This window comes from Pseudomonas sp. SCPG-7 (genome assembly GCF_002156405.1).
GTDB lineage: Bacteria > Pseudomonadota > Gammaproteobacteria > Pseudomonadales > Pseudomonadaceae > Aquipseudomonas > Aquipseudomonas parakoreensis.
The window spans coordinates 170,027-227,697 of record NZ_MVOO01000008.1 but is presented as its reverse complement, the minus strand read 5'-3'; the positions used below and the strand labels follow the sequence as shown (position 1 = coordinate 227,697).

At 61.0% G+C, this 57,671-nt stretch carries 44 protein-coding genes (2 of these 44 running past the window's edge); 18 read left to right on the top strand and 26 right to left on the bottom strand.

The genetic code is table 11. From position 1 onward, the window contains the following. A protein-coding gene (locus B1722_RS17145) for a DUF6124 family protein (RefSeq protein ID WP_041063419.1) crosses the window boundary here: on the bottom strand, window positions 1-53 show its beginning. It extends 310 nt beyond the left edge of the window; 53 of the gene's 363 nt are visible here — the first part of the coding sequence; its start codon is at window positions 51-53; its stop codon lies off the left edge, out of view. 487 nt (window positions 54-540) lie between these two features. Next, entirely contained in the window at window positions 541-1,209 is a 669-nt protein-coding gene (locus B1722_RS17135; protein WP_086793609.1) for a polysaccharide lyase family 7 protein, read from the bottom strand. Between the two features lie 334 nt (window positions 1,210-1,543). Between B1722_RS17135 and B1722_RS17130 the strand changes: the two genes are divergently transcribed. From B1722_RS17130 to B1722_RS17120, 3 genes are all read left to right on the top strand, one after another. Then, the gene (locus B1722_RS17130) at window positions 1,544-3,667 is read left to right on the top strand and encodes a bifunctional diguanylate cyclase/phosphodiesterase (RefSeq protein ID WP_041063414.1); all 2,124 of its coding nucleotides are present in this window, start codon (window positions 1,544-1,546) and stop codon (window positions 3,665-3,667) included. Between the two features lie 43 nt (window positions 3,668-3,710). Beyond that, window positions 3,711-4,202: a M48 family metallopeptidase gene (locus B1722_RS17125; RefSeq protein WP_003229006.1), complete on the top strand. Its 492-nt coding sequence runs from the start codon at window positions 3,711-3,713 to the stop codon at window positions 4,200-4,202. Window positions 4,203-4,273: 71 nt separating this feature from the next. Further along, window positions 4,274-4,570, top strand: a complete 297-nt coding sequence (locus B1722_RS17120) for a helix-turn-helix domain-containing protein (RefSeq protein ID WP_007913779.1) — start codon at window positions 4,274-4,276, stop codon at window positions 4,568-4,570. A gap of 123 nt (window positions 4,571-4,693) precedes the next feature. On the opposite strand, the gene B1722_RS17115 is transcribed toward B1722_RS17120, so the two are convergent. Further along, window positions 4,694-5,146 (bottom strand): GNAT family N-acetyltransferase, encoded by a 453-nt coding sequence (locus B1722_RS17115; RefSeq protein ID WP_041063410.1) that lies wholly within the window; start codon window positions 5,144-5,146, stop codon window positions 4,694-4,696. Between the two features lie 257 nt (window positions 5,147-5,403). Between B1722_RS17115 and B1722_RS17110 the strand changes: the two genes are divergently transcribed. Continuing rightward, complete coding sequence (locus tag B1722_RS17110) at window positions 5,404-6,141, top strand: ABC transporter substrate-binding protein (protein ID WP_047297090.1); 738 nt, start codon at window positions 5,404-5,406, stop codon at window positions 6,139-6,141. A gap of 126 nt (window positions 6,142-6,267) precedes the next feature. Here B1722_RS17110 and yccS read toward each other — a convergent pair whose 3' ends face one another. The 9 genes from yccS to betI form a co-directional block, all read right to left on the bottom strand. After that, entirely contained in the window at window positions 6,268-8,451 is a 2,184-nt protein-coding gene (yccS, locus tag B1722_RS17105) for a YccS family putative transporter (protein ID WP_086793607.1), read from the bottom strand. Between the two features lie 209 nt (window positions 8,452-8,660). After that, on the bottom strand, window positions 8,661-9,839 hold the full coding sequence (locus B1722_RS17100; protein WP_086793605.1) for an NAD(P)/FAD-dependent oxidoreductase: 1,179 nt from the start codon (window positions 9,837-9,839) through the stop codon (window positions 8,661-8,663). 148 nt (window positions 9,840-9,987) lie between these two features. Beyond that, entirely contained in the window at window positions 9,988-11,373 is a 1,386-nt protein-coding gene (gene dbpA, locus B1722_RS17095; RefSeq protein WP_007962660.1) for an ATP-dependent RNA helicase DbpA, read from the bottom strand. A 231-nt stretch (window positions 11,374-11,604) separates the two neighbouring features. After that, on the bottom strand, window positions 11,605-13,044 hold the full coding sequence (gene mdtD, locus B1722_RS17090; protein ID WP_086793603.1) for a multidrug transporter subunit MdtD: 1,440 nt from the start codon (window positions 13,042-13,044) through the stop codon (window positions 11,605-11,607). 140 nt (window positions 13,045-13,184) lie between these two features. Beyond that, window positions 13,185-14,522 carry a TldD/PmbA family protein gene (locus B1722_RS17085; protein ID WP_086793601.1) on the bottom strand — a complete coding sequence of 446 codons (1,338 nt, stop codon included), beginning with the start codon at window positions 14,520-14,522 and terminating at the stop codon, window positions 13,185-13,187. Continuing rightward, complete coding sequence (locus tag B1722_RS17080; RefSeq protein ID WP_086793599.1) at window positions 14,522-15,964, bottom strand: TldD/PmbA family protein; 1,443 nt, start codon at window positions 15,962-15,964, stop codon at window positions 14,522-14,524. The genes B1722_RS17085 and B1722_RS17080 overlap by 1 nt, the downstream gene beginning before the upstream one ends. A 283-nt stretch (window positions 15,965-16,247) precedes the next feature. After that, window positions 16,248-17,951: a choline dehydrogenase gene (gene betA / locus B1722_RS17075; protein WP_086793597.1), complete on the bottom strand. Its 1,704-nt coding sequence runs from the start codon at window positions 17,949-17,951 to the stop codon at window positions 16,248-16,250. 179 nt (window positions 17,952-18,130) lie between these two features. Next, on the bottom strand, window positions 18,131-19,603 hold the full coding sequence (betB, locus tag B1722_RS17070; protein WP_047297082.1) for a betaine-aldehyde dehydrogenase: 1,473 nt from the start codon (window positions 19,601-19,603) through the stop codon (window positions 18,131-18,133). A gap of 62 nt (window positions 19,604-19,665) precedes the next feature. Next, complete coding sequence (betI, locus tag B1722_RS17065; RefSeq protein WP_041063389.1) at window positions 19,666-20,286, bottom strand: transcriptional regulator BetI; 621 nt, start codon at window positions 20,284-20,286, stop codon at window positions 19,666-19,668. Window positions 20,287-20,714: 428 nt separating this feature from the next. Here betI and betT point away from each other — a divergent pair, with 428 nt between their 5' ends. After that, complete coding sequence (gene betT, locus B1722_RS17060; RefSeq protein ID WP_041063387.1) at window positions 20,715-22,712, top strand: choline BCCT transporter BetT; 1,998 nt, start codon at window positions 20,715-20,717, stop codon at window positions 22,710-22,712. Between the two features lie 196 nt (window positions 22,713-22,908). On the opposite strand, the gene choV is transcribed toward betT, so the two are convergent. From choV to B1722_RS17045, 3 genes are all read right to left on the bottom strand, one after another. Then, entirely contained in the window at window positions 22,909-24,087 is a 1,179-nt protein-coding gene (gene choV, locus B1722_RS17055) for a choline ABC transporter ATP-binding protein (RefSeq protein ID WP_086793595.1), read from the bottom strand. Beyond that, on the bottom strand, window positions 24,084-24,929 hold the full coding sequence (choW, locus tag B1722_RS17050) for a choline ABC transporter permease subunit (protein ID WP_041063383.1): 846 nt from the start codon (window positions 24,927-24,929) through the stop codon (window positions 24,084-24,086). The genes choV and choW overlap by 4 nt, the downstream gene beginning before the upstream one ends. A 66-nt stretch (window positions 24,930-24,995) precedes the next feature. Continuing rightward, window positions 24,996-25,943 (bottom strand): choline ABC transporter substrate-binding protein, encoded by a 948-nt coding sequence (locus B1722_RS17045; RefSeq protein WP_041063381.1) that lies wholly within the window; start codon window positions 25,941-25,943, stop codon window positions 24,996-24,998. Between the two features lie 436 nt (window positions 25,944-26,379). Here B1722_RS17045 and B1722_RS17040 point away from each other — a divergent pair, with 436 nt between their 5' ends. Together B1722_RS17040 and B1722_RS17035 are read left to right on the top strand one after the other, a co-directional pair. After that, entirely contained in the window at window positions 26,380-27,756 is a 1,377-nt protein-coding gene (locus B1722_RS17040) for an L-serine ammonia-lyase (RefSeq protein WP_041063379.1), read from the top strand. A 541-nt stretch (window positions 27,757-28,297) separates the two neighbouring features. Beyond that, on the top strand, window positions 28,298-29,401 hold the full coding sequence (locus tag B1722_RS17035) for a GlxA family transcriptional regulator (protein ID WP_007949927.1): 1,104 nt from the start codon (window positions 28,298-28,300) through the stop codon (window positions 29,399-29,401). Between the two features lie 154 nt (window positions 29,402-29,555). On the opposite strand, the gene B1722_RS17030 is transcribed toward B1722_RS17035, so the two are convergent. The 6 genes from B1722_RS17030 to B1722_RS17005 all read right to left on the bottom strand — a co-directional run bounded on the left by B1722_RS17030 (window position 29,556) and on the right by B1722_RS17005 (window position 35,045). Next, window positions 29,556-29,819 (bottom strand): hypothetical protein, encoded by a 264-nt coding sequence (locus B1722_RS17030; RefSeq protein WP_041063364.1) that lies wholly within the window; start codon window positions 29,817-29,819, stop codon window positions 29,556-29,558. Window positions 29,820-30,171: 352 nt separating this feature from the next. Continuing rightward, a complete protein-coding gene (locus B1722_RS17025; RefSeq protein WP_086793593.1) occupies window positions 30,172-31,335 on the bottom strand; it encodes a gamma-butyrobetaine dioxygenase in 1,164 nt (387 codons plus the stop codon). Window positions 31,336-31,358: 23 nt separating this feature from the next. Then, window positions 31,359-31,835 (bottom strand): thioesterase family protein, encoded by a 477-nt coding sequence (locus B1722_RS17020; RefSeq protein WP_086793591.1) that lies wholly within the window; start codon window positions 31,833-31,835, stop codon window positions 31,359-31,361. Window positions 31,836-32,015: 180 nt separating this feature from the next. After that, on the bottom strand, window positions 32,016-32,981 hold the full coding sequence (locus B1722_RS17015) for an L-carnitine dehydrogenase (RefSeq protein ID WP_086793590.1): 966 nt from the start codon (window positions 32,979-32,981) through the stop codon (window positions 32,016-32,018). A 156-nt stretch (window positions 32,982-33,137) separates the two neighbouring features. Continuing rightward, on the bottom strand, window positions 33,138-34,025 hold the full coding sequence (locus B1722_RS17010) for a 3-keto-5-aminohexanoate cleavage protein (RefSeq protein ID WP_086793588.1): 888 nt from the start codon (window positions 34,023-34,025) through the stop codon (window positions 33,138-33,140). 75 nt (window positions 34,026-34,100) lie between these two features. Further along, window positions 34,101-35,045 carry a choline ABC transporter substrate-binding protein gene (locus B1722_RS17005; RefSeq protein WP_041063355.1) on the bottom strand — a complete coding sequence of 315 codons (945 nt, stop codon included), beginning with the start codon at window positions 35,043-35,045 and terminating at the stop codon, window positions 34,101-34,103. 193 nt (window positions 35,046-35,238) lie between these two features. Here B1722_RS17005 and B1722_RS17000 point away from each other — a divergent pair, with 193 nt between their 5' ends. Further along, entirely contained in the window at window positions 35,239-36,183 is a 945-nt protein-coding gene (locus B1722_RS17000; protein ID WP_086793586.1) for a GlxA family transcriptional regulator, read from the top strand. A 143-nt stretch (window positions 36,184-36,326) separates the two neighbouring features. On the opposite strand, the gene B1722_RS16995 is transcribed toward B1722_RS17000, so the two are convergent. Continuing rightward, the gene (locus B1722_RS16995) at window positions 36,327-36,743 is read right to left on the bottom strand and encodes a DUF3010 family protein (protein ID WP_086793584.1); all 417 of its coding nucleotides are present in this window, start codon (window positions 36,741-36,743) and stop codon (window positions 36,327-36,329) included. Between the two features lie 48 nt (window positions 36,744-36,791). Continuing rightward, window positions 36,792-37,193: a lysozyme inhibitor LprI family protein gene (locus tag B1722_RS16990; protein WP_086793643.1), complete on the bottom strand. Its 402-nt coding sequence runs from the start codon at window positions 37,191-37,193 to the stop codon at window positions 36,792-36,794. 234 nt (window positions 37,194-37,427) lie between these two features. Between B1722_RS16990 and B1722_RS16985 the strand changes: the two genes are divergently transcribed. The 9 genes from B1722_RS16985 (at window position 37,428) to B1722_RS16940 (ending at window position 53,121) form a co-directional block, all read left to right on the top strand. After that, entirely contained in the window at window positions 37,428-38,405 is a 978-nt protein-coding gene (locus B1722_RS16985) for a dipeptidase (RefSeq protein ID WP_007962626.1), read from the top strand. A gap of 78 nt (window positions 38,406-38,483) precedes the next feature. Then, window positions 38,484-39,014 carry a DUF5943 domain-containing protein gene (locus B1722_RS16980; RefSeq protein WP_007926354.1) on the top strand — a complete coding sequence of 177 codons (531 nt, stop codon included), beginning with the start codon at window positions 38,484-38,486 and terminating at the stop codon, window positions 39,012-39,014. 15 nt (window positions 39,015-39,029) lie between these two features. Beyond that, entirely contained in the window at window positions 39,030-41,090 is a 2,061-nt protein-coding gene (gene dgcA / locus B1722_RS16975) for a dimethylglycine demethylation protein DgcA (RefSeq protein ID WP_047297072.1), read from the top strand. Window positions 41,091-41,251: 161 nt separating this feature from the next. Continuing rightward, window positions 41,252-43,201, top strand: a complete 1,950-nt coding sequence (gene dgcB, locus B1722_RS16970; RefSeq protein WP_086793582.1) for a dimethylglycine demethylation protein DgcB — start codon at window positions 41,252-41,254, stop codon at window positions 43,199-43,201. Further along, a complete protein-coding gene (locus B1722_RS16965; protein ID WP_086793580.1) occupies window positions 43,201-44,421 on the top strand; it encodes an electron transfer flavoprotein subunit alpha/FixB family protein in 1,221 nt (406 codons plus the stop codon). Before dgcB ends, B1722_RS16965 begins: the two co-directional genes overlap by 1 nt. 15 nt (window positions 44,422-44,436) lie before the next feature. Beyond that, window positions 44,437-45,207 (top strand): electron transfer flavoprotein subunit beta, encoded by a 771-nt coding sequence (locus B1722_RS16960; protein ID WP_086793577.1) that lies wholly within the window; start codon window positions 44,437-44,439, stop codon window positions 45,205-45,207. Window positions 45,208-46,332: 1,125 nt separating this feature from the next. Further along, entirely contained in the window at window positions 46,333-49,785 is a 3,453-nt protein-coding gene (locus B1722_RS16955; protein ID WP_086793575.1) for a GMC family oxidoreductase N-terminal domain-containing protein, read from the top strand. A 197-nt stretch (window positions 49,786-49,982) separates the two neighbouring features. Then, window positions 49,983-51,851 (top strand): hypothetical protein, encoded by a 1,869-nt coding sequence (locus B1722_RS16945; protein ID WP_086793570.1) that lies wholly within the window; start codon window positions 49,983-49,985, stop codon window positions 51,849-51,851. Between the two features lie 25 nt (window positions 51,852-51,876). Then, complete coding sequence (locus B1722_RS16940) at window positions 51,877-53,121, top strand: metallophosphoesterase (protein WP_041069883.1); 1,245 nt, start codon at window positions 51,877-51,879, stop codon at window positions 53,119-53,121. A gap of 115 nt (window positions 53,122-53,236) precedes the next feature. On the opposite strand, the gene gbcA is transcribed toward B1722_RS16940, so the two are convergent. Further along, window positions 53,237-54,529 carry a glycine-betaine demethylase subunit GbcA gene (gene gbcA / locus B1722_RS16935; protein ID WP_041069886.1) on the bottom strand — a complete coding sequence of 431 codons (1,293 nt, stop codon included), beginning with the start codon at window positions 54,527-54,529 and terminating at the stop codon, window positions 53,237-53,239. 282 nt (window positions 54,530-54,811) lie between these two features. Here gbcA and gbcB point away from each other — a divergent pair, with 282 nt between their 5' ends. Further along, window positions 54,812-55,912 (top strand): glycine-betaine demethylase subunit GbcB, encoded by a 1,101-nt coding sequence (gene gbcB, locus B1722_RS16925; RefSeq protein WP_041069889.1) that lies wholly within the window; start codon window positions 54,812-54,814, stop codon window positions 55,910-55,912. Between the two features lie 101 nt (window positions 55,913-56,013). Here gbcB and B1722_RS16920 read toward each other — a convergent pair whose 3' ends face one another. Further along, window positions 56,014-56,838, bottom strand: coding sequence for an NAD(P)-dependent oxidoreductase (locus B1722_RS16920; RefSeq protein ID WP_041069892.1), 825 nt, complete (start codon window positions 56,836-56,838; stop codon window positions 56,014-56,016). Between the two features lie 263 nt (window positions 56,839-57,101). Next, on the bottom strand, window positions 57,102-57,671 hold the 3' portion of the coding sequence (locus tag B1722_RS16915) for a low specificity L-threonine aldolase (protein WP_016772826.1). Its footprint extends 471 nt past the window's final position; 570 of the gene's 1,041 nt are visible here — the last part of the coding sequence; its start codon lies beyond the right edge, outside the window; the stop codon is at window positions 57,102-57,104.

Sequence of the window (57,671 nt, the reverse complement as noted above, 5' to 3'; positions counted from 1 at the left end):
TCGTAGGGGGAGGCCAGGTCGGTGGCTGGCGGGTGAGGCGTTGATTTGGTCATGTCTCGTCTCCGGTAAATGGAGCCGGCACCGGATCGCTACTAAACGAAGGGGTGGCAGCTGAACGCAGGTTAGTAGACCGGGGAGACGCGACCGGCGCACCCGAAGGCGCCCTGCGTACAGCTACCATCAAGCGCGGATGAATGTCCGACTGAATGGTGCCAATGCGCATCGCGTAACCTCGGGCTACTAAACCCGATCACTGGAAATCAGTGACGCGAATCAAGTTACCGATGGCCCTCCAGGCGCACAAGCCGGCGGATTCTGGCGTAGCTGTAGGTATCCACGCAAGTTGTTGTAGGCATCGGGAAGTAACCGCCGAGCGATTTAAACAACACCGTTTAAAGGATGTCCGACTGGCAATAAATAACACTGTGGCGAGGGAGCTTGCTCCCGCTGGACTGCGCAGCAGGCCTCGCTTTTTTAGGGCCGCTGCGCGCCCCAGCGGGAGCAAGCTCCCTCGCCACAGGGATTTGTGCCAATGAAGCCTTATTTGTCGTGGTCGATGTCGAGTTTGCTGAAGGTGACCTGGCCGCCTTCGCTGGTATAGCCGGTGTTGTCCTGCACATATACCCCGGCCTTGAAGTACAACGGCTTGTTGCGCCAGGTCGCGCTGATCTGTGAATCCCACTGGTAACCCGCCGCGCTCACGCCGAGTGCGCCGCCGGGGCTGAGGTGGATCAGGTAGTTGAATTCGCGATCCAGCTTGATCCCGGTGGCGAGGGTGATGACGCGGCTTTCCTTGTCGTCGGGGTGCATGCGCACTTTGATCACCAGGTTGCCGTTCTGGGTTTTTTCCTTGTAATGGTATTCGAGCTTGACCATCGGGCGCTGGCTTTCATACGCGTGGATCTGGCCGATGACGATCTTGCCGGAGCTGGGCACCTTGTTCACCGCGAGGGTTGCGCGCAGGGTGTTGTCGGCGTCCGGGTAGTACCAGTTGCGCAGGGTGCCGTTGCTGAAGGTTTCGCGCAGTTCGGTGCGCGGGTAGATGGCGTTTTCGGTTTTTGACCCGGTAACCGGTGACCAGAAAAACAGCGTGCCGGTGTCGGAATGGAAGTATTGATCCTTGAAGCCATTCACCAGTTTGGAGGTTTCGACGGTGTACGGCGGACTGCCGACGGGAACGCTGAGGTTCCAGGTTGCGAGATCGATCATGTCGGTTCTTCCACTCAATTTTCCTGTACGCGAGTGCCAGAAGCTCTAGCCCGCGCTTTTTCGGGCGGTAGTTATAAGCGTAGAGGTGTTTTTTGTTAACGCCCGTTTGGCAGATGATTGGCGTCAACATCCTGTCGAAATGCCATCTGTGCCGGTTTTCGGGGGCTGCAGGGGTGACCGTTAGTCGGTAAATTACAGCTTTGGCTAAATGATGGCGGCGTGGCAGCTTCTGCTTTCACAGATCCGGGACTAGAGTGATGGCTCAGTAACTGTACGGTTTTCACAAAAAACCGGCCGATAGTCCGACAAGAGATGTCCCGACAAGAGAAGCAGCATGGAATGCGCGCAACCCCAGCCAGGTGAAGGCAGCTCTGTCCTTTTGATCGTTGATGACTACCCTGAAAACCTGATCAGCATGCGCGCGTTGCTGCAGCGTCAGGATTGGCACGTCATGACCGCCGCCTCCGGTTTCGAGGCGCTCAATCTGCTGCTCGAACACGACGTCGATCTGGTGCTGCTGGACGTGCAGATGCCGGGCATGGACGGCTTCGAAGTCGCGCGGCTGATGCGCGGCAGCCAGCGCACGCGTCTCACGCCGATCATTTTCCTTACCGCCAACGAGCAATCACAGGACGCCGTGATCAAGGGTTACGCCAGTGGCGCGGTGGATTACCTGTTCAAGCCGTTCGATCCGCAGATCCTCAAGCCGAAAGTCCAGGCATTGCTCGAACACCAGCGCAACCGCCGCGCCTTGCAGCGTCTGAGTCATGATCTGGAACTCGCGCGGGCCTTCAATGCCTCGGTGCTGGACAACGCGGCGGAAGGCATTCTGGTGCTCGGCGAGGACGGCCTGATCCGCTTCGCCAACCCAGCGATTTCGCGATTGCTGAATGCGCCGGTGAAAGAGCTGGAGGGCAAGGAATTTCTCGATTTTCTGCAGAAACCGCATATCCCGCTATGGGCCGGTTCCGAGTTGCTGGCCGGCTATAAACGCGGTGAGACCTTGCGTCTGCACGATGCGTTGTTGCGCACGGCACCGGGGCAGCAGGTGCCGGTGGCGTTGTCCTGTGCGCCGTTGCCCGCCGAGCAGCGGGCGATGGTGGTGACGGTGCTGGACATGTCGGTGGTACGTCACCTGCATCAGCAGCTGGAATTTCAAGCGGTCACCGATCCGCTGACCGGTCTGCTCAATCGCCGGGGCTTTTATCAGACGGTGGAAAACCTGCTGCTGCGCGGTGAACGCAGCGACAGCAGTTGGGTGCTGCTGTATCTGGATCTGGATGGCTTCAAACGGGTCAACGATTCCCTTGGCCACGATGCCGGCGACCGGGTGCTGCGCTGGGTCTCCGAGCAGTTGAAAGCCTGTCTGCGACCGTTCGACATTCTCGCGCGCATGGGCGGTGACGAGTTCACCGCGTTGCTCGATCTGGAGTTTCCCGAGCAGGCAGCAAAAATTGCCGAGAAGCTCATCGAACGGGTGTCGATCTGTCAGCAGATCGAAGGACTGGACATCGCTCTCGGCGCGAGTATCGGTATTGCCACTTACCCGGACTGCGGCGCGAACCTCGACGGTTTGCTGCGCGCCTCCGACATCGCCATGTATGAAGCCAAGCGCGCCGGGCGTCAGCAATATCGTTTTTATGATCACGAAATGAACGGCCGCGCCCGCTCGCGACTGATGCTCGAAGAGAGCGTGCGCAACGCCATCGAGAATCGTGATTTCAATCTGGTGTATCAGCCGCAAGTGGCGATCGACAGCGGGCAGATCCGCGGTTTCGAGGCGTTGCTGCGCTGGCAGCACCCGAGCGTCGGCGATGTGCCGCCGGGGTTGTTCCTGCCATTGCTGGAGGAAGCACGGCTGATCAGTCGGCTCGGCAGCTGGATCTATCACCGTGGCGCCGGTCAGCGCAAAGCCTGGGAAACCCTGTTCGCCGAGGATCTGGTGCTCGGCGTGAGTTTGAGCAACACCCAGTTCGGCCTGCCGAACCTGGTCACCGAATTGCGTCAGGTGCTGGAGCGGCATTCGCTGCAGCCGCGGCAACTGGAGGTGGAAGTCACCGAAGACGCGCTGATGCACAACCCCGACGAGACCCGCAAACAGTTGCGCCTGCTGCGTAATCTCGGGGTGCGGGTGGCGCTGGATGACTTTGGTTCGGGCCCGTGTTCGCTGGCGTATCTGCGTGACCTGGAGCTGGATACGCTCAAGCTGGATCGACACCTGATTGCGCGGCTGCCGGACTCGACGCGCGACGCGGCGCTGGTCAGCAACGTGATCAATCTGTGCAAACAGTACGGTTTGCTGGTGATCGCCGAAGGCGTGGAAACCGTTGAACAGTATCAATGGCTGCAGGCGCATGGCTGCGAATACGTGCAGGGTTTCCTGGTGGCGCGTCCGCTGACCTCCGAGGACGCCGTCAGCTTTGCCAAACCCTTTGACTGGAGCGCGCTGCCGGTTTGAATTCGCTACACTGGCGCTCTTTTCGAACCGTGCTGCCGTGTCCATGACTGCGTTGAAATACCTCCAGGCCTATCCCGCGCAACTGCAGGATCAGGTGCGCCAACTGATCGCCGAACAGCGTCTGGGTGACTACCTGAGCCAACGCTATCCCGGACGTCACGATGTGCAGAGCGACAAGGCGCTGTACAGCTACGCGCTGGACCTGAAGCAGGAATACCTGCGTAACGCGCCGGCCATCGACAAAGTGCTGTTCGACAACCGCCTCGACCTGACGCATCGCGCGCTGGGCCTGCACACCACGGTCTCAAGGGTGCAGGGCGGCAAGCTCAAAGCCAAGAAAGAGATTCGCATCGCCTCGTTGTTCAAGGAGGCGGCGCCGGAGTTCCTGAAGATGATCGTCGTGCATGAACTGGCGCACTTCAAGGAATCGGACCACAACAAGGCTTTCTACAAATTGTGCGAACACATGCTGCCGGGGTATCACCAGGTCGAGTTCGACTTGAGGGTGTACCTGACGTGGCGGGATTTGCAATGAAGATCAAAAGATCGCATTCCAACTGTAGGAGCTGCCGCAGGCTGCGATCTTTTAACGTTGGGAGTGTTTAGATGGACGTAAGCAAGACCAAAAGCAGCTTTTACCGGCGCCTGTACGTGGCCTACCTGATCGACAGCGGCCTGGCCCCGAGCGTCCCGACGCTGACCGAAGTGACCGGCATGCCCCGGCGCACGGCGCAGGACACGATCGCCGCGCTGGCGGATCTGGATATCGTCTGTGAGTTCGAGCAGGAAGAGGGCGCGCGCAACCATGCCGGGCGCTATCGGATTCGCGAGTGGGGGGCGATTGATCGCGGGTGGATCGAGCGCAATCTGCGGCAGATCAAAGCTGTGCTGGAGTATCCCTGAGTTTTGCAGTGTTTGAGCTGACGCAATCGCTGGCAAGCCAGCTCCCACAAGGGTCTCCAGTCAACACGGTTGTTGTGAGCAACGGATGAACCTGTGGGAGCTGGCTTGCCAGCGATGAGGGCCTCAGGGACGACGCATGCCTATGTGCGGAATGTCATCCTCCAGATACTCCTCACCCACCACCACAAACCCGTACCTGCCGTAATACCCCTGCAAATGCGCCTGCGCCGACAGGTAGATCGGCACCTGCGGCCAATGCTTCTCGGCCTGTTTCAGCGCCTGCTCCATCATCTCGTGCCCCAGCCCCTTGCCGCGGCCCTGTGGCGCAATGATCACGCGGCCGATCACCACGTCACCGCCCTGGGATTCTGGATCGAGCAGGCGCAGATAGGCCATCAACTGATCGTCTTCCCAGCCCATCAAATGGTGGGTATCGCCGTCCAGATCCTGGCCGTCGAGGTCTGGGTAGGCGCATTGCTGTTCGACCACAAATACGTCCGAGCGCAGTTTCAGCAGTGCGTATAACTGCTCTTTGCCCAGATCGCTGTGATGCTTGCAGATCCACTCGATTGTCATTTTCAGACTCCTTGAACTCCGTCGCCCGATACTAAGTGCACAGGCGCTGAATGTCTGTATGGCGGAAGAGTCTGTGACAAAGGTCAAAATGCCATCATTCCTTTCTCGCGGTGGCGGCCGCTTTGTGTAATCTGCTGGAAAGCGCTGTGCACTGGCTTCAATGAGCTACTGTTAGGGCCTGGGTTTCGCCGGTACGGGGCCTTGGGGTTTTGACTGGAAAACACGCCGGGCCAACCGCCCGCTAAGGATTTTCAAGCATGCCGCGACTGCATCGAGCCTTTGCCTTGATCGGACTGCTCTTGCTGGCCCAACCCGCCGCTGCGGACAAGCTGCGACTGGTGTTTGATATCTGGCCACCCTTTACCGACGACACCCTGGTCAACGGTGGCCTGGCCACCGACATCGTCAGCACCGCGCTGGCGCGGGCCGGTTATGCCAGCGACTATGAGCAGGTGCCGTGGGCGCGGGCGTTGTTGGGGGTGGGCGAGGGCCGGTACGACGTGCTGGTCAACGCCTGGTACAACGACGAGCGCACCCGGATCGGCCAGTTCTCTGGCGAATACCTGCTCAACCGCATCCGCTTTCTCAAGCGCAAGGACACGCCGCTCGAATACAACAGCCTGGAGCAACTGCACACCTATCCGGTGGCGGTGGTGCGCGGTTATGCCTACTCGCAGGCGTTCGATGCCGACACGGCGTTGCAGAAAGTCCCGGTGCACAACTTTGCAATGGCGGTGCGCATGCTGGCGGCGGATCGGGTCAAGCTGACGCTGGAAGATGAGTATGTCGCACGCTATTACCTGGCGCGCGAATCACCCAAGGTACGCAACGCCGTGGAGTTCCTGCCCAAGCCGTTGAGCGAGAACAGCCTGCATATTCTGGTGAGCCTGAAGAACCCCGAGCATGAGCAGATTGTGGCCGGGTTCGACAAGGCGATTGCGGCGATGAAGGCAGATGGCAGTTATGACAAGTTGCTGAGGCAGCATGGGATGTGAGCATCTGATCCGAAGTTGTGTTGTTGCTGATGCCCTCATCGCTGGCAAGCCAGCTCCCACAGGTATTGCGGTGTACACAAATCATGTGGGAGCTGGCTTGCCAGCGATGGGGCCAGTCCGGTCACCTTAAGCCTCGCTGGTGTCTTTGATCAAATGCGCCGCCAACGTGCGCAATGGCCCCAGCTGCCGGCAGATCAATGCCAGCTGCGTCTGCACCAGCCGCTGCCCTTCATCGATCTCGTCCGGCATCTGCTCCAGCTCATTGGCCAGCGCTTCCTCGTCGTCGCTCTGGATCGCCACTGGCTGCTTGTTCGCCAGGCCCTGGGCGATTTCATCGATGCTCGCGGCCAGTTTCACTCCAGCACCGTCGATCAGGTGTTCGCGGACTTCCGCCGGTAGCTGCGTTTCGCGATGTGCGCCCAACCCGGACAGGTAGCTGAGCAAGGTGTGCGACAGCACCAGAAAGCGGAAACCGACATCCGCTTCCTTCCGGAAATGCCCCGGCTCCATCAGCATGTTCGCCAGCGTCGTCGACAGTGCCGCGTCGGCGTTGTGCGCGTTACGTCGGGCCAGGCGATAGGCGAGGTCATCGCTCTTGCCGGCGGCGTATTGCTGCATGATCTGGCGCAGGTAGATGCTGTTGCAGGTCAGGGTGTTGGCCAGTACTTTGTTCAGGCGTCGACCCTGCCAGTCCGGCAGGAACAGGAACACCGTCAGGCCGGCGATCAGGCTGCCAAGCAGGGTATCGAACAGGCGCGGCAGGAACAGCCCGTAGCCATCACCGATCTGGTTGAAGCAGAACAGCACCATGATCGTGATCGCCGCCGTCGCCACGGTGTAACGCGTGGTGCGGTTGGTAAAGAACACCACCCCGGCGGCAATGGCGAAGCACGACTGCACCAGCGGGCTGGGGAACAGATCGAACAGCGCCCAGGCCACGGTCAGGCCGATGGCGGTGCCGAGAATCCGCTGCCCGAGTTTGCGCCGCGTTGCGCCGTAGTTCGGCTGGCAGACGAACAGTGTGGTGAGGATGATCCAATAGCCCTGCGAGGGGTGGATCAGGTGCACCATGCCGTAGCCGATACTCAATGCCAGCGGCAGACGCAGGGCGTGGCGGAACAGCAAGGAGGTCGGTGTCAGCTGCGTGCGCAGACGAATCCACACGTCCTTGAGGTTGCGCGGCGAGCGGTCGAGCAGGCTGCTGTCGGTGGCGTCCGCCAGCGCGTCGGGGTTGCTCGCGTCGCTGAGCAAGCGGTCGAGGGTGCCGAGGTTGGCTGCCAGTGCGCGCAGCGAGCGCAGGAGGCCGCGCCATGCCGGATTGCTCTGGATGCGCAGGTGTTCAAGGGACGCGTCGAGGTCAGTCAGCGCTTCGGCAAAACTGGCGTCGTAGACGAACGGCTGGCGCATCTGGATCGATTCGGCCAACGCGCGACAGGCCTTGCCCTGCTGGCGCAGCAAGCGCTGGCAGCGGAACAGCACGTCGCTGTGGAAGAACGCCTCGGCCAGCGCGTTGTAAGGATAGTGCGAAGAGCTGGCGCGTTCGTGAATATCCTGGGCGAGGAAGTACAGCTTCAGATAACGGCTGACTTTCGAGCCCGGGCGACCGTTGCCGACCCGGTGCAGGATGATTTCCTTGGCACTGTTCAGCGCCGCCACCACCCGACCGTTCTGCTGCGCCAGTTCCAGCCGTCGTGCTTCGACGTCCAGCTGACGGATCGGCTCGAACAGCGAGGCTTTCAGCTTCAGATAGAAGCCCAGTTCACGGAACAGCCGCGCCAGACTCTGCTGCACCGGCTGGTTGGAAAACAGCGCCTGCCACAGCACCGAGAGCAGGCCGTACCACGCGGCACCGGCCACCAGCAGCATCGGTTCGTGCCAGAAATCGGTGACCGCGCCGCCGCGCTGATCCACGCCGATCATGGTGTAGACCGACAGGATCAACGTTGCCGAAGCAATCGCGCCATAACGCTCGCCGAGCGCACCGAGCATGGTCAGGGCGAAGCTGGCCAGGGCCAGGGCGATGGCAAAGACGATGGGGTAGGGGAAGAGCAGTTCCACCGACAGCGCGGCGATGCTGAAACACACCAGTGTCACGGCGAGGGCGTTGAGGCGACCCTGCCAACTGTCGTCGGTCTCGGCCAGGGCGCTGGCGATGATTCCGAGGAACAACGGGATCAGCAGGCCCATTTCATCCTGATACCAACACAGCGCCATGCTGCCGGTCAGGGCGATGAACACCCGCACGCTGTAGCTGAATTTATCCAGCGCCCACAGGCGCCGCAAAGACTGACGAAACGAGGTCGAGGACATGAAGTGCGAAGGCCTTCCGAGGCGATGCCGCTAAATTGAGCCAGTAATGACGCCGACGCAATGGCGCCGATCACATCTGACAGCAAAAAGTGTTCCTTGATTGCCCGCTCCCCCTGTAGGAGCTGCCGAAGGCTGCGATCTTTTGATCTTAAAAACAGGATCAAAAGATCGCAGCCTTCGGCAGCTCCTACAGGGGAGTGTTGTTTCAGTCAGACGTATTGCGCAGCCGCGTAACCCGAGGCCCATGCCCACTGGAAGTTGAAACCGCCCAGATGCCCGGTGACGTCGAGCACTTCGCCGACAAAATACAGCCCTGGGCTTTTCAGCGATTCCATGGTCTTGGACGACACTTCGCGGGTATCGACGCCGCCCAGCGTGACCTCGGCGGTGCGGTAGCCTTCGGTGCCGGCCGGGACAACTTTCCAGCTGCCGAGCTTGCCGGCAATCTGCGCCAGTTCGGCGTGGGTGTATTGCTTCATCGGTTTGGACACGAACCAGTTGTCCGCCAACAGGTTGGCCATCTTCTTGGTGAAGATTTCCCCGAGCAGGGTTTTCAGTTCGCTGTTCGGGCGTTCGGCCACTTGCTGTTGCAGCCATGCGGCGGTGTCGTGATCCGGCAGCAGGTTGATCTCCACGGTGTCGCCCGGCTCCCAGAACGACGAGATCTGCAGAATCGCCGGGCCACTGAGGCCGCGGTGAGTGAACAGGATATTCTCGCGAAAGCTCTGCTCGTTGCAGCTGACCAGACAATCCACCGAGGTACCGGACAACTCGGTGCACAGTTCCTTGAGCTGATCGGTGATGGTGAACGGCACCAGGCCGGCACGGGTTGGCAGCAGTTCGTGGCCAAACTGCCTGGCGACCTGATAACCGAAACCGGTAGCGCCCAGCGTCGGGATCGACAGCCCGCCGGTGGCGATCACCAGCGATTGGCACTGAACCTGGCCGAGGGTGGTGTCGAGCAGGTAACCGCTTTCGACCTTTTCGATGGTCTGGATCGAGGTGTCCAGGTGCAGCTCGACGCCGACCTGATCGCACTCGTCGAGCAGCATGCCGAGGATGTCGCTGGATTTGTTATCGCAGAACAGCTGGCCGAGTTTTTTCTCGTGGTAGGGCACGCCATGCTTGGCGACCATGCCGATGAAATCCCACTGGGTGTAGCGCGCCAGTGCCGATTTGCAGAAATGCGGGTTACCCGAGAGGAAATTGCCCGGCTCGGTGTACATGTTGGTGAAATTGCAGCGGCCACCACCGGACATCAGGATTTTCTTGCCGGCCTTGTTCGCATGGTCGAGCAGCACCACCTGACGCCCACGCCCGGCGGCGGTCAGTGCACACATCAACCCTGCGGCGCCAGCGCCAATGATCACGACTTCGGTAGAGCGCAAAACGGTGTCCTCTGAAATATCACCACAAAACCAACTGTTGTAGGAGCTGTCGAGTGAAACGAGGCTGCGATCTTTTGATCTTGCTCTTTAAAAACAAAGTCAAAAGATCGCAGCCTGCGGCAGCTCCTACAGGGGGTGTGCGTTGTTCTTAAAGGACGCGCACGCGCAGCGAACGGCCCTTGATCTTGCCGTTGTTCAAGCGCTGCAGCGCCTGCATGACCACGGTGCGCTCAACCGCCACATACGACTGGAAGTCAAAGATCGCGATCTTGCCGACCTGGGCACCCGGGATGCCGGCGTCACCGGTCAGGGCGCCGAGGATGTCGCCCGGACGTACCTTGTCCTTGCGCCCGCCGGCGATGCACAGCGTGCTCATCGGTGGCTGTAGCGGGGCGCCGCCCTGGGACTTGAGGTTATCGACCTGATCCCAATTCAGCGGGGCTTTCTGCAGTTGTTCGATGGCTTGCGCACGATGCGCTTCGGACGGTGCGACGAGGCTGACCGCGATGCCTTTTTCGCCAGCGCGACCGGTACGGCCAACGCGGTGAATGTGGATTTCCGAGTCTCGGGCCAGCTCGACGTTGATCACCATGTCCAGCGCATCGATGTCCAGACCACGGGCGGCCACGTCGGTGGCGACCAGTACCGACGTACTGCGGTTGGCGAACATCGCCAGCACCTGATCGCGGTCACGCTGTTCCAGATCGCCGTGCAGGCCGACGGCGGAAATGCCCTTGGAGGTCAGGTGATCAACGGTTTCCTGCACCTGCTGCTTGGTGAAGCAGAACGCCACGCAGGAGGCCGGGCGGAAGTGGTGCAGGACTTTGGTCACTGCGCTCATGCGCTCTTCCGGGGAAATCTCGTAGAAGCGCTGCTCGATCTGCGTGTCGTCGTGGAACGCTTCGGCTTTCACCGTTTGCGGATCGCGCATGAATTTCGACGCCAATTGCTTGATGCCCACCGGGTACGTGGCGGAGAACAGCAGGGTCTGACGGCGTGCGGGGGTCTTTTCGATGATGTCTTCGATGGCGTCGTAAAAGCCCATGTCGAGCATGCGGTCGGCTTCGTCGAGGATCAGCGTGTTCAAGCCGTCGAGGACCAGCGAACCCTTGCGCAGGTGTTGCTGGATACGCCCCGGGGTGCCGACGATGATGTGTGCGCCGTGCTCCAGCGAAGCGATCTGCGGGCCAAACGACACGCCGCCGCACAGGGTCAGGACCTTGATGTTGTCTTCGGCACGGGCCAGGCGCCGGACTTCCTTGGCGACCTGGTCGGCCAGCTCACGGGTCGGGCAGATCACCAGCGCCTGGCAACCGAAGTAGCGCGGGTTGATCGGGTTGAGCAGGCCGATGCCGAACGCGGCGGTCTTGCCGCTGCCGGTCTTGGCCTGGGCGATCAGGTCCATCCCCTTGAGGATCACCGGCAAGCTCTGCGCCTGGATCGGCGTCATCTGGGCATAACCGAGGGATTCGAGGTTAGCCAGCATGGCGGCGGACAGCGGCAGAGTATTAAAAGCGGTGGCGATGGTGGTCACGGGACTGGCCTGCAAAACAAAATGTCGCGCAGTGTAGCAGCCCCGTGCCACTTTCCTCGAAAGTTCTGGACGAACAGTGTCTAAAACCCATGGGAAGAGATTCAACTGTGGCGAGGGAGCTTGCTTCCGCTGGGGCGCGAAGCGGCCCCGCTCTTCAGCTCATAAAGCGGGGGACTGCTGCGCAGTCCAGCGGGAGCAAGCTCCCTCGCCACAAAAGCATTCACTGTTTGTTCAGTGTTCGATGTGCTCATCCGGATGTTCATCCGGGCGTTTGACCCGGCGCCCGTCTTCTTTCGACAGTTGCGAGAAGATCGTCGCCGCCAGCATTGCCATCACTCCGACGGTCACAAACGTCAGCTGGAACGCCCCCAGCACGGTCTCGACGCCGTCGTTGCCGATTTCCGCCGTGAAGCCGCCCAGCAAGGCGCCGGCACAGGCCACGCCCAGGCTCAGCGACAACTGCGCCACCACCGACAGCAAGCTGTTGCCGCTGCTGGCGCTGGCGTCGTCGAGGTCGATCAGCGTCACGGTGTTCATCGCGGTGAATTGCAGCGAGTTGATCGCGCCGAGAACCGCCAGCAGGCACAGCAGCAGCCAATAAGGCGTCTGCTCGCTGACCAGACCCATGCTCGCCAGCATGATCCCCAGCGCGAGGGTGTTGCCGGTGAGCACGATGCGATAGCCGAGGCGTTCGATCAGCGGTCGCGCCATCCACTTGGCAAACATCGCCGCAGCGGCCAGCGGCAGCATGCTCATCCCCGCTTGCGACGGCGAATAACCCAGCGCCACTTGCAGCAGCAACGGCACCAGAAACGGCAGGGCGCCGCTGCCCAGGCGGGCGAACAAGTTGCCGATGATTCCAACCGCGAAGGTTCGGGTCTTGAACAGCGAAGGGGCGAACAGCGGATTTTCCACACGCCCGGCGCGCAACCAGTACGCCGCCAGGCAGGCCAGCCCGCCGAACAGCAGCAACATCACCCGCAGGTGCGGCAAGTGCAGTTCGCCCAGACCTTCCATGGCGATGGTGATCAGGATCATTGCGGCGCCGAACAGCAGGAAACCGAGGCTGTCGAAGCGCGTGCGTTCGCTGCCGCGCAGGTCGGGAATGAACTTCCACACCGCGTAGCAGCCGAGAACACCGACCGGCAGGTTGATCAGGAAGATCCAGTGCCACGTCAGGTATTGCACCATCCAGCCGCCCATGGTCGGACCGATCAACGGGCCGAGCAGGCCGGGAATAGTGATGAAACCCATGATCCGCACCAGTTCCGAACGCGGATAGGCGCGCAGCACCACCAGCCGTCCGACCGGCAACATCAATGCGCCGCCCAGGCCCTGGATTACCCGCGCGCCAACCAGCATGGTCAGAGTGCTCGATAACGCACAGAGCAGCGAGCCAATGCTGAACAGCAGGATCGCGCCGAAGAAGATTTTCTTGGTGCCGAAGCGGTCGGCGATCCAGCCCGAGGCCGGAATCAGCAAGGCCACGGTGAGCATGTAGGCGATGACCACGCCTTGCATGCGCAACGGGTCTTCGGCCAGATCCCGGGCCATGGCCGGCAGGGCGGTGTTGAGGATGGTCCCGTCGAGGGACTGCATGAAGAACGCAATGGCGACGACCCACGGCAACCAGCGGGCGGTGATGGCGTCGAGAGGCGGGCGAGTGGGCATGGAACCTCTTAGAGTGTGGGTCAGGCGGAACACTACCTTGTGGGAGCTGGCTTGCCAGCGATGACGGGCTTTCAGACAAAGTTATGTTGAATCTGATGTCCTCATCGCTGGCAAGCCAGCTCCCACAGGTTTTTGCGGTGTTACAGGGTTAGCGTGAGTCGGCTCACCAACGCCCCCGGCAGCAACGCCGACGAGGTATTGCGCTGGCTATACGTGCTCGCCGACAGCAGCAACTCACGCTCGGCCGTCAGTGCTTCCAGCTGCGAACCCAGCAGGCTGTAGGCGCTGTCGTCGAAACGCATGGTGCTGACCGGCGCCTGAATCTCGCCGTTCTCGACCCAGAAGGTCGCGAAGCGGGTCATGCCGGTCAGGCGCGCCGCCGGTTGATCGGAGTAGTTCAGGTACCACAAGTTGCTGATGTACAGCCCGGTGCCCAACTGCTTGAGAATTTCTGCCTGTGACAGATCACCGGCCGCCATGTTCAGTGCACTCGGCATTTCACCGCCGCTGGCGCCGTTGGCGGTCAGGCCGTATTCGGCGGCACTGCGCGAGCCGACCAGTTGATCACCGGCCTTGCCTTCGATGACCAGCCGCAGATCGCTGCGCGGATAGCCTTCGCCGGAGAACGCTGGGCTCAACGAGCCGCTGACTTTTTCATCCAGCGACACCAGCGAGCTGAACGCCTGATCACCGACATACAGCTTCTGCAGCGGACTGCTTTTGCTGGCGATCGACTGTGCGGAAAAACCGCCCCAGCTGAGCATGCCCATGATTTCTTCCAGCGCGGCCGGCGCCAGATATGCCCGGTATTGCCCCGGTGCGAGGGTGCGCAACGGTCGACCGAGAAACGCCAGTTGCTCGCGCGCCTGCTGGAAGCGCCGGGCGAAGCCTTCGCTGCTCCATTCGTGCCCGGCGTAGCTGGCCTTGACCGCTTCGCCGTTTTCGTGGAACAGGCTGAAGTCGAAGTTGAAGCTGTTGGCCTGATGCCAGCCAAACGCTCCCGAGGAGCTGGCGAAACCACGGCTGATCGGGCCGGCAGCATAGAAGCCGACCAGATCCAGACCTTCAGCTGCGGTCCAGATTTCCTCGACTACCTGCTCGGTGTCCGGCAGCGGATGTTGCTGCACGTTGTTGCTCTGCCAGCCGTTGTGGTTGAGCAGCAGGTACGGATCCTGTGGCAGCAGCGGCAGGGTTTCGCGCAGTTGTTGCAGGCCTTCGGCGAGGCGTTGCAGATCGGCTTCCTGATCACCGGACAGGGTGATGTGCAGGTCAGCGTGGCGGCCGTCATTGATCAGCTTCAACCCAACATTGGCCTGCTGCACCTGACCGGCCTGACGCACCTTGGCGTGGTTGAAACGCACGAACGCCGAGGATTCGGCGGCATAGCTGAGGGTGAATTGTTCCGGCTCGCGCACGCTGTCGCGCAGCCAATTGACCATGATCTTGAAGGCGTCGGACTGACTCTTCGAAATGCTCATCAGGCGTCTCCCCCAAATACATCAACGTTGCTGAATACGCAGGCCGGCGAAGCGTGGCCGACGCGGATCACCTGGTTCGGCTCGCCCTTGCCGCAGTTTGGCGTGCCCAGCACCTTACGGGTGCCGGCATCGCCGACCGCGCGCAGACTCTTCCAGAAGTGCGCGGAAATGCCTCGGTAATTCGGATTTTTCACCACACCCTTGAGTTCACCGTTCTCGATCAACTGACCCCACTCGCAACCGAACTGGAATTTGTTACGTGCATCGTCAATCGACCACGAACGGTTGGTGCTCATCAGAATGCCGTGCTCGATGCCGCTGATCAGTTGCGTCAGCGACTGATCGCCCGGCTCGATGTTGAGGTTGGCCATGCGGTCGATCGGTGGCCGGTTCCAGCCGCAGGCGCGACTGTTGGCAACGCCGTCGAGGCCGGCGCGGAACTGCGACAGTGCGCCGCCCAATGGCCGCAACAACATGCCTTGGCGAATCAGGAATTGTTTGCTGGCCTTGCTGCCGTCGTCATCGTGGCCGTAACTGGCCAGCTCTTCGGGAATGTCCGGGTCGAAGGTCACGTTGAGCAGCTTCGAACCGTATTGCAGGCTGCCGAAGTCGCTGGTTTTGACGAAGCTGGTGCCGGCGTAATTGCGCTCGTCACCGAGGATCCGGTCCAGCTCCAGCGGGTGACCGATGGACTCGTGAATCTGCAGCATCATCTGATCGGGCATCAGCAACAGATCGCGCGGGCCTTGCGGGGTATTTGGCGCGAGCAGCAGTTGCAGGGCCTGATCGGCCACTTGCGGGCCGGCGCCGACCAGACCGCAACGGCTGATCACGTCGGCGCCACCCTGCTGACCGAAGTTCTCGCGGCCCAGGGAGCGGGTCTGGCTGTCGTTGCCGTCGTAGGCGGTGACATCGAGACTTGGATAAACGAAGCGCTGGGCCTGGCGCAATTCGGCGCCGGCGCTGCTCAGGTAAATCTGTTCGACGTGGGTGATGCCGATGCTCGCTTGCCAATGCACCAGGCGCTCATCCTTTGGCACCGAGGCGGATTCCGCGCCGAGCAGTTCGAAACATTCGCTCAGGGACGGGAAGGGTTGATCGAGATTGGGCGAAAAGTAATCAGCGCGGTCACTGGATACCGGCTGATCGCGCAGGTCGAGCAAAGCATGAGGCTTGAGCCGGCGGGCCTGCTGTTCGGCGCGCTCAAGGGCGGCTTGCAGGCCTTGCTGCGACAGGTCGTTGGTCGCCGCGTAAGCCTCGACGCCGTTGACCCGCACCGTGAGCATCGCACCCTCGTCACGGCTCAGGCTTGGCGGTTCGGCGACGTTCTTGCGCACCGACAGGTATTGGCCGGACTCGCGCACATATCGCAGGGAAAAAAACTCGGCGCCCGTGCGCAAGGCAGCGAAGCGCTGCTTGAGCTGGGGGTGGAAATCGAACATTCGGGAACCTCCTTGTCATGGAGTTGCGGGGCGTAGCGATTCGGCGGGGAGGGGTGAAACGATTGCGCGAGGTCTAGAGTAGGCCTGCGTGGGGGTAGGATCAAGTGAAGAGGGGGTGTAGGAGGATTTACTGTGCAGCAGGGAGATGGATGCTGATTTGCAGGGCCTCATCGCTGGCAAGCCAGACTCCCACAGGTTTCTCGGTGACCACAATATCTGTGAACGACGCAAAACCCTGTGGGAGCTGGCTTGCCAGCGATTAGCCGTGACGCGGTATCAAGTCTTACTGGGCAACAGGCGTGATATCACGCATCGGCTTGCCCTTCACCGGCGCACCGCCAGCCACGTAGTAGGCAGCATTGCTACGCGGCAGCGGTTTGCGGCCACGGATCTTGTCGGCGATTTTCTCGGCCATCATGATCGTCGGCGCGTTCAGGTTACCGGTGGTGATGATCGGCATGATCGAAGCATCGACCACACGCAGGCTCTGCATGCCGTGCACGCGGCCTTCGCCATCCACAACCGCCATCTCGTCGGTGCCCATCTTGCACGAGCAGGAAGGGTGGAACGCGGTTTCGGCGTGCTCGCGGATGAACTTGTCCAGTTGCTCATCGGTTTGCACGTCGATGCCCGGGCTGATTTCACGGCCACGGAAGGCGTCCAGCGCAGGCTGTTGCATGATTTCGCGGGTCAGGCGGATGCCGTCACGGAATTCCTGCCAGTCCTGCTCGGTGGCCATGTAGTTGAACAGGATGCTCGGGTGCTGACGCGGGTCCTTGGATTTGACCTGGATGCGGCCACGGCTCGGCGAACGCATGGAACCCATGTGCGCCTGGAAACCGTGCTCTTTCACACCGTTGCTGCCGTTGTAGTTAATCGCCACCGGCAGGAAGTGGTACTGGATGTTCGGCCATTCGAACTCTTCGCGAGTCCGTATGAAACCGCCGGCTTCGAACTGGTTGCTGGCGCCGATGCCGGTGCCGTTGAACAGCCACTCGGCACCGATGGCTGGCTGGTTGTACCAGAGCAGCGACGGGTACAGCGAGACCGGTTGGGTGCAAGCGTATTGCAGGTACAGCTCAAGGTGATCCTGCAGGTTTTCACCGACGCCCGGCAGATCATGGACGACCGGGATGTCGAGGCTTTCCAGCAGTTTTGCCGGGCCGACACCGGAGCGCTGCAGAATCTGCGGCGAAGCGATGGCGCCGGAGCACAGCAGAACTTCTTTGCGTGCTTTGGCTTCAACGCGCTCTTCCGCCGAGCCGACCAGATAACGCACGCCGACCGCACGCTTGCCTTCGAACAGAATCTTGTCGGTCAGGGCGTGGGTGACGATGGTCAGGGTCGAGCGCTTTTTCGCGACGTCGAGGTAGCCACGGGCCGTGGAAGCACGACGACCGTTCGGCGTCACGGTGCGGTCCATCGGGCCGAAGCCTTCCTGCTGGTAGCCGTTCAAGTCTTCGGTGCGCGGGTAACCGGCTTGCACGCCGGCTTCAACCATGGCGTGGAACAGCGGGTTGTTGCCGGCTTTCGGCGTGGTCACGCTGACCGGGCCGTCGCCACCGTGGTAATCGTTCGGGCCGATGTCACGGGTTTCCGCTTTACGGAAGTACGGCAGGCAGTCGAGGTAGGTCCAGTCTTCCAGGCCTGGCAACTTCGCCCAGCCGTCGTAGTCCATCGCGTTGCCACGGATGTAGCACATGCCGTTGATCAGCGAGGAGCCGCCGAGGCCTTTGCCGCGACCGCATTCCATCCGGCGACCGTCCATGTGTGGCTCCGGATCGGTTTCGTAGGCCCAGTTGTAGCGACGACCCTGCAGCGGGAATGCCAGCGCGGCCGGCATTTGCGTGCGGAAGTCGAAACGATAGTCCGGGCCGCCTGCTTCGAGCAGCAGCACGGTGACGCCTTCGTCTTCAGTCAGACGGGTCGCCAGGGTGTTACCGGCCGAGCCGGCACCGATGATGATGTAATCGAATTCTTGGGACATTGAATGCACCCTCTTTAGATGTGGTCAGGCAGGACCTCAGCGAGTGCTGCGCACTCGAATCGCTGGCAAGCCAGCTCCCACAAGGATTGGGAGCTGCCACAGATTTGAGGGACGACTCCAAACCTGTGGGAGCGGGCTTGCCCGCGAAGAGGCCTTCGCAGGCAATACAAGACTCGGGCTTAGAACACCGAGACGTAATCGCCCAGCTCGACCTGTACCGATTTGATACGTGTGTAGTTGGTCAGCGAGCTGATGCCGTTTTCACGGCCCACGCCCGACTGCTTGTAACCGCCCACCGGCATCTTCGCATCGGACTCGCCCCAGGCGTTGATCCAGCAGATACCGGCTTCCAGTTGATGAATCACGCGGTGCGCGCGGTTCAGGTCTTTGGTGACGATACCGGCGGCCAGGCCGAAGTCGGTGTCGTTGGCGCGGCGGATCACTTCTTCTTCGGTTTCGTAGGAGAGGATCGCCATCACCGGGCCAAAGATTTCTTCACGGACGATGGTCATCTCGTCGGTGCAATCGGTGAACACGGTCGGTGCAACGAAGGCGCCTTTGGCGAATTCGCCGTCGGTCAGACGCTCGCCGCCGCACAGCACGCGGGCACCTTCTTCTTTACCCTTGGCGATGTAACCCAGCACGCTTTCCATGTGGGCGAAGCTGACCAGTGGGCCGAAGTTGGTGTTTTCGTCTTCCGGGTTGCCGATACGGATGCGTGCTACGCGCTCGACGATCTTGGCTTCGAAAGCGGCTTTCAGGTGGCTCGGTACGAACACGCGAGTGCCGTTGGTGCAGACCTGACCGGAGCTGTAGAAGTTGGCCATCATCGCGGTGTCGGCGGCGCGATCGAGGTCGGCGTCGTCGCAGATGATCAGCGGCGACTTGCCACCCAGTTCCATGGTCACGTCTTTCAGCGACGAAGCCGAAGCGCTGGCCATGACTTTCTTGCCGGTGTCGGTGCCGCCGGTGAAGGAGACTTTCTCGATGCGCGGGTGCTCGGTCAGCCAGGTGCCGACTTCACGGCCGCTGCCGGTCAGGACGTTGAACACGCCGTTTGGCAGGCCGGCTTCGGTGTAGATCTCGGCCAGTTTCAGGGTGGTCAGCGAGGTGACTTCGCTTGGCTTGAAGATCATCGCGTTACCAGCGGCCAGGGCGGGTGCAGATTTCCACAGCGCGATCTGGATCGGGTAGTTCCACGCGCCGATACCGGCGACCACGCCCAGCGGTTCGCGACGGGTGTAGACAAAGGAAGTGTCGCGCAGCGGAATCTGCTCGCCTTCGATCGCCGGCACCAGGCCTGCGTAGTATTCCAGCACGTCAGCACCGGTGACGATGTCGACGTACTTGGTTTCGGAGAAGGCTTTGCCGGTGTCCAGGGTTTCCAGAGCAGCCAGTTCATCGTTGCGCTCGCGCAGGATGTCGACGGCGCGACGCAGGATGCGCGAACGCTCCATGGCGGTCATCGCGGCCCAGATTTTCTGGCCTTTTTCAGCGCTGACCACAGCACGCTCGACGTCTTCCTTGGTCGCACGTTGCACTTTGGCGAGGACTTCACCGTTCGCCGGGTTGATGGCTTCGAAAGTGGCATCGCTGCCAGCGTCGGAGTACGCGCCATCGATGTAGAGTTTTTGCAGTTCGAAACGGGCCATAGTGTCCTCGCAAGTGCATTAGTGGTTGGCGTCGACCACCGCGCTGAAACTGCGGTGGCGGTTCAGGTACCGAGCGTTTTCTGTGTGCTCTGGCTCACCTGCTTGGCCAATTGGAAATCCATGTATTCGTAAGCGATCTGTTGCGCCTGCGCCGTGTCGAAAGCGTCTCCCGACAGCGCGCCGCGCAACCACAAACCGTCGATCAACGCTGCCAGTCCACGCGCTGCGCTGCGCGCATCTTCGAGCGGCAACACACGGCGGAACTCGCAGCACAGGTTGGAATACAGACGGTGATCGTTGATCCGCTGCAACCTGTGCAAAGACGGCTGGTGCATGCTGGTGGCCCAGAAGGCCAGCCAGGTTTTCATTGCCGGGCCATTGACCTGGCTGGCGTCGAAGTTGCCTTCGATGATCACCTGCAGATGCGCCCGTGGGCTGCTGTCTGCCAGCGCCTGTCGGCGCGCGGTGACGTTCTCGCTGAGGACATTCATCAGATACCGCATCGTGGCGGCAATCAGGCCGTTCTTGTCCTGAAAATAGTGACTGATGATGCCATTCGAGACACCGGCCAAACGGGCGATCAGCGCAATGCTGGCGTCCCCCATACCGACCTGATCGACCGCCTGCAACGTGGCTTCGATCAGTTGTTGGCGGCGGATGGGTTGCATACCGACCTTGGGCATCTTGCACATCTCCTTAGGCCTTCCGACGGGCGATAAACGCCGATCGGATTGAGGGCCAGTCTATTTTGTTTTGATTGAACGTTCAATCAACAAAGAATAAGATCTGCGACAAATCGTCGCTGCCTACAGATTTTTTCTGCTTGTAAATGGCGATAAAACGACCTCCGGAAATCCTTGAAACCTGCGTGGGGCATGGCGCGGTTCGCTATTCGATGGACGTGTTGAATGGGCAAGACGCTCGGGGCCAGGTTTCGGATGAACGTCCGCACAGCTTTGGCCACGAAAGCGATTCGCAACGCCATTTCGGCAGGTTCGGGCTTTTTTCGGGGTGTCTTTATATCACCCGCCGGTCGGCTGCCAACTAACCGATTGGTCGGGTTCCGTGTTGCCTTGTGTTCTTCTCTCGCACTGCCTGGAGCATTTGTGCCATGAGTTCTGCCTCGCTTATAAAGACCCCGCCCGAGAAGGTGACGGTCAACGGTTGGGTGTTTTACACCTCTACCGCGTTGATTCTGTTGTTGACCGCCATTCTGATCATCGCCCCGCAAGAGGCCGGCAGAATGTTGGGTATGGCTCAGGCCTGGTTGTCGCGCAGCTTCGGCTGGTACTACATGGTGGTGATCGCCGCCTACCTGGTGTTTGTGGTGGGCCTGGCGTTTTCCTCCTACGGCAAACTCAAACTGGGCAGCAAGGACGATACCCCGGATTTCAGTTACGGTGCCTGGGCGGGGATGCTGTTCTCGTCGGGTATCGGTATTTCGCTGCTGTATTTCGGCGCCTCCGAGCCGCTGGACCATTACTTCAATCCGCCGGAAGGCGCAGCGGCCACCAACCTGGCCGCGCGTCAGGCGGTGCAACTGACTTTCCTGCACTGGGGCCTGCACGGCTGGGCGATCTACGCACTGGTCGGTCTGGCCGTGGCGTACTTTGCTTACCGTCATAACCAGCCGCTGGCCCTGCGTTCGGCGCTGTATCCGCTGGTCGGCGAGCGTTGGGTCAAAGGCGCGGCCGGTCACGCAGTGGACGGCTTCGGCATGTTCGTGACCCTGCTGGGTCTGGTGACCAACCTGGGGATCGGCTCGCTGCAAGTGTCCTCCGGCCTGGAAAACCTGTTCGGCATGGAGCACAGCAACACCAACCTGCTGATCGTGATCATCGTGATGAGCACCGTGGCGACCATCGCTGCCGTGTCCGGTGTGGAAAACGGCATCCGTCGTCTGTCCAACCTGAACATCGTGCTGTTCAGCGGTCTGCTGATTTTTGTCCTGCTGTTCGGCCCGACCCTGCACCTGCTCAACGGCTTCGTGCAGAACATCGGCGATTACCTCAACGGCGTGGTGCTGAAGACCTTCGACCTGTACGTCTATGAAGGCGACAGCGCCAAGTCCGACCGTTGGCTGGGCCTGTGGACCCTGTTCTACTGGGCGTGGTGGATTTCCTGGGCGCCATTCGTCGGCATGTTCATCGCGCGTATTTCCCGTGGCCGTACCGTGCGTGAGCTGGTCGCTGGTGTACTGCTGATTCCGCTGGGTTTCACCCTGGCGTGGCTGTCGATCTTCGGTAACTCGGCACTGGATCTGGTGATGAACCAGGGCGCGGTGGAACTCGGCAAGACGGCGCTGGAACAGCCGTCGATGGCGATCTACCAGTTGCTGGAACACTACCCGGCGTCGAAAGTCGTCATCGGTGTGTCGATCTTTGTTGGCTTCGTGCTGTTCCTGACCCCGGCCGACTCCGGCGCGGTGATGATGGCGAATCTGTCCTGCAAGGGCGGCAATGTCGATGAAGATGCGCCGCACTGGCTGCGGATCTTCTGGTCGGTGGTGATCACGCTGGTGACTATCGGTCTGCTGTTCGCCGGTAACTTCGAAGCCATGCAAACCATGGTGGTGCTGGCCGGTCTGCCGTTCTCGGTGGTGCTGGTGTTCTTCATGTTCGGCCTGCACAAGGCGATGCGTCAGGACGTGCAGATCGAACAGGAGCAGGCGCAATTGGCTGAACGCGGTCGTCGTGGTTTCAGCGAGCGCCTGACGCAGCTGGATCTGCAACCGAGCCAATCGGTGGTGCAGCGTTTCATGGACAAGCAGGTCAGCCCGGCGCTGGAAGACGCTGCCGCACAAATGCGTGCGCAGGGTCTGGAAGTGCAGACGCTGCTGGGCAAATCCAAGCGCTGCATGGGCGTGCGCGTCGAGATGGAAGAGGGTAACCCTTTCGTCTACGAAGTGAGCCTGGACGGCTATCTGGCGACCCCGACCGAATCGGCCCAGTCCGATGAAGCGCGCCAGCGTTACTACCGCGCCGAGGTGTATTTGCACAACGGCAGCCAGGACTACGACCTGATGGGCTTCACGCAGGATCAGATCACACGCGATGTGCTCGATCAGTTTGAAAGCCATCGGCAGCTCCTTGGCCGGGTGTACAGCTAAACCTTTAGTTAATGGTGCAGCTGTTGTGGCGAGGGAGCTTGCTCCCGCTGGGTTGCGAAGCGACCCCAAGAATTTGTGAGTGCTGCGCACTCAAGCGGGAGCAAGCTCCCTCGCCACAGTTGTCCATGTATCAAGTCAATTTCTGTACCAACAAAAACGCCGCGATCCTCTCGCGGCGTTTTTGTGTCCGGGGTTCTTACCCCAGGTTCTTGCCCAGCAACGCGTGATACAGCTCACTGTCGCCAAGAATCCCCACCACATGGTTATTGTCGTGCAGCACCAGTTTGTTGCCGGTCTGGTAGCGAATCTGCAACGCGTCGCGCATGCCGATGTTCGAGTCCACCAGCGTCGGTTTGCGCTCCAGACCTTCCACGGCCTGGCCCGGTGCCCAGTTCTGCAGGTTCAGCACCGAACCGTTCTGCCGCGCACCCTTGATCGTGTTGCCTTCGGCCAGGTCCAGCCACGAGTCGCCGCCCGGGTCGAGGCACACCGAACCGTTGATGCGTTTGCAGTTGTCCAGCGTGCGCATCAGGCTGCGACCGCAGAGCACGTTGAGCGGATTGGTGTGGGCCACGAAGGTGCGCACATAGTCGTCCGCCGGGTTCAGCACGATCTCTTCCGGCACGCTGTACTGGATGATTCGGCCGTCCTTCATGATCGCGATGCGGCTCCCCAGTTTCAGTGCCTCGTCGAGGTCGTGACTGACAAACACGATGGTCTTGCTCAGCTTGCGTTGCAGTTCCAGCAGTTCGTCCTGCAGACCCTGACGGATCAGCGGGTCGAGGGCCGAGAACGGTTCGTCCATCAGCAGAATGTCGGCGTCCATCGCCAGCGCCCGGGCCAGTCCGACCCGCTGTTGCATGCCGCCGGAGAGTTCATCGGGCTTCTTGTTGCGCCATTGGGTCAGGCCCACCAGTTCGAGCTTGTCGTCGACCAGCTTGCGCCGTTCCTTTTCCGGCCGGCCCTGCATTTCCAGACCGAAGCTGATGTTCTCGCGCACCGTCAGCCACGGCATCAGGGCGAACTTCTGGAACACCATGGCGATGCGTTTGGTGCGCATCATTTTCAGCTCGGCCGGGGTGCAGGAAGCAATGTCGATCTGCTTGCCTTCGTGCTCGACGAACAGCTTGCCGCGACTGACGGTGTTGAGGCCGTTGATGCAGCGCAGCAGGCTCGACTTGCCGGAGCCGGACAGGCCCATCAGCACGCAGATCTCGCCTTTGTTGATGTCCAGGCTGACCTTTTCCACGCCAACGATCTGCCCGGTCTTTTTCAGGATCTCACTGCGGGTCAAACCTTGATCGAGCAGTTTCAGTGCTTCGCGCGGATCCTTGGTGAAGATCACGTCAACGTTATCGAAGCGAATTATGCTCATGCGTCACCCCCTGCTTTGGCGTCGGGTTGTTTGCAGATACGGTCGAGCATGATCGCCAGCAGTACGATCGCCAGGCCCGCTTCGAAGCCCAGGGCGATATCAGCAGTGTTCAGTGCGTTGACCACCGGTTTGCCGAGTCCATCGGCGCCCACCAGTGCCGCGATCACCACCATCGACAGCGACAGCATGATGCACTGGGTGATGCCGGCCGCGATGCTCGGCATGGCGTGAGGCAGTTCGATCCGTGAAAGCAATTGGCGACGCGAGCAGCCGAAGGCCTTGCCGGCATCCATCAGTTCTTGCGGGACATCGCGGATGCCCAGGTAGGTCAGGCGGATCGGCGCAGCGATGGCGAACACCACCGTGGAGATCAGGCCCGGTACCACACCCAGCCCGAAGAGGGTCAGGGTAGGAATGAGGTAAACGAAGGTTGGTACGGTCTGCATCAGATCGAGTACCGGACGCATTAAAGTGTAGAACATCGGCTTGTGCGCGGCGACGATGCCCAGCGGCACGCCGATGACCACGCAGACCAGGGTCGCGAACATGACCTGGGCGAGGGTTTCCATGGTTTCCTGCCAGTAACCCAGATTGAGGATCAGCAGGAACGAGGCGATGACGAACACCGTCAGCCCCCATTTGCGCTGGATGAAGTGGGCCAGCAGGGCGATGAGGCCGATCAGCACCAGCGGGTTGAACCAGGTCAGCGCAAACGTCACGCCGTGGATCATCGTTTCCAGGGTCACGGCGATTGCGTCGAAGGTGCTGGCGCCGTGCTGCGTCAACCATTCAACGAAGCCCGCGATGTACTGGCCTAAAGGGATTTTCTGATCAATCAGCATGGTAGTGAACGTCCGCATGCAAGGAATAAACAGCCCGGGCGAGCGAACTCGCCCGGCGTAAGGCAATTACTGTGCGAGCTTGGCTTTCACGGCTTCCAGGCCAGGTTTACCGTCAATGGTGGTCACGCCAGCGAGCCAGGTATCGAGCACCTGTGGGTTCTTTTTCAGCCAGGCCTTGGCGGCCGCTTCAGGCTTCATCTTGTCGTCGAGGATGTTGCCCATCAGGGTACTTTCCATGTCGACGGTGAACTCCAGGTTCTTCAGCAACTGACCGACGTTGCTGCATTCAGTGGTGTAACCCTTGCGGGTGTTGGTCGCCACGGTCGCAGCACCGAAATCGGGGCCGAAGAAGTCATCGCCGCCGGTCAGGTATTGAATCTTGAAGCGCTTGTTCATCGGGTGCGGCGCCCAGCCGAGGAAGACCACGGCGGTGTCGCGTTTCTGTGCGCGGTCAACCTGCGAGAGCATGCCCGCTTCGGAGGATTCGACGACTTTGAAACCGGCGTCCTTCAGGCCGAAAGCGTTCTTGTCGATCATGCTCTGGATCAGGCGGTTACCGTCATTGCCGGGCTCGATGCCGTAGATCTTGCCGTCGAGCTCTTTCTTGAATTTGGCGATATCGGCGAAGTCATGCAGACCCTTGTCGTACAGGGCTTGCGGTACGGCGAGGGTGTACTTGGCACCCTTGAGGTTGGTGCGCACCACTTCGACGGTGCCGGCATCGCGGTAGGCCTTGATGTCGTTTTCCATGGTCGGCATCCAGTTACCGAGGAACACGTCCATGTTCTTGCCGTCGGCCAGCGACTTGTAGGTCACGGGCACGGAGATCATGGTGGTCTTGGTCTTGTAGCCGAGGGCGTCGAGCACCACCGAGGTGGTGGCGGTGGTGGCGGTGATGTCGGTCCAGCCGACATCGGAGAAGTTCACGGTACTGCACTGAGCGGGTTCTGCAGCGTGAGCCAGTAACGGCAGACTCAGCATGGCGGCCAACAACAACGACGGGGAACCTTTCATGGATGGACTCCTTGGTGTTTTTTTTGGCAGTGTTCCGACTGTGGACCACCGCACTTATAGGTTGCGGTTGGATGGCGTTCTGGAGACAGCTCTACCACGGCGCCTTGCAATCGAGTCATAACGATCATGTACCAGTGAAAATCTGACGCCTACAGGGTGGGTCGTATCCAGTACAGGGATGGTCGCATCCAGTGTCAGTGACGTCGTTTACAGCTTTTTTCTACCCCGTTTGGCCATCTGAACCGCATAAAAACGGCGGAAACAGGGGAGGAAACCGGCACGGCGTTGGTGGGCATGAGTGCGTCGGTGTCAGACGCCGGGCGACCTGACAAAAGCCTGATGATGCGGGCATTCCGGCGGATCGCAGCTTGAGCGTAGCAGCTCCGCCAGCGGGCGCTTAACGCCCGGGAACGGCATCCTCAGGAGCTCTGCAGCAATGGCTATCAGCGTTTTCGACCTGTTCAAAATCGGCATCGGCCCGTCCAGTTCCCACACCGTCGGCCCGATGCGCGCCGCGGCCCTGTTTGTCGAATCGCTGCGCGACCGGCACCTGCTCGAACAGGTGCGGCGTATAGAAGTGCAACTGTTCGGTTCGCTGTCGGCCACCGGCATCGGTCACGGCAGCGACAACGCGGTGATCATGGGTCTGATGGGCGAGTGGCCGGACGCAATCGACCCGTCGCAGATCGGCCCGCGAATCCAGGCCCTGCGTGAAACCCACACGCTTCTTCTGGACGGCCGCTTGTCGGTGCCGTTTGTCTGGGCGCGTGACATGCGCCTGATCGACGAGAACCTGCCGTTCCACCCCAACGCCATGACCCTGATTGCCGAAGGTGATCACGGCGAGATTCATCGCGACACCTACTATTCGGTCGGCGGCGGATTCGTGGTGGATCAGGCACAGGCATCCAGCGGTGTGGTCGATCTGGATCGCACTGAATTGCCCTATGACTTTTCCAGCGCGGTGGAACTGCTGCAGCTGTGCCAAAAGAACAATCTGCGCGTCGCCGAATTGATGATGGCCAACGAAAAGGTCTGGCGCAGCGAAGAAGAAATCCGCGCCGGCCTGATGAAGCTGTGGCGGGCGATGCAGGATTGCGTCGAGCAGGGCCTCAAGCACGAAGGCATCCTCCCCGGTGGTTTGAATGTGCGTCGGCGTGCGGCGAAGTTGCATCGCAACCTGCAGGAATTGAACAAGCCCAACGTAATCGGCTCGACGTTGAGCGCGATGGAATGGGTCAACCTGTTCGCACTGGCGGTCAACGAAGAAAACGCCGCGGGCGGGCGTATGGTCACGGCGCCGACCAATGGCGCGGCGGGGATCATTCCGGCGGTGTTGCACTACTTTATGAAGTTCAGCGAAGCGGTCACCGACGCCAACGTCGTCGACTACTTTCTGGGTGCGGCGGCGGTGGGGATTCTGTGCAAGAAGAACGCCTCGATCTCCGGTGCCGAAGTCGGCTGCCAGGGTGAAGTGGGTTCGGCCTGCGCGATGGCGGCAGCGGGTCTGGCAGAGATTTTGGGCGCGACACCGGAGCAACTGTGCAACGCGGCGGAAATCGGTCTGGAACATAACCTCGGCCTGACCTGCGATCCGGTCGGCGGCCTGGTGCAGGTGCCGTGCATCGAGCGCAATGCGATTGCGGCGGTGAAAGCGATCAACGCGGCGCAGATGGCCTTGCGCGGCGATGGTCAGCACTTCATCTCGCTGGACCGGGTGATCCGCACCATGCGCGATACCGGCGCCGATATGCATGACAAATATAAAGAGACTTCGCGCGGTGGTTTGGCCGTTAGCGCGGTTGAGTGCTGAGACCGTATTGCTCCCATCGCTGGCAAGCCAGCTCCCACAGGGATTTTCAGTGTGATCACGATTTCTGTATCACCACAGAATCTGTGGGAGCTGGCTTGCCAGCGATGAGGCCAGACCAGTCAAAACTGCTCGCTAACGGAACACACATAACCGCAGGCGCCACCTTTTAGCGCGTCGCAATCAGATAAGAGCTTTTCCCACTCGCAGTGCGCCATTCGCACCCGCTACCGTCCGTCACCCGTGCCTGCGGTGACACTCCCCACAGACTGCGCGCAGGCCAGTTCCCACAAGTGCTACCGATCTGCTCACAGGCAGCGGGGCAGGGCCCTCACCGCCGCTGATGGCACTTCGAAACAGCTGTTGGCCGACGTCTTGAATAGACACGTCGCGACGTCGTTTTCAGGAGTTATTGAACGGCCATTCAATTTTAGGCATGGCATTTGCTCTGTCATAACAAAGCCCGTCTCCCACGTGAGAACGCCGGCAATAACAAGAGCCTCCGCCTGAGGCCATCACCCGCTTTGTGTGAGGAGATACCGCGATGACGTCGTTCAACTCCGGGGCCCAACCCCAGAACCGTGCGCCTCAATCCATCGGCTTTCTGCTGCTGGACAATTTCACGCTGATTTCTCTGGCCTCCGCAGTCGAACCCCTGCGCATGGCCAACCAATTGTCCGGTCGTGAGCTGTATCGCTGGAGCACCCTGACCGTCGATGGCGGACAGGTGTGGGCCAGTGACGGTCTGCAAATCACCCCCGATGCCTCCATGCACAAAGCCCCGCCCCTGGACACCGTGATCGTCTGCGGCGGGATCGGCATTCAACGTACCGTGACCCGCGAGCACGTGTCATGGCTGCAGAGCCAGGCGCGTCAGTCCAAGCGGCTGGGCGCGGTGTGCACCGGCAGCTGGGCTTTGGCTTGCGCCGGGCTGCTCGACGGTTTCGATTGCAGCGTGCACTGGGAATGTCTGGCGGCGATGCAGGAAGCCTTCCCGCGTGTGGCGATGAGCACTCGCTTGTTCACCCTCGACCGTAACCGTTTCACCAGTTCCGGTGGTACCGCGCCACTGGACATGATGCTGCACCTGATCAGCCGCGATCACGGTCGCGAACTGTCTGCTGCGATCTCGGAAATGTTCGTCTATGAGCGCATCCGCAACGAGCAGGATCACCAGCGCGTGCCGCTCAAGCACATGCTCGGCACCAACCAGCCGAAGCTGCAGGAAATCGTCGCGCTGATGGAAGCCAATCTGGAAGAGCCGATCGACCTCGACGAACTGGCGGTATACGTCGCCGTGTCGCGTCGCCAGCTGGAGCGGCTGTTCCAGAAATACCTGCACTGCTCGCCGTCGCGTTACTACCTCAAGCTGCGCCTGATCCGCGCGCGGCAACTGCTCAAGCAGACGCCGATGTCGATCATCGAAGTGGCCTCGGTGTGTGGTTTCGTGTCGACGCCGCACTTCTCCAAATGCTACCGCGAATACTTCGGCATTCCGCCGCGTGACGAACGCGTAGGCTCCAATACCACCCAGCAAGTGGCGATGCTGCCGCTGCCGCAGGCCATCGTGATGTCGCCGCTGTCGGGGCCGATGTCGGCGTTGAGTCAGGCGCGCAATGAGTCGACGTTTGCCAGCGTAAGGCTGTAGACCGGAAAGTTTTTGTGGCGAGGGAGCTTGCTCCCGCTCGGGCGCGAAGCGCTCGTTAAACCTGCGAAATGCGATTTATCTGGAATAGAGCATCTGCCGGTTTGGGGCCGCTTCGCGGCCCAGCGGGAGCAAGCTCCCTCGCCACAGTTGCTCGTCAGGCGCTGTGGGTCTGTTGGAACTGCGCCAACGCCGGCAACAACTGCTTGTCGATCGCCTGACGCACCGCAGGCTGAATACTGGCGCCGCTGGTGTACATGTCCTTGACCATCTTGCGCAATTCAAACGCGCGAACATTGTCCAGACCACGCACCGCACACTCGCAGGCCTGCTCCGCTGTCGAGCCGCTCGGCACCTGAAACCCCAATGCCTTGAGCTGGCCCAACAAGTCTTCCTGATCGATCAAATCGGCATACATCATGGCGCGCTTCCTTCTTCGGCAATGGAGGTCGTGGCTCGATTCTGGTGGGCATGCGCAGGCACGGCAAGGGTGATTTGTCGCAGTGGCCGCGACGGCTATGAACAGGTCGTTTTCGGCTAACTCAGTGCAAAGGGGAGTGGGCACACTGGCCTCAGCTCGCTACAGACGGTTTGGTCACCCTCGACTGGCAGCTCCTCAACAGTACCCTCTGCCCCGATCCTGTCACGGCTTGTATCGGGGCTTTTTTTAATTTTATGAAAGTCAAAAGATCGCAGCCTCCGGCAGCTCCTACAGTTGAAATGCGATCCCCTGTAGGAGCTGCCGGAGGCTGCGATCTTTTGCTTTTAGCGGTCTAGCGTTGCAACACCAGAATCCGCGACAACAACTCATCCCGATCGATGTAGCAGCCCTGGAAATGCCGCGCCCCGGTGGCTGGGTCAAACGCATTGCGCGCATGCAGCGTGCGGCGATTATCGAAGCACCACAGTTCACCCGGATTGAGTCGCTGCATCAGGCGAAAACGTGGCTCACGGGTCATCGCAATCAAGCGTCGATAGGCGCGATACAGCAGCGGCATCTGCTCCACCGACGTATCGAATGCACCGCGCAGAAAGTTCGCCATGCGCACCTCCGCAACCCGGCCCAGCGCATCCAGCGCAATGATCGGCGCCAGGCAACGATAGTCGCTGTGGCGGTCCTTGTTGCGAAACTCCACGGGGATTTCGCACAGCGCCTGAAACAACTCCGGTGCCTCCTGACGCAACGCGTCGGCAATCGCGAAACCGTCGACAAAAATACTTTCGCCACCTTCGGCGTCATTCACCAGGCAATGCAGAAATTGCAGCCCTGGTTGCAGCTCGCGAGTCGGCAAGTCGGTGTGCAATGGCAGGTTGAAAGCGGTGTAGGCGTTGCTGTCGGCATCGGCCTTGGACTGCACGTTGAACAGCACGCCGAAGTTGCTCTCGCGGATGAACGAAATGCGCTGGGCGATCAGCTTCAGCGAACCTGGTTCGGTGGGCACGCCGCGCACCTGAGTCAGGCCGATGTCGCGCACCGCGATCAACCATTGCAGCAGCGCACCGTTGTCGTTCATCAGCGCTGAATAGTCGAATGCCGGTAGCTGCAAATTGCTGCGCCACAGATAGGGCTGGGGTTTGGTCGCCAGACGTTCGGCGCGGGACTCGTCGTCATAGGCGTGGGCGCGTAGCCAGCCCGGATCAAAGCGACTGTGGTGGCCGTCCTGCCAGTCGATCTGCAGACAGCCGTCGCTGTCGATTTGCGCGTTAACGGGAGCCAGATCCGGCGCGGCATCGACGATCTCGAATACCTGCTCGCGGGTGACGTTGTAGACGCACTGTTCACACGGGCAGTTGTCCCGCAACCAGACATGGTGAAACGGGCTGACACGGCCATCAGCCCAGGCCAGCGAAACGCGATCCGTCAGGTTCTGCACGCCGCTCAGCGCGCTGATCAACGGATAACTGCGGAAATCGGCAACAGCGGCAGCGGTGTGCATGGTGGCTCCTTGCGTGGGAGGAATTAGCGGGCGGGTGGCAGGGCGATGACGCGGCCGATGTAAGCCGGGGCGGGCAGATCGACTTGCTCGGCGACGATGGCTTGCAGACGGCTCAGGGTATCGGCGGTGAACGGTGCCGAGCGCGGGCCGGCGAGGTCGACGTGCAGCAGCATCTGCTCATTGCCGGCCAGTTCCTTGTCGTCGCCGGCCAGGTGCAGGCTGTGATAGAGGTGCAGGCGTTTGCTGTCGTGACCGATGATCTGCGTGCGCACTTCGACCTCGGCGTCGAGCTTCACTTCGTGCAGATAATTCAGGTGCAGTTCGAGGGTAAACAGTGAGTGGCCGCTGGCTTCGCGGTTGTTGCTGTCCATGCCGAGACGGTCCATCAGGGCGTCCGTGGCGTAGCTGAAGATCAGCAAGTAGAAGGCGTCGCGCAGATGGCCGTTGTAGTCGACCCAGTCGGGGATGATGGTGGTTTGGTAGGTGGTGAGGGTGGGCATGGTTGAACTCCATAGATCGCTGGCGTAATGCACACTTGTGGCGAGGGAGCTTGCTCCCGCTGGGCTGCGCAGCAGCCCCAAAACCTCTGATCGCGGTGCGTCGGTCAGACAGCATTCGCTGGTTTTACGACCGCTTCGCGGCCGAGCGGGAGCAAGCTCCCTCGCCACAGGGGAAGGCGATTACTCGCTGAAACTCATCCCGTGCTTTTCCTTGGTGGCTTTCACCGCCTCCAGCACCGCCAGCAGGCAGTCATCACGATAGCGCTCCAGCGCTGAAATGCTGTGGCGGCCGAGCTGATCGCTGGTGCCATCGACCACATCGTCAATCAGCTTGTCAGTCAGCTCCGGTGCCGGCAGATACGTCCACGGCAACTGCAACGCCGGGCCGAACTGCGACATGAAGTGGCGCATCCCCGCGTCGCCACCGGCCAGCGTATAGGTCAGGAACGTGCCCATGAACGACCAGCGCAGCCCGGCGCCAAAACGGATCGCGTCGTCGATCTCGCCAGTGGTCGCCACGCCGTCGTTGACCAGGTGCAGCGCCTCACGCCACAGCGCTTCGAGCAGACGGTCAGCGATGAATCCCGGCACTTCCTTGCGCACATGCAGCGGGCGCATGCCGAGGGATTCGTAGACTTTCATCGCCGCTTGCACGGCCTCGGGCGCGGTGTGCTTGCCACCGACCACTTCCACCAGCGGCAGCAGGTAAACCGGATTGAACGGGTGACCGACCACGCAGCGTTCAGGGCGGGTCGAGCTCTCGTAGAACTCGCTCGGCAACAGGCCGGAAGTGCTCGATCCGATCAAGGCATTGGGCTTGGCCGCTGCGCTGATTTTGCTGTGCAGATCGAGTTTCAGCTCGAGGCGTTCCGGGGCACTTTCCTGAATGAAATCGGCATCGCGCACGCATTCTTCGATGGTCGCGACAAAACGCAGACGATCCTGCGAGGCGCCAGGCGCCAGACCGTTTTTCTCCAGCGCGCCCCAGGCATTGGCCACGCGTTTGCGCAGCGCAGCTTCAGCGCCGGGCGCCGGGTCCCAGGCCACCACGTCGAGGCCATGGGCGAGGGCACGCGCGACCCAGCCGCTGCCGATGACACCGCTGCCGAGGGCGGCGAAGGTTTTGATGTCGGTGATAAAGCTCATAGGAACTCCCGGAAAAAGGTGTTTCCTGTAGGAGCTGCCGAAGGCTGCGATCTTTTGATTTTGATTGTTTGAAGCAAGATCAAAAGATCGCAGCCTGCGGCAGCTCCTACAGGTGTAATTGGGGTGCAGTCGGGGCCCCATTTTTGGGGCTGAGATTTAGCCGCGCTGGGTCAGGCCCATCTTTTTGCGGCCTTCAGCCGGGGTCAGCACCCGGGCGCCAAGGCGGCTGAGGATCTCGCTGGCACGTTCGACCAGTTGGCCGTTGGTCGCCAGCACGCCTTTGTCCAGCCACAGGTTGTCTTCCAGGCCGACCCGCACGTTGCCGCCGAGCAGCACCGCTTGTGCGGCCATTGGCATCTGCATGCGGCCGATGCCGAACCCGGCCCACACCGCGTCCGCCGGCAGGTTGTCGACCATGGCTTTCATGGTGGTGGTGTCCGCCGGTGCGCCCCACGGGATGCCCAGGCACAGCTGGAACAGCGGGTTGTCGAGCAGGCCTTCCTTGATCATCTGTTTGGCGAACCACAGGTGGCCGGTGTCGAAAATTTCCAGTTCGGCCTTCACCCCCAGCTCGGTGATGCGCTTGGCGCCGGCGCGCAGTTGCGCCGGGGTCGAGACGTAAATGGTGTCGCCGTCGCCAAAGTTCAGCGTGCCGCAATCGAGGGTGCAGATTTCCGGCAGCAGTTCTTCAACGTGGGCCAGACGGGTCAGCGGGCCGACCAGATCGGTGTTCGGGCCGAACTCCATCGGGTGCTCGCCGGCACCGATTTCGAGGTCACCGCCCATGCCGGCGGTGAGGTTGACGATGATGTCGACGTCAGCCTCGCGGATGCGCTCCATCACTTCACGGTACAGCGCCACGTCACGGCTGAACTTGCCGGTCTGCGGGTCGCGCACATGGCAATGCACCACGGTGGCGCCGGCCTTGGCGGCTTCCACGGCAGCCGCGGCGATCTGTTTCGGGGTGACCGGCACGTGGGGGCTTTTGGCGGTCGTGTCGCCAGCACCGGTAAGTGCGCAGGTGATGATGACGTCGTGGTTCATGGTGCGGTTTCCTTCAGGCGTGATGGGTCTGTTCGCAGCCCTGTTCGGGGCTGCGAAGCGTTGATTTCCGGTGATTTATTTGCTGGTCAGTTGCAGGTTTTCAGCGGCCGGTTTGCCATCGAAGGTGGTTACACCTTCCAGCCAGCGCTGCTTGTCTTCGGGGTGATCCTTGAGCCATTGCCTGGCCGATTCGAACGCGTCCTTGTGATCGAGCAGCGGCTGCATCATCCGGCTCTCGTCTTCGGCGGTGAATGTCAGGTTGCTCAGCAGGCGACCGACGTTCGGGCACTGCTCGGCGTATTTCGGCGCGGTAACAGTCCATACCGTGGCCATGCCTTCGTTCGGACCGAGGGCGTCCTCGCTGCCGGTCAGGTAAGTCATCTTGACGTTCACGTTCATCGGGTGCGGCGCCCAGCCGAAGAACACCACGGCTTCCTTGCGGCGTACGGCGCGGTCCACGGCGGCGAGCATCCCGGCTTCGCTGGACTCGACCAGCTGGAATTTGCCGAGGCCGAACTGGTTCTTGGCGATCATCGCCTTGATCTGCGTATTGGCGCCCGAGCCCGGTTCAATGCCGTAGATTTTGCCGCCCAGTTCCTTCTCGAATTTGGCGATGTCGGCGAAGGTTTTCAGGCCCTTGTCCGCCAGATAGGTTGGCACGGCGAGGGTCGCGCGGGCGTCCTTCAGGCTCGGTGCTTCAAGGACTTTGACCTGGTTGGCGTCGACGAACGGGGTGATGGTCTGGGTCATCAGCGGGTTCCAGTAGCCGAGGAACAGGTCCAGCCGCTGATCGCGGATCCCGGCGAAGATGATCTGCTGGGACGCGCTGGTTTGTTTGGTGCTGTAGCCGAGGCCGTCGAGCAGCACTTGGGTCATGGCACTGGTGGCGATCACGTCAGTCCAGTTCACGACGCCCATGCGCACGTTCTGGCACGACGCAGGTTCGGCCGCCATGACGCTGGCGCTCAAGAAAGCGGTACCGCTGAGTGCAAGAACACAGCTGCTGATCAGTCGTTTCATGTCGGGTTCCTCGGCAGGTCGTTTATTGTGAGTTCCGGCATCTGGCGTGCCGGTGATGCAAAGTTACGCAGCTGTAGGCCCTTGAAAGCGCACTGCGGCGACTGGCTCTTGCACTGTAGCGACCTGTGCGCTTGAACGCTGACGACAATCGGCGTATCAACGATCCACGCTACCCGCTAACCGAGTGCGCACCATGTCCCAGGATTTCTACTTTCTGTTGATGCCGGGTTTTTCCGCCATCGGTTTCATCTCGGCGATCGAACCGCTGCGGGTGGCCAACCGCTTTCGCGGTGAGTTGTACCGCTGGCACGTGCTCAGCGCCGATGGCGGCGCGGTGCTGGCGAGCAATGGCATGTCGGTCAACGCCGACGCGGCGCTGGAGCCGTTGAAGAAAGGTGCGACGCTATTGGTGGTGGCGGGATTCGAACCGCTGAAGTTCGCCACGCCAACCCTTGAGCATTGGCTGCGCCGGCTGGACAACGAAGGCGTGACCCTCGGCGCCATCGATACCGGCAGTTTCGTCCTTGCCGAAGCCGGCCTGCTCGACGGCCATCGCCTGACCCTGCACTGGGAAGCCATCGATGCGTTCAAGGAATGTTATCCACAGCTGAGCGTGACCCAGGAGCTGTTCGAGATCGACCGGCGGCGCATCACCTCCGCGGGCGGCACCGCGTCTATCGACCTGATGCTCGATCTGATCGCCCAGGCCCACGGCCCGCAACTGGCGATTCAGGTCAGCGAGCAGTTCGTGCTGGGGCGGATCCGTCCGCGCAAGGACCACCAGCGCATGGAAGTCGCCACGCGCTACGGCATCAGCAACAAGAAGCTGGTGCAAGTGATTGGCGAGATGGAACAGCACAGCGAACCACCGCTGACCACGCTGCAACTGGCGGAATCGATCAAGGTGACGCGGCGGCAATTGGAGCGCCTGTTTCGGCTGCACCTGAACGACACGCCGAGCAATTTCTATCTGCGGTTGCGCCTGGAAAAGGCCCGGCAGTTATTGCGCCAGACTGATATGAGCGTGCTCGAAGTCAGTATCGCCTGCGGGTTTGAATCGCCGTCGTATTTTACCCGCAGCTACCGCGCGAAGTTCGCACGCTGCCCCCGCGAAGACCGGCGTACCGCCCAAGCCTGAAGGGTTTTAGCAACGCCATAGAACCCTGTGGGAGCGGGCTTGCCCGCGATGAGTCCAGCACATCCAACATTGTTATTGCCTGACACACCGCCATCGCGGGCAAGCCCGCTCCCACAAGTTTCAATGTGATGTCGGGAATCGCGTTACTTCTTCACCAACGCCGAACACGCCGCTTTATAAGCCTCATGTTGATACTTGTTCAACGTCCCCGGCAGCTCGAAATTGTGCTTCTTCGCCTGCGCATTGATCGTCTGCGGCGACAACAGCGTCACCTCACACCCATCGAGCAACTGAAACACACCTTCGATCTTGAACGTGGTCGGCCCACCGGCAAACTCACCCTTCTTGCTACGTTTCTTGATCGCAATCCGTTCAATCGAGTGTTCGCGCACAAACGAGGCAACCTGCGCCGCGAAGCGTTTGACGTTGGCCGCCTCGTCATCATCGTCGAGGGCGATTTTCTTGGTGTTGAGCGCCACGTGGCTCAGCGTTGCCCCGTCAAGGGAGGCCACGGCGATGATCGCTTCGCTGCCTTTGATTTCGATGCCGCAGATGTTCATGAGTGTCCCTTGATTGGCTATATGAGGTGCAGCTTACAGCGCAGCTCCTCACTCCTGCCCAATCGACTCCAAAAACTCCGACCTTTCGTCACTCATCCGCGCCACACAGTCATTCTGCGCAATCTTGAATGCCTTGCTGCCTTCGGTGGCGGGGAAGGCTTCCACGGCGCAATCGGCGTCGCGGGTTTTCAGCCATTGTTGCTGGGCGGTTTTCAATTTGGCGGTGATGTCGGCCAGTTGCGCGGCGTTTTTGCCATAGGTGGTCTGCATGCGCTCGTTGAGGCTGGCGTAATTGTCCTTGAGCAGGTCTTCGGCGGTGGTGCGGCTGTAGGTCGAGCATTCCAGGGTCTGGACGTCGTTTTCCACCGCGTCGCACGGGTTGTTGTCGGTGTCTTCGGCGGCGTGTACGCCGGTCGCCATCAGTGCCAAAGCCAGGAAGATCGATTTCATGGTTGTCGCCGCTCTAATCCAGTGGTGTATCCAAGATGCGCCAGATTCTGGCTCAAGCTGGCGGGCTTGAACAGGTAGCTGATCGGAGCGCCTGGCGACCCTTTGTCGCGGATTGACGCTTTCGGCAATTCCCCTGTCGTTTTTGCACCCGGTCGCCCGGGCACCGAGGCATATGCTGGCCCCAAAGCGCCGGCAGACGATTCGGCGCATGAATCGCCAATAAGGGGACGCCTGATGAGCCCAGCCGAATTACACGCCGACAGCATCGTTATCGACGGTCTGATCATTGCCAAATGGAACCGCGAGCTGTTCGAAGACATGCGCAAGGGCGGTCTGACGGCGGCCAACTGCACCGTGTCGGTGTGGGAAGGCTTTCAGGCGACTGTGAACAATATCGCCGCCAGCCAGAAGCTGATCCGCGAAAACAGCGATCTGGTAATGCCGGTGCGCACCACCGCCGACATCCGTCGCGCCAAGGAGCAGGGCAAGACCGGCATCCTCTTCGGCTTCCAGAATGCCCACGCGTTCGAAGACCAGATTGGCTATGTCGAGGTGTTCAAGCAACTCGGCGTCGGCATCGTGCAGATGTGCTACAACACCCAGAACCTGGTCGGCACCGGTTGCTACGAGCGTGACGGCGGCCTGTCGGGCTTCGGCCGCGAAATCGTCGCCGAGATGAACCGCGTCGGCGTCATGTGCGACCTGTCCCACGTCGGTTCCAAGACGTCCGAGGAAGTCATCCTCGAATCGAAAAAACCGGTCTGCTATTCCCACTGCCTGCCGTCGGGTCTGAAAGAGCACCCGCGCAACAAGTCCGATGCTGAACTGAAGTTCATCGCTGACCACGGCGGTTTTGTCGGCGTGACCATGTTTGCGCCGTTCCTCGCCAAGGGCATCGATTCGACCATCGACGATTACGCCGAGGCCATCGAATACACCATGAACATCGTCGGCGAAGACGCCATCGGCATCGGCACCGACTTCACCCAGGGTCACGGCCAGGACTTCTTCGAATACCTGACCCACGACAAGGGCTACGCCCGTCGTCTGACCAGCTTCGGCAAGATCATCAACCCGCTGGGCATCCGCACTGTCGGCGAGTTCCCGAACCTGACCGAAACCCTGCTCAAGCGCGGCCACTCCGAGCGCGTGGTGCGCAAGATCATGGGCGAGAACTGGGTCAACGTTCTCAAGGATGTCTGGGGCGAATAAGCCGCCGCACTTCTGAATCCTTTCCCCCGACCGTCCGCGCCGGGGGCAACAAACCGAATTTTCTGGAGTTAAGTTTCCATGGCCAAGATCGCCCCGCAATTGCCAATCGAAGTCGACAGTGAAACCGGTGTCTGGACCTCCGACGCCCTGCCGATGCTCTACGTGCCACGCCACTTTTTCGTCAATAACCACATGGGCATCGAGGAAGTGCTGGGCGCCGACGCCTATGCCGAGATCCTCTACAAGGCCGGCTACAAGTCCGCCTGGCACTGGTGCGAAAAAGAAGCTGAATGCCACGGCCTGGAAGGCGTCGCGGTGTTCGAGCACTACATGAAGCGCCTGTCGCAACGCGGCTGGGGCCTGTTCAAGATTCAGGACATCGACCTCGACAAAGGCACCGCCAGCGTCAAGCTCGAACACTCGGCGTTCGTCTACGTGTACGGCAAGGTCGGGCGCAAGGTCGACTACATGTTCACCGGCTGGTTTGCCGGCGCCATGGATCAGATTCTCGCCGCTCGCGGCAGCAAGATTCGTACGGTTGCCGAGCAAGTCTACGGTGGCTCCGAAGAAGGCCACGACGACGGCCTGTTCACCGTCAAGCCGTTGTAAGTCGAGGAACCCGCCATGGCTTTCGAAGCAATGTTCCAGCCAATTCAAATTGGCAAACTGACCATCCGCAACCGCGTGCTCAGCACCGCGCACGCCGAGGTCTACGCGACTGACGGTGGCATGACCACCGAGCGCTACGTCAAATACTACGAAGAGAAAGCCAAGGGCGGCATTGGCCTGGCGATCTGCGGCGGTTCGTCGGTGGTCGCCATCGACAGCCCGCAGCAATGGTGGAGTTCGGTGAACCTGTCCACCGACCGGATCATTCCGCACTTCCAGAATCTGGCCGACGCCATGCACAAGCACGGCGCCAAGATCATGATCCAGATTACCCACATGGGCCGACGCTCACGTTGGGACGGTTTTCACTGGCCGACCCTGATGTCGCCGTCGGGCATCCGTGAACCGGTGCACCGTGCGACCTGCAAGACCATTGAGCCGGAAGAAATCTGGCGGGTGATCGGCAACTACGCGCAAGCCGCGCGCCGCGCCAAGGCCGGTGGTCTGGACGGTGTCGAACTGTCGGCCGTGCACCAGCACATGATCGACCAGTTCTGGAGCCCGCGCGTCAACAAGCGTACTGACGAATGGGGTGGCAGCTTCGAAGGCCGGATGAAGTTTGGCCTGGAAGTACTGAAAGCCGTGCGTGCCGAGGTCGGTGACGACTTCTGCGTGGGCATGCGTATCTGCGGTGACGAGTTCCACCCGGACGGTCTGTCCCACGAAGACATGAAGCAGATCGCCAAGTATTACGACGATACCGGCATGCTCGATTTCATCGGCGTCGTCGGCTCGGGTTGCGACACCCACAACACCCTGGCCAACGTGATTCCGAACATGAGCTATCCGCCGGAGCCGTTCCTGCACCTGGCGGCCGGAATCAAGGAAGTGGTCAAGGTTCCGGTGCTGCATGCGCAGAACATCAAGGACCCGAACCAGGCCACACGCATCCTTGAAGGCGGTTACGTCGACATGGTCGGCATGACCCGCGCGCACATCGCCGACCCGCACCTGATCGCCAAGATCAAGATGGGCCAGGTCGACCAGATCAAACAGTGTGTCGGCGCCAACTACTGCATCGACCGTCAGTACCAAGGTCTGGACGTGCTGTGCATCCAGAACGCCGCGACGTCCCGTGAATACATGGGCGTGCCGCACATCATCGAGAAGTCCACCGGGCCGAAACGCAAGGTGGTGATCGTCGGTGCCGGCCCAGCCGGGATGGAAGCTGCGCGTGTGGCGGCCGAACGTGGCCACGACGTGACCCTGTTCGAGAAGAAAGAATTCATCGGCGGGCAGATCACCACGGCGTCGAAAGCGCCGCAGCGTGACCAGATCGCCGGGATCACCCGCTGGTTCCAACTGGAACTGGCGCGATTGAAAGTCGACCTGCGTCTGGGCACGGCGGCGGATGCCGACACCATCATGGACCTGCGTCCGGACATCGTGGTGCTGGCGGTCGGTGGTCACCCATACCTTGAGCAGAACGAACACTGGGGCGCCGCCGAAGGCTTGGTGGTCAGCAGCTGGGACGTGCTCGACGGCAAGGTCGCGCCGGGCAAGAACGTACTGGTCTACGACACCATTTGCGAGTTTACCGGCATGTCGGTCGCCGACTTCCTCGCCGACAAGGGCAGCCAGGTCGAGATCGTCACCGACGACATCAAACCGGGCGTGGCCATCGGCGGTACATCGTTCCCGACCTACTACCGCAGCATGTACCCGAAAGAAGTGATCATGACCGGCGACATGATGCTGGAGAAGGTCTACCGCGAAGGCGACAAACTCGTCGCGGTGCTGGAGAACGAATACACCGGCGCCAAAGAGGAGCGGGTGGTCGATCAGGTGGTGGTGGAGAACGGCGTGCGTCCGGATGAGGAAATCTACTACGCGCTCAAAGAGGGTTCGCGCAACAAGGGCCAGATCGACGTCGAAGCGCTGTTCGCGATCCAGCCGCAGCCATCGTTGAGCAGCACCGGTGACGGCTACTTGCTGTTCCGCATCGGCGACTGCGTGGCGCAGCGTAATACCCATGCTGCGATCTATGACGCGTTGCGGCTCTGCAAGGATTTTTAAAAGCTTGCACACGACCTGTGGGAGCGGGCTTGCCCGCGATAGCGGTGGGTCAGTCGATAAAAATGTGACTGACAGAATGCATTCGCGGGCAAGCCCGCTCCCACAGTGACCGAGTAAGGCATCTCGACCTGCAAGACTCTGCGGTCTTTGGGAGCTTCACCATGTTGAACACCCTTCTTCCAATCCTGTTGTTCGCAGCCCTGGCCCTTGCGGTGCTGGGCGCGTTGCGGCGGGTGGCCATGTGGCGTCGGGGCCGGGCCTCGAAGGTCGATCTGATCGGCGGCCTGTTCGCCATGCCCAAGCGTTACATGGTCGACCTGCACCACGTGGTGGCGCGGGACAAATACATCGCCAACACCCACGTCGCCACGGCCGGTGGTGCGGTGGCGTCGATCGTGCTGGCGATTCTGGTGCATGGTTTCGGCCTGCATAACCGCATCCTCGGCTATGCGTTGCTGCTGATGACGGCAGTGATGTTCGTCGGGGCAATCTTCGTTTATCGGCGTCGGCTCAACCCGCCGTCGCGGCTGTCGAAAGGCCCGTGGATGCGGTTGCCGAAAAGCCTGCTGGCGTTCTCGGCGTCGTTCTTTCTGGTGACCTTGCCGGTGGCCGGGATCCTCCCGGAGAACTTCGGCGGCTGGCTGCTCGCGGCGATTCTCGGGATCGGCGTTTTGTGGGGCGTGTCGGAATTGTTCTTCGGCATGACCTGGGGCGGGCCGATGAAGCACGCTTTCGCCGGTGCCCTGCACCTGGCCTGGCACCGTCGCGCCGAGCGCTTTGGCGGCGGTCGTTCCACTGGTTTGAAACCGCTGGATCTGAATGATCCCAGCGCGCCGCTCGGCGTGGAAAAACCCAAGGATTTCACCTGGAACCAGTTGCTCGGTTTTGACGCCTGCGTGCAGTGCGGCAAGTGCGAAGCCGCGTGCCCGGCCTTTGCTGCGGGCCAGCCGCTGAACCCGAAGAAGCTGATTCAGGATATGGTCGTCGGCCTGGCTGGCGGCACTGACGCGAAGTTTGCCGGTAGCCCTTATCCGGGCAAGCCAATCGGTGAACACAGCGGCAATCCGCATCAACCGATCGTCAACGGTCTGGTCGATGCCGAAACCTTGTGGTCGTGCACCACCTGCCGCGCCTGCGTCGAGGAGTGCCCGATGATGATCGAGCACGTCGACGCCATCGTCGACATGCGCCGCCACCTGACGCTGGAAAAAGGCGCGACCCCGAACAAGGGCGCCGAAGTCCTGGAAAACCTGATCGCCACCGACAACCCCGGCGGTTTCGCCCCGGGCGGGCGGATGAACTGGGCGGCGGATCTGAACCTCAATCTGCTCAGCGAGAAGAAGTCCACCGACGTGCTGTTCTGGGTCGGCGACGGTGCCTTCGACATGCGCAACCAGCGCACCTTGCGCGCGTTCGTCAAAGTGCTGAAAGCCGCGAAAATCGACTTCGCAGTGCTCGGCCTCGAAGAGCGCGACAGCGGCGACGTGGCCCGACGTCTCGGTGACGAAGCGACGTTCCAGTTACTCGCCAAACGCAATGTCCAGACCCTGGCCAAATACCGCTTCAACCGCATCGTCACCTGCGATCCGCACAGTTTCCATGTGCTGAAAAACGAGTACGGCGCGTTCGACGGCAACTACCTGGTGCAGCACCACAGCACCTACATGGCGGAAATCATTCAGGCCGGTGCGCTGAACCTTGGTCAGCACAAAGGCAACAGCGTGACCTACCACGACCCGTGCTACCTCGGTCGCTACAACGGCGAATACGAGGCGCCGCGTGAAGTGCTGCGCGCCCTCGGCATCGAGGTCAAAGAGATGCAACGTTCCGGCTTCCGCTCGCGCTGCTGCGGCGGTGGTGGCGGTGCGCCGATCACTGACATTCCGGGCAAGCAGCGGATTCCTGACATGCGCATGGAAGACATCCGCGAGACCGGCGCCGAGCTGGTGGCCGTGGGTTGTCCACAGTGTACGGCGATGCTCGAAGGCGTGGTCGAACCGCGTCCGCTGATCAAGGACATCGCCGAACTGGTGGCCGACGCGCTGCTTGAAGATGCCGCGCCAGACAAGCCTGCCACGCCGGCCAAACGTGAACCTGCGGAGGCCCACTGATGAGCGACATTATCCGCCGCGACCCACGCGCCGAATGGATTGCGCGTAACCGTTTGCACCCGCTGCACGCGGCCATGCAACCGGCGCAACACAGCTGGATGGGCCCCAACGGAATTATCCGCAAGAACCTGCACGGCATCGGTTTCATCGGCCCCAACGGCATCAAGCGTATCGACCGCAGCGGCGCGCAACAGGGCGGGGCGGTGAAACGCTCGGCCACGGTTGAAGTGCAACTGCCGCTGCATCAGGTACCGGCCCCGGCGTTCTACATCAGCGTGGTGCCGGACATGGTCGGCGGCCGCTTGAGCAGTCACGACCGCGACTTGCTGGGCCTGGCGCATCAACTGGCCGGCAGCGATGGCGCGGTGCTGGCGGTGGTATTCGCAGAGCACAAGGAAAACGCTTTCGCCACGGCGGGCGTTGACCGCTTGCTGGTGCTGGAAGGCGAAGAGTTCAGCGGTTATGCACCGGAGCAACGAATCCAGGGCCTGCGGGCTGTGGATAACCAGTTCAACCCGCGCCACTGGCTGCTGCCGGACAGCCGCAGCGGTGGCGGCGAACTGGGTCGGCGCTTTGCTGCTGCGCTGGGCGAACGCCCAGCCACACGGGTTTGGCAAGTCAAGGAACAGGAGTGCATCGGCCGCGCCGGTGCCGGCTTGCAGGATCTTGCCCGTCCGGTCGCTCGGCTGATTCTGGCCTCGGCCGAATGCGCCGAACCGGTCAGCGAAACCCGTCACGAAGCGCTGCCGGTGGAGTTATCCACACCTGTGGCGCGCAGCCTGTCGCGGATCGAAGATCTGGGCGCGGTGGCGGTGGACCCGGCGGCCATTCCGATGGCCGAAGCCGAGTTCATTTTCTCCGGCGGCAACGGGGTCAAGGACTGGGCCCTGTTTCACGAGACGGCGGCGGCGCTCGGCGCCACCGAAGGCGCCTCGCGGGTGGCCGTGGACGACGGCTTCATGACCCGCGACCGGCAGGTCGGCGCGTCCGGTACCTGGGTCACCGCACGGGTTTATGTGGCTGTGGGTATCTCCGGGGCGATCCAGCACCTGCAGGGCATCGGTGCCTGCGACAAGGTGGTGGCGATCAACCTCGACCCGGGATGCGACATGATCAAACGCGCCGACCTGTCGGTGATCGGCGAGAGCGCGGAGATTCTTCAAGCCTTGATCGCGGCGGTAGCGGCTTACCGCAACGACGCCAAGCGCGATGCGGCTTAAGGGAAGGACACAGTTATGAACACCAATGTCATCAGCCTGGTCTCCATCGGCGCCCACCCGACCTCGGGCCGGCCACGCCGTGCCGAACAGGACGCGCGCGCCGTGGAACTGGGCCTGCAACTGGCTGGGGATAACCTGCAAGTGCTGCACGCCGGGGACGTTGCCGAACCGGCGCTGCGCGCCTATCTGGGCATGGGACTCGCGCAGATGCACGTGCTGGAGCAACCCGCTGGCGCCGACGCGTTGCCGGCGCTGACCGCGTACCTGCGCGATGCCGGCGCCCAGGTGGTGCTGACCGGCACGCAGGCGGAAACCGGCGAAGGCTCGGGCATGTTGCCGTTCCTGCTCGCCGAAGGACTGGGCTGGCCGCTGGTGGTAGGACTGGCGCAGGTCGAATCGATCAGCGACGGCTCGGCGCTGGTGCTGCAAGCCTTGCCCCGTGGGCAGCGGCGGCGTCTCAAAGTGAAGCTGCCGTTTCTGGCGACTGTGGATAACGCCGCACCCAACCCACGGCAGAGCGCCTACGGCCCGGCGCGGCGCGGTGTGCTCAATGCCGAAGACGTGGAAGTGCTGGACGATGAACTGCTGGCGGTTGCTACGTTGCAACCGGCCAAGCCACGGCCGAAACGTCTGAAGGTGATCAAGGCCAAGAGCGGGGCAGACCGGATGAAAGCTGCCACCGCCAAAGCCAGTGGCGGCGGTGGACAAGTGCTCAAGGGTGTCACCGCGCAGGCCGGCGCTGAAGCGATCCTCAAACTACTGATCGAAGAAGGGGTTGTTCGCTGAAAAGCCCCTCACCCTAGCCCTCTCCCGGAGGGAGAGGGGACCGACCGAGTGGTATTGGCTAATTACATCGACCTGCGATTGCGCAGTGACCTTGGTCTGGCCAAGCCTGAGATCACAATGTTCGTTCAGGTCGGTGGAGTTTGAACAGGCGATGCGGTCGGCTCCCTCTCCCTTTGGGAGAGGGCTGGGGTGAGGGGTAGTGTTTACCCACAATCCCTGTTGGCGGATCTGTGGATAACGTGTTTGCCTTTGCCCGCACCCCACGCCAATCAAGCCTTACAGCGCTGCGATCAAAAAACAACCAGCCTAAGTCACGGATTTTCTGGACTTTTTCTCTTGGATAACTGAGCAAGTTGCCCCCATTCTCTGTTGGCGCTTCTGTGGATAAGATGTTCGCTATCCGCTGAGACCCATACCAACCGTGGCCTGCGAAGAATTGATCAAAAAACAATCAAATCAGCTGTTTCTGCGCAAAATTCCCACGCACCCCCCGATTTCACACACCCTCTAACGCTTTTCCACAGACAAGACAAAGTTACCCCCGATCTCTGTTGGCGCTTCTGTGGATAACGTGTTCGCCATCCTCTACAAGCCATGAAAACCGTGGCTTACAAAGACTTGATCAAAAAATAGCCAATGTGTCTGGCAAACCATCATTCTGGATAAGTCACGATTTTTCTTCACAAATCAGCCAGTTATTTTTCCAGTCAACCACAGTTACCCCCATTTGCTGTGGGTGCCTATGTGGATAACTTGTTCGCCAAACCCTGCAAGCCCCGCCGGCCATAGTCCAAACAGCAATTGATCAGATTTCATACAGTTCTAAGGCGTTGCCTTGACTTCGATTCCTGCGCTGTCTTCACTGCAATGGCACAAGGACAGCCGTCACTTATCCACATCTGGTTCTGGGAGAACGCATGATGGATAGCCGCCCACATCGCCATCCCCCCTCGCCACGCAAGCGCACGTTACGTCGTGCGGCCAATCAACGCGCTCGTCTGTAGCGACCTCCTGCTTTAACCGCTGTGCTGTCGCCGGGCTCGACCCGGAGGCCAGGTGCCCGTTCGCCCATTGATTGCAGGCAACCGCAGAGTTGCCCCATCTGCCTGAGAGAGGAACACCCTCATGACACGCATCGCAACGCCCATCAGTGAAATCAAGGAACACTATGACGTGATCGTTATCGGCTCCGGCTATGGCGGCGGCATTGCTGCGTCGCGCCTGTCCCGGGCCGGCAAGCAGGTGTGCCTGCTCGAACGCGGGCGGGAAATTCAGCCCGGCGAATACCCCAACACCATGATCGCCGCGACTGAAGAGCTGCAGGTGCATGACCCGGACGGCCACATTGGCTCGCGCACCGGCCTGTTCGATCTGCACGTGAATGCCCAGCAGAATGTGGTGGTGGGTTGTGGACTCGGCGGTACGTCGTTGATCAACGCCAACGTGGCACTGGAGCCTGAGCCCGGGGTGTTCGACGACCCGCGCTGGCCGCAAGCGGTACGCGAACACCGCGATACCTTGCTCAAGGACGGTTACGCCCGCGCCCGGGAAATGCTCAAACCGAATCCGTACCCGAACAGCGCACCGAACTTGCCCAAGCTCGACGCCAACAAAAAGTCGGCGGACTACCTCAAGCAAGGCGCGCATTTCTACAAGCCACCGATCAACGTGACCTTCGACAAACTGCCGAACAATCTCAACCACGTCGGCGTCGAACAACTGCCGTGCAACCAGTGCGGCGACTGTGTATCGGGCTGTAACAACAAGGCCAAGAACACCACGCTGATGAACTATCTGCCGGATGCCTGGAACCACGGCGCGGAGATTTTCTGCCAGGCCGAAGTGCGTCATCTGGAGCGCGACGGCGATGGCTGGATCGTGCACTTCCAGTACCTCGACAGCGGTCGCGAGAAATTCGACGCACCGACGCTGTTCGTGAAAGCCGACATCGTGGTGGTGTCTGCCGGCACCCTGGGTTCCACCGAGATTCTGTTGCGTTCGCGGGACAAAGGCCTGGTGATGTCCGGCCAGCTCGGTCAGAACATGAGCGGTAACGGTGACATTCTCGGCTTCGGCCACAACTGCGAGCAGACCATCAACGGCATCGGCTTCGGCGCGCATTCGGCCAAAGAGCTGCAACCGGTCGGCCCGTGCATCACCTCGGTCATCGACATGCGCACCGAAGGTGACTGGCGCAGCCGCATGGTCATCGAGGAGGGTTCGATCCCCGGCGCGCTCGGCCGGCCAATGGTGCCGGCGATGGCCGGGTTTGCCGAGATGATCGGCAAGGCCACCGACGACAGTTTCAGTGGCAAGCTTGGCTACAAGGAGCGCGAGGCCGAAAGTTTCCTGCGCGGCCCGTATTACGGCGCGCTGCACAACATGCAGACCTACCTGATCATGAGCCACGACAGTGGCCAGGGCCGGATGCTGCTCGACAACAAGGACCAGTTGCGCATCGACTGGCCGGGCGTCGGCGAGCAGGAAAACTTCAAGCTCGGCAACGAACGTCTATACCAGAGCACCAAGGCACTGGGCGGGGTCTGGGTCGAGAACCCGATCTGGACCCAGCTGCTCAAGCACAGCATCGTCTCGGTGCATCCGCTGGGCGGTTGCGTGATGGGTGAAGACGCGGCGCAAGGCGTGGTCAATCACAAGGGCCAGGTGTTCAGCGGCGCGGCCGGCACCGATGTCTACGCCAGTCTTTACGTGACGGACGGCGCGGTGATCCCGACCTCGCTGGCGGTCAATCCGCTGCTGACCATCTCCGCCGTGAGCGAGCGCAACATGGGCCTGCTCGCCGCTGACCGGGGTTGGCACATTGACTACACACTGCCCTCGGCACCGCGCAAACAGGTGGCCCCGCCGACCCTCGGCGTGCAGTTCACCGAAACCATGAAGGGCTATTTCTCCCGCGCTTTCACCGCCGCACAAAGCACCGATCTGAAAGTCTACGAAGCGGCGGCCAAACGCGGCGAGGCGGACAACTCGCCCATCGACTTCACCCTGACCATCACCGCCAACGACCTCAACCGGATGATCAAGGAGCCGCAACATGCCGCGACCATCGTCGGCACGGTCAACGCCCCGGCGCTGTCGTCGCAACCGCTGACCGCCAGCAACGGCGTGTTCAACCTGTTCGAACAGTTCGAGCAGCAGGTCGACACGCGGCACATGAAATACGACATGAAACTGACCGCCGAGGACGGCAGCGACTATTACTTCAGCGCCTTCAAAACCGTGCCGGAAGACAACGGCGTGCTGAATATCTGGCACGACACCAGCACCCTGTACGTGACGCTGTATCGCGGGTCGGACAAGTCGGGCGAGGTGATCGGCTCCGGGGTGATGCACATTCATCCGACCGATTTCGCCAAGCAGATGACCACCATGAAAGTGCTCAATGCGCGCAACGAGCGTGAGCGCATCGAAGGCCTGGCGCGCTTCGGCAAGTTTTTCGCCGGGATTCTCTGGGAGAGTTACGGCGGGGTGTTTGCCGGTGACAAATACTTCAACCCCGACGCGCCGCCACGCCTGAAACGGCCGCTGGATGCGCCAACCCCGGCGGTGCATTTCTTCCCCACCGAGGACGGCGTCGAACTGCGCCTGACCCGTTATCAGGCCGGCAGCAAAGGCCCGGTGATGCTGGTGCATGGCTTGGGTGTCGGTTCGAATATCTTTTCCACCGACACCATCCAGACCAACCTGCTGGAGTACTTGTGCAAGCACGACTATGACGTGTGGCTGCTGGATTTCCGGGTAAGCATTCTGTTGCCGGCGAGCAAGAAGGAATGGAACGGCGACCAGATCGCCCAGTACGACTTCAAGGCTGCCATCGCGCAGATTCAGCAAGAGACCCAGGCCAAAGACGTGCAATGCGTGGTGCATTGCTACGGTGCGACGACGTTCTTCATGTCGCTGTTGGCGGGGTTGCGAGGCGTGCGTTCGGTGGTCTGCTCGCAGATTGCCGCTGACACCGTGGTCGCCACGGCCACCGGGTTGAAGGCCGGCCTGCACTTGCCGGGGATGCTCGATGCGATCGGTATCAAATCGATGACCGCTTACGCCGACAGCAAGGAAAACTGGTTCAACCGCCTCTACGACAAAGCCCTCAACGGCTACGCGCGGATCGAAGCGCAGGGTTATTGCACCAACCCGGTGTGCCACCGCATCACCTTCATGTACGCCTCGTTGTACCGCCACGACACCCTTAACGAAACCCTGCACGACAACCTGCATGAACTGTTCGGCGAGTCGAACATCGAGACCTTCGAGCATTTGGCGCTGATCGTGCGCAAAGGGCATTTGGTGGATTTCAAGGGCAACGATGTGTATATGCCGCACTTCGAGCGGCTGACGATGCCGATCTGCTTTATCAGCGGCGCGGAGAACCAGTGTTATCTGCCGGAAAGCACCCTCAAGACCTACCAGCGCGTCTGCGCAGTCCACGGGCCGGAACGCTACAGCCGGCACGTAGTGCCAGGTTACGGCCACATCGACTGCATGTTCGGCAAGAACGCGGTGGTGGATGTGTACCCGCTCATCCTTGAACACCTGGAGAAAACGGCCCTCGGTTGATGAGGTTTTCCTGTGGCGAGGGAGCTTGCTCCCGCTGGGCTGCGAAGCGGCCCCAAAATCTGAGCGTGCGGTTTTCCTGAAACACCGCATTTGCCGGGTTTACGACGCTTCGCCGCCGAGCGGGAGCAAGTTCCCTCGCCACAAAAGCTCATCACACAGAGGGACTCTCCTAAGGTCTGCACAAGGAAATGGAAGACATGGACAGCTACATCCGCTGGTTTCAACGCTTCATCTGGCTCGGCATTGCGATGAACATGGTGTTCGCGATCCCGGCGCTGTTCGCGCCGGGGTTGCTGACATCGGTGGTCGGTCTGCCGCCGCAACTCTCCGACCCGTGGCTGGAAAACGCCGGGATGCTGCTGGTGGGCATCAGCGTGTTTTACATGCCGTCGGGCTTCAACGCGCCGCGCTATGTGGTGCATTCCTGGCTGTGCGTACTGACGCGGCTGATCGCCGTGGTGTTCTGGATTTACCTGATCAACACCAGCAGCCAAGGCTCGGTGTTCGTGCCGATGCTGCTGGGCGATCTGAGCTTTTTCCTGATCCTCGGCATTCTGCTGTACCTCGGCACCACGCCCGCGAACCGGCCATGGGCGCTGCTGTGCGATGGCTGTCGCGAGTGGCGTGCTGCCTGGGCGCGGCAATGGCAGAGCCACGCCTTCAAGGTCGGCACGCTGGTGGTTGTCGCGGTATTGGGGTTTATCGGTTACGAGACCTGGTACCAGATGCTGCGGGTTGTGCCGGAGCAGGAATACGCCTCCGACGAGGATCACTACAAATACGCCGCGATTGGCCTGGGTATCGAAGCGCGGATCCCGTATTACCTGTTCGCCGTACTGCCGCAGATGTGCCCGGAAAAACTGCCCAAGCCCGGCGGCTGGGAGGTCTTCGGCTTTCTCTATGAGAACGGCAAGGACCTGCCGATCGGCATGGCCAAGCGGCAGATCGGCTACCCGACCGTGGAACCGAACTGCGCGCTGTGTCACACCGGCTCCTACCGGGCCAATGCCAGCGACGTCGCGGTCAACGTGCCCAGCGCGCCGGCCAACACCCTGCAACTGCAAGCCTTTCAGTGGTTCGCCTACGATTGTGCCAGCGACCCGAAATTCACCACCGATGCAGTAATGGCGGCGATCAACGGCAAATTCCAGCTGGGTTTTTTCGAGAAGCTCTACAACCGCTACCTGATCATCCCGATGGCGAAAAGCGCTTTGCTCAAACAGAAGCAGGCCTACGCCTGGCAGAAGCTGCGGCCGCAACAGGGCCCGGGTCGCACCGACACCTTCAACCCGACGAAAATGGTGGTGTTCGGCTTCCCGGATGACTCGACCATCGGCACCGTCGACCTGCCGCAAGTCTGGAACCAGAAGCCGCGGGAATCGATGTACCTGCATTGGGACGGCAATAACAACAAGATCCACGAACGCAACTACGCCGCTGCAATGGCCGTGGGCGCGACCCCGGAATCGGTGCTGCCGCCGAGCTTCAACCGGGTGACCAACTGGCTGCTCGGGCACAAGGCGCCGGCGTGGCCGTGGGCACTGGATCAGGCCAAGGTCGCCCAGGGCAAACCAATCTGGGACGCCAATTGCGCCGCGTGCCACGACTTCGGTCGCGCCGACACCGGGCAAGTGACCACCAACATCGATCAGCTCGGCACCGATCCACATCGGCTGGACTCATTCACCACCGGTCTGGTGACGGCGTTCCACACCTTCAAGAAACCGCCGTTCGACTTCGGCGCTTATCGCAAGACCCAGAGCTACAGCAACACGCCGACCGATGGCATCTGGCTGCGCGCGCCGTACCTGCACAACGGTTCGGTGCCGACCCTGTGGGACTTGCTGCAACCGCCGGAAAAACGCCCGGTGGTGTTCATCACCGGCTCCGATGTCTACGACCCGGTCAACGTCGGTTTTGTCACCACGGGTGCCCAGGCCAAAGCCTCGGCGGACTTCAAATACGACACGCGGCTGGAGGGCAACCACAACAGCGGTCACCTGTATGGCACCACGCTGTCGGACGACGACAAGCGTGCGTTGATCGAATTCATGAAAACCCTGTGAACCCCTACGGATAGAGGATTACGCCATGTCAGCGGTCGGTCATCTGAAGCATGAGTACGACAAGGTAAAGGTGCGTTTGCACGGCCTGTTCACGCGAGTGGAAATGGCCTGGATGAAGCTCATCAGCGAACTGGAACCCGAGGAGTTCCAGGCCATCATCAAGTTGCTCCAGCGCGGCCACGATCAGGCGCAATACGTGCTGAAAAATGGCGAGCTGCCGGACGACGGACCGGCGGTGCCGTGGGAGTTGTCCCACGGTCTGTCGATCCTGCGCATCGGCAATGCCACGCCGTTGCCGCAATCGCCCGATCAATTGCAGACCAAGGTGCTCAAGGACGGCACGCTGCTGGGATGTCGCAAATGGGAACTGCTGGATCTGCTGTGGAGCGAGGCGCTGCTCAAGTGGATCGAAAACCTGCGCCATCACGCGACCTTCGGCACTGACCCGGCAATGGTGACCATGGATCGCGAAGTGACGCTGGCGATTGCCGGTGACTGGGGCACCGGGCCGTTCAACAGCCACGCGCCGGCGGTGTCGGTGGCCAACCAGATGCAACGGGCCAATGCCGATTTCACCATTCACCTGGGGGACGTTTATTACGCTGGCAGCCACTCCCAGGAAGACACCGACATGGCGGGCTGGCCGATGGGCACCCACGGCTCGTTCACCCTCAATTCCAACCACGAGATGTACAGCGGCGCCCACGGTTACTTCAAGGAACTGGCCGCGCGTTTTCCGGGGCAGCAGGGCACCAGCTACTTTGCCCTGATCAACGACGACTGGCTGATTGTCGGGCTGGACACCGCGTACGCTTCGGATGTCATGAACCTGTACATGGACGGCACCCTGAACAAACCGCAGATCGAGTGGATGAAGGGCTTGCCGAAACGCAAGAAACTCATGGTGCTCAGCCACCATCAGGGCTTCGACATCACCGGGCACCACAAGACCGCGCTGTATCAACCGGTGTGCGATGCGCTGGGGCGCGAGCCTGATTACTGGTATTGGGGGCATCTGCACAACGGCATCGTTTACGCCGCCCAGGGCGGACTGCATGCGCGTTGTGCCGGCCACGGAGCCATTCCCTATGGCACCACCAGCGAGCTGAACGGCCATTCGCGGGTGCTGTTTTCGGAGACGCAGGACGCGAACGATCCGGACTATCCGCTGCGGGTGCTGAATGGGTACGCGAAAATCCGGCTGGTGGGGGAGGAGATTTTTGAGGAGTTTATTGGGGAGGATGGCAGTTTGAGGTGGTCATCGAAGTGATGCGATGACAGTGATGACGCTATCGCTGGCAAGCCAGCTCCCACAGGTTTTGCGGTGTACACGGTATCTGTAAACACCATCGACCACTGTGGGAGCTGGCTTGCCAGCGATGCTTTTAGCCCTGAACAGGCACGCCTTTGAGGTACGGCGCCGGCTCGGCCCCGAGGTTGTTCAGCATCCGCTCGCTGTACCAGTCCACGAAGTTGACCACGCCAAACTCATAGGTCTTCGAGTACGGCCCCGGCTGATAAGCCGTGGAGTTGATCCCGCGCTGGTTTTCTTCGGCCAGACGCCGGTCCTGGTCGTTGGTCGCGTCCCACACCTGGCGCATGCGTTCGACGTCGTAATCCACGCCTTCGACGGCGTCCTTGTGCACCAGCCATTTGGTGGTAACCATGGTTTCCTGGGCGCTGATCGGCCACACGGTGAACACGATGATGTGGTCGCCCATGCAGTGGTTCCACGAGTGCGGCAGGTGCAGAATGCGCATCGAACCCAGGTCCGGATTCTTGATCCGGCCCATCAGCTTGGCGCAGCCCTGTTTGCCGTCCATGGTCATCGACACGGTGCCCTTGAGCAGCGGCATGCGCACGATGCGGTTGCGCAGGCCGAAACTGGCGTGGGCGTAAGGGATTTTCTCGGCTTCCCAGGCAGCAGCAGACGCGGCAACGTGATCCTTGAACGCCTGATCGGCGCGCGGGTCGGTGACGTCGTCCCATTCCAGCAGGGTTTTCAGCAATTCAGGGTGCGAGCCGCCGCAGTGGTAGCACTCGCGGTTGTTTTCCAGCACCAGTTTCCAGTTGGCCTTTTCCATCAAGGTGGTTTGCACTGCCACCTTGGTGTTCTCCATGTCGTACGGTTCCATGTAGTGGTTCAGCGTCGACAGGAAGTCATCGATGGCCGGCGGGTTTTCCGCCAGGCTGATGAAGATGTAGCCGCCGGCCGTCTTCACGTTCACCGGTTTGAGGCCGTACTGCTTCATGTCGAAGTCGGCGCCCATCTCGGTACCGGCGAACAGCAGGCGACCGTCCAGCTCGTAGGTCCATTGGTGGTAGTGGCAGACCAGTTTGGCAACCTTGCCCTTGTCGCTGGTGCACAGGCGCGAGCCTCGGTGGCGACAGACGTTGTGGAACGCATGCACCACACCCTCGGCGCCACGAATGACGATGATCGGGTTCTTGCCGATCTGCAGGGTGATGTAGTTGCCCTTGGCCGGGATCTCGCAGGTCATGCCGGCGATCAACCATTCCTTTTGGAAGATTTCCTGCATGTCGATATCGAACAGGCGTTCATCGTTATAGAACGGCTGCGGCAGCGAAAAAGTACGTTCGCGCTCCTGCAGCATCTGTGCGGTGGCCTTGCGTGCGGGTTCCAGCGGGTCGCCCAGGCTGATTTTTGCGGTGTCCATCAATGTGATCCTCAAGGCCATCTGCGTGGCCGGCGAAAGTGGCTGATCAGGGTTGCTACGCAAGGTGTAAAGAATTCGTCTTGGTGTGTGGCGAGTGTGGGGCCGGCGCTGCCCGGAACCTTATCCATGGGCGACATGGTGCAATCTGTTCCCGACGCGCAACCCCCGGTGGTTGGGGGCTGGTCGCGATAAGTATGCCGATGTCGCGGATAGGTAAACGGGCGGTTCACGCTATACGCAGAATCGCCACATGAAGGCCGACAGTCGGCCGTGGAGAACAGCATGTCCAACAGCTTCCTGAATCCGGTCACCACCCAGACCTGGGCCAATGGCCGACACATCGTCCGTTGCGTCAAAGTCATCCAGGAAACCTGGGACGTACGCACCTTCTGCTTCATGGCCGACCAGCCGATCCTGTTCTTCTTCAAGCCTGGGCAGTTTGTAACCCTGGAGCTGGAAATCGACGGTCAGCCGATCATGCGTTCGTACACCATCTCCAGTTCGCCGTCGGTGCCGTACAGCTTCTCGGTGACCATCAAGCGCGTGCCGGGCGGCAAGGTTTCCAACTGGTTGCACGACACCCTGCATGAAGGCCAGGAGCTGGCGGTGCACGGGCCGGTCGGGCTGTTCAATGCCATCGACTTCCCGAGCCCGAAAGTGCTGTATCTCAGCGGTGGTGTGGGGATCACCCCGTGCATGTCGATGGCGCGCTGGTTCTACGACACCAACGCCAATGTCGACATGACCTTTATCCACAGCGCCCGCTCGCCGAAAGACATCATTTATCACCGCGAGCTGGAGCACATGGCGTCGCGGATCGACAACTTCAGCCTGCACCTGATCTGCGAGAAACACGGGCTGGGCGAGCCGTGGGCCGGCTATCGCGGCTACCTCAATCACAAGATGCTGGAGCTGATGGTTCCCGACTTCCTTGAGCGCGAAGTGTTCTGCTGCGGCCCGACGCCGTACATGACCGCCGTCAAGCGCCTGCTCGAAGCCGCCGGCTACGACATGTCGCGTTATCACGAGGAATCCTTCGGTGCGACTCCTCCTGAAGCCCGCGCCGACGCGGTGGAGCAAGCCGAACAGGCCGCCGAGGCACCGGAAATCGATGCGGCGGATCTGCATCAGGTCGAGTTCACCGCCTCCGGCAAGAGCATTCGCGTGGCCCCGGGCGAAACCGTGCATGCAGCGGCGGCCAAGCTGGGCCTGATGATTCCGAAAGCTTGCGGCATGGGCATTTGCGGCACGTGCAAGGTGATGAAACTGGGCGGCGAAGTGGAGATGGAGCACAACGGCGGGATTACCGAGGACGACGAGGCCGAGGGGTACATTCTGTCGTGCTGCAGCGTGCCTAAAGGCGACGTCAGAATCGAATTCTGAGCCGGATCCCTGTAGGAGCTGCCGAAGGCTGCGATCTTTTGATCTTGATCTTAAAAGCAAGATCAAAAGATCGCAGCCTTCGGCAGCTCCTACAGGGGGATTCAATCCACGAACAAGTCAGGCATCAGGGTTGCATTACTGTCCGGTTCGAATCGGTAGTGATCGAATTCAGTCACGCCGTGCTCACGCAAAATTTCTTCGTCGATCAGCAGTCGTCCAGTGATCTGCCGCTGGCTGCTATTCAGAATCACGTGCGCCGCATCCGCCATGATCGAAGGCAGGCGCGCATGCTTGAACGACTCGCGGTTCCCCAGCTGAAACTCGATCGCCGCCGTGGCAATCATCGTCTGCGGCCACAGCGAATTGACGCTGATGCCGTAACTGGCGAATTCCTCGCTCATGCCCACCGTCAGCATGCTCATGCCGTACTTGGTCACGGTGTAAGGGCTGTACTGGGCGAACCATTTGCTCGCCAGATTCAGTGGCGGCGACAGGTTGAGGATGTGCCCGGCGGATTTCTTCAGATAGGGCAGGGCGGCCTGGCTGCACAGCAACACGGCGCGGGTGTTGATCTGGTGCATCAGGTCGAACCGCTTGAGTTCGATGTGTTGCACACCGGTCAACTTGATCGCCCCGGCATTGTTCACCAGCGCATCGATGCCACCGAAATGCGCGTTGGCCTGGGCCAGCGCACGGCGCACCGCGTCTTCATCACGTACATCCAGTTGCAGCGCCAAGGCGTTGCCGCCGGCCGCTTCGACTTCTGCGGCGACGCTGTGGATGGTGCCCGGCAATTTCGGATGGGCTTCGGCGCTCTTGGCCGCAATCACGATATTGGCCCCGTCCTTCGCGGCCCGCAGCGCAATCTCACGCCCGATGCCACGGCTGGCGCCGGTGATGAACAGGGTTTTGCCTTGTAGCGACATGCCGATGCTCCTGCTTGTTGTTATGTGAGCGGAGGGCTCGACAGACAATGTAGCCCAAGCAGCTGGCGCGATAGGGGCGGCGAAGTGAACTTGTGGCGAGGGAGCTTGCTCCCGCTCGGCTGCGCAGCAGTCGTAAACCCAGGCAATGCGGTTTGTCTGACGAACCGCCTACTCAGGTTTTGGGGGCTGCTACGCAGCCCAGCGGGAGCAAGCTCCCTCGCCACAGGGGAGCAACTCGTTACAGGCGTTCATTTGCCAAGGAATCAGGCGGACATCACTTCGCGGATATCGCGGGCCAGTTCGCGCACACGTTCTTCTTCGGTGTCCCACGAGCACATGAAACGCGCGCCGCCCTTGCCGATGAAGGTGTAGAAGCGCCAGTTCTTGGCGGTCAGCGCGGCGATGGCCGGTTCCGAGAGTTGCAGGAACACGCCGTTGGCCTGCACCGGGAACATCAGTTCCACACCCGGGATGTCGCTGACCAGCTCGGCCAGCAGTTGCGCGCAGTGGTTGGCGTGGCGGGCGTATTTGAGCCAGGCGTCGTTTTCGAGGATGCCGACCCACGGTGCCGAGAGGAAGCGCATTTTCGACGCCAGTTGCCCGGCCTGTTTGCAGCGGTAATCGAAGTCTTCGGCCAGTTTGTGGTTGAAGAACAGGATTGCCTCACCCACCGCCATGCCGTTTTTGGTGCCGCCGAAGCACAACACATCGACGCCGGCTTTCCAGGTCAGGTCGGCTGGCGAGCAGCCGAGGAACGCGCAGGCGTTGGAGAAGCGCGCGCCGTCCATGTGCAGGTGCAGGCCCAGTTCCTTGCAGGTGGCGCTGATGGCGCG

Coding starts and splice junctions, on each gene's coding strand:
- B1722_RS17135 (WP_086793609.1), bottom strand. CDS start 1,209: ATGATCGATCTCGCAACCTGGAACCTCAGCGTTCCCGTCGGCAGTCCG.
- B1722_RS17130 (WP_041063414.1), top strand. CDS start 1,544: ATGGAATGCGCGCAACCCCAGCCAGGTGAAGGCAGCTCTGTCCTTTTG.
- B1722_RS17125 (WP_003229006.1), top strand. CDS start 3,711: ATGACTGCGTTGAAATACCTCCAGGCCTATCCCGCGCAACTGCAGGAT.
- B1722_RS17120 (WP_007913779.1), top strand. CDS start 4,274: ATGGACGTAAGCAAGACCAAAAGCAGCTTTTACCGGCGCCTGTACGTG.
- B1722_RS17115 (WP_041063410.1), bottom strand. CDS start 5,146: ATGACAATCGAGTGGATCTGCAAGCATCACAGCGATCTGGGCAAAGAG.
- B1722_RS17110 (WP_047297090.1), top strand. CDS start 5,404: ATGCCGCGACTGCATCGAGCCTTTGCCTTGATCGGACTGCTCTTGCTG.
- yccS (WP_086793607.1), bottom strand. CDS start 8,451: ATGTCCTCGACCTCGTTTCGTCAGTCTTTGCGGCGCCTGTGGGCGCTG.
- mdtD (WP_086793603.1), bottom strand. CDS start 13,044: ATGCCCACTCGCCCGCCTCTCGACGCCATCACCGCCCGCTGGTTGCCG.
- B1722_RS17085 (WP_086793601.1), bottom strand. CDS start 14,522: ATGAGCATTTCGAAGAGTCAGTCCGACGCCTTCAAGATCATGGTCAAT.
- B1722_RS17080 (WP_086793599.1), bottom strand. CDS start 15,964: ATGTTCGATTTCCACCCCCAGCTCAAGCAGCGCTTCGCTGCCTTGCGC.
- betA (WP_086793597.1), bottom strand. CDS start 17,951: ATGTCCCAAGAATTCGATTACATCATCATCGGTGCCGGCTCGGCCGGT.
- betB (WP_047297082.1), bottom strand. CDS start 19,603: ATGGCCCGTTTCGAACTGCAAAAACTCTACATCGATGGCGCGTACTCC.
- betI (WP_041063389.1), bottom strand. CDS start 20,286: ATGCCCAAGGTCGGTATGCAACCCATCCGCCGCCAACAACTGATCGAA.
- betT (WP_041063387.1), top strand. CDS start 20,715: ATGAGTTCTGCCTCGCTTATAAAGACCCCGCCCGAGAAGGTGACGGTC.
- choV (WP_086793595.1), bottom strand. CDS start 24,087: ATGAGCATAATTCGCTTCGATAACGTTGACGTGATCTTCACCAAGGAT.
- choW (WP_041063383.1), bottom strand. CDS start 24,929: ATGCTGATTGATCAGAAAATCCCTTTAGGCCAGTACATCGCGGGCTTC.
- B1722_RS17045 (WP_041063381.1), bottom strand. CDS start 25,943: ATGAAAGGTTCCCCGTCGTTGTTGTTGGCCGCCATGCTGAGTCTGCCG.
- B1722_RS17040 (WP_041063379.1), top strand. CDS start 26,380: ATGGCTATCAGCGTTTTCGACCTGTTCAAAATCGGCATCGGCCCGTCC.
- B1722_RS17035 (WP_007949927.1), top strand. CDS start 28,298: ATGACGTCGTTCAACTCCGGGGCCCAACCCCAGAACCGTGCGCCTCAA.
- B1722_RS17030 (WP_041063364.1), bottom strand. CDS start 29,819: ATGATGTATGCCGATTTGATCGATCAGGAAGACTTGTTGGGCCAGCTC.
- B1722_RS17025 (WP_086793593.1), bottom strand. CDS start 31,335: ATGCACACCGCTGCCGCTGTTGCCGATTTCCGCAGTTATCCGTTGATC.
- B1722_RS17020 (WP_086793591.1), bottom strand. CDS start 31,835: ATGCCCACCCTCACCACCTACCAAACCACCATCATCCCCGACTGGGTC.
- B1722_RS17015 (WP_086793590.1), bottom strand. CDS start 32,981: ATGAGCTTTATCACCGACATCAAAACCTTCGCCGCCCTCGGCAGCGGT.
- B1722_RS17010 (WP_086793588.1), bottom strand. CDS start 34,025: ATGAACCACGACGTCATCATCACCTGCGCACTTACCGGTGCTGGCGAC.
- B1722_RS17005 (WP_041063355.1), bottom strand. CDS start 35,045: ATGAAACGACTGATCAGCAGCTGTGTTCTTGCACTCAGCGGTACCGCT.
- B1722_RS17000 (WP_086793586.1), top strand. CDS start 35,239: ATGTCCCAGGATTTCTACTTTCTGTTGATGCCGGGTTTTTCCGCCATC.
- B1722_RS16995 (WP_086793584.1), bottom strand. CDS start 36,743: ATGAACATCTGCGGCATCGAAATCAAAGGCAGCGAAGCGATCATCGCC.
- B1722_RS16990 (WP_086793643.1), bottom strand. CDS start 37,193: ATGAAATCGATCTTCCTGGCTTTGGCACTGATGGCGACCGGCGTACAC.
- B1722_RS16985 (WP_007962626.1), top strand. CDS start 37,428: ATGAGCCCAGCCGAATTACACGCCGACAGCATCGTTATCGACGGTCTG.
- B1722_RS16980 (WP_007926354.1), top strand. CDS start 38,484: ATGGCCAAGATCGCCCCGCAATTGCCAATCGAAGTCGACAGTGAAACC.
- dgcA (WP_047297072.1), top strand. CDS start 39,030: ATGGCTTTCGAAGCAATGTTCCAGCCAATTCAAATTGGCAAACTGACC.
- dgcB (WP_086793582.1), top strand. CDS start 41,252: ATGTTGAACACCCTTCTTCCAATCCTGTTGTTCGCAGCCCTGGCCCTT.
- B1722_RS16965 (WP_086793580.1), top strand. CDS start 43,201: ATGAGCGACATTATCCGCCGCGACCCACGCGCCGAATGGATTGCGCGT.
- B1722_RS16960 (WP_086793577.1), top strand. CDS start 44,437: ATGAACACCAATGTCATCAGCCTGGTCTCCATCGGCGCCCACCCGACC.
- B1722_RS16955 (WP_086793575.1), top strand. CDS start 46,333: ATGACACGCATCGCAACGCCCATCAGTGAAATCAAGGAACACTATGAC.
- B1722_RS16945 (WP_086793570.1), top strand. CDS start 49,983: ATGGACAGCTACATCCGCTGGTTTCAACGCTTCATCTGGCTCGGCATT.
- B1722_RS16940 (WP_041069883.1), top strand. CDS start 51,877: ATGTCAGCGGTCGGTCATCTGAAGCATGAGTACGACAAGGTAAAGGTG.
- gbcA (WP_041069886.1), bottom strand. CDS start 54,529: ATGGACACCGCAAAAATCAGCCTGGGCGACCCGCTGGAACCCGCACGC.
- gbcB (WP_041069889.1), top strand. CDS start 54,812: ATGTCCAACAGCTTCCTGAATCCGGTCACCACCCAGACCTGGGCCAAT.
- B1722_RS16920 (WP_041069892.1), bottom strand. CDS start 56,838: ATGTCGCTACAAGGCAAAACCCTGTTCATCACCGGCGCCAGCCGTGGC.